This is a genomic window from Streptomyces sp. NPDC001393 (assembly GCF_053597455.1).
This window is the reverse complement of record NZ_JBSFIH010000045.1, coordinates 1-57,671: the sequence shown is the minus strand read 5'-3', so window position 1 is coordinate 57,671 and position 57,671 is coordinate 1. Positions and strand designations below refer to the sequence as shown.

The following is a 57,671-nucleotide window of genomic DNA, read 5'->3' as shown; positions in this document are numbered from 1 at the left end:
TCGCTCACCGGCTCTGCTCCGGAGCGCGGTAGTGGAAGCCCCCCGAGGCGTTGATGTCGCCGCCGGAGACGACGACCATGCTCTCGGTGATGTGGTGCACGCTCGTCCGCGCCCCGGCACCGTCGTCCGCCCCCTTGACCTGGTCAATCAGGTTCTGCAGCTCCTGGACTGCGTCGGGATTCTTCCTCAGGAACACCACCAACTGCATCTCTAGCTCGCTTCGCAGTTGTTGTTCCACCGACCCGCGTTCACCGGCCGCGCTGCCGAGGAGTTGCTGCCGTGCCGAGTCGATCAACTGCAGTTCCTGCTCGGCGCTCTCCTCACCGCCCCGCCGGAAGAGCCGGGCGAGCGCGACCCGTACGGATTCCCACGTGCTCTTGGCCATCTCGGTGACCAGGGCCGCAGCCCCCACACCCGCGACGTCCACGATGCTCACGCATCCCCCCAGGGTCATATCCCCTGCTCGGCGAGGCGCGCAGGGGTCGGCGGCATATTCGACACATCAGGGTGGATGTCTGTTCAGAGGTCGGCAATCGAAAGTATTTGCCACATAGCTGAACGCGTAATTCTCAACTGGTCGGAACTGGTCAGCCCTCGCGAGCGAGATGAGGCGCACGTGAAGCCAGGCGACAAAAACTCCGACAAAACGGTCAGTCGTTGGGCGAGTTGCGAGGTTAATTGGCCAACGGATTGCTTTGGGTGATTGTCCTGAAGTGTGTGCAGCGTGCAGATGCGAGCACTGGGAGTCCGGTAAGCGCATGGTGACGGAGTGTCGTACTGAGCAGTTCTGCCCATCTTTGTGCGGGTCAGATGAGCAGGCCCTTCTCGTTGAGCGTGTTCCCCCAGTCCTGGTGGGCCTTGAGCGCCGATGGTGCAGCTCGGGAGTTCTCCTGCAGGGCCTGATAGAAGCGCTCCCGATCCGTCCGCTTCCACTCCGGCGGCACCTCGAAGTAGGTGAGCGGGCCGTCCAGAGGTGCGTGCAATCCGGCGAGTACGTTGCTGAGTTCGTGAACGGCGGTCTTGAAGTTGTCCGTGGCAGACGCCAAGTCGGGGTCGCGGAAACGCAGCGTTTCGCCCTCCGGGCTATCCAGTGCTTCGTGGATCGCTTCGGTGACGGCCACGGGGATGCGATGGAAGAGGCCGCCGCCTCGAAGATGCTTGATCCAGGGCGCGTCCAGAGGGATCACCTGCAGCAGACGGGCCGCGGTGGTCTGATCGGCAACGGCAATTGACAACGGTCCCGGCGCCCACCAGTGGACGACCAGCCCAGTGCCAGCAGCCGCTGCAACTCGGAAGGCTTCAGCCACGTGGTGTCGTCCCCAGACCGGAGGGGTACGGCCACACCTTCGCGCCCCTTGGAGCCCGTCGCAGGCACCACGAACAGTTTGTTCGTCGAGGTCTGCGGCGGTATGTACAGCACAAGAACTCCGCTGTCCTCCTGGCAGTCAACTCACTCGATGTGGAGGTCGCACACGGAGCCGGTCAGGGCCGGGAACCCGTACGCGAAGAGCCGAAGCGTCAGGTTGTTGGCCTCCGCGGCTGTCAAGCCTGCTGAGCAGCTCAACGCCGTGGCTCGTGGTCCAGGGAGATAGCGAAGGTAGAAGTGCGGGATAGGCCCCCTCCCATCTCACGAAGTCCGCACAGCTCCGCAACACGGTCGGGAGACAGTCCCAGACGGAATGCCACGCGAAGGAGCGAACCCGGCAGGGACTCTCCGGGGGACTGATCCAGAACACGTGGCAAGGGGCGCTTTGCCGTCATCTCCTCCCAATCCACCCTGGCCGTCAACGGCCACCTCCTCGTGGGGGGGAGTCCATCAGCCGTCGTGCAGGCCGCGTTGGTGTCATCGATGCGGAATCACTCGTGCGTGTGAAGGGCGCTGATGTGGTCGAGCCATGGACGCTGCTCACCGTAGCGTCGTGATTGATCTTGGCGGCCGTGTTCGATCTGCTGAGGAGCAGTGGACGTGCATACGAAGGATTGTGGGGCGAGTTCCGTCCTCCGGGTACCGGAAGCACCACAGAGGGATACGTGGTCCGACTCCTGTCGCCTGGAGGATCTGGCGCTCCTGCATCGGGGATTCACCGAGTACGCGCACCAGCTGGACCTAGACGAACGATGGGCCCGGCGCTGGACGACGAGGTGGAAGTTCGGGCAGGACGCCGCCGCCGCGTACTCGGTGCGCGACCTCAACGAGGTCGACGTCTCACGCACCGTGCCGGTGCGTCGGTTCACTTGGCGGACCGACCAGTACCACCGGCCCGGGCTCGAGTACATGGTGTCCACGCGTCGGCATCACGGTTACGAGAGTTTCGAGGAGGAGTGTCTGCTCCTGGTCGCCGACTTCGCGGCCGGGCTGCGTGAGGCGCTTTCGCAGCCGTTCCGGCTGCGCTTCCACGCGGGCGGCAAGCGGGTGGATCACACGCCGGACTACCTGCTGCTGACCGATACCGGTCCATTCGTGATCGATGTGCGGCCGGCCGGTCAGATTCACCCCGAGGACGAGCTGAAGTTCGCCGCGACGTTCGAGGCCGCATTGGCCGCCGGGTGGCGCTACGGCGTGGTGACCGGCTGGCGTCGGCACGTATGGGAAACGGTGGACGCGTTCTCCGCCGAGCGGCGGCCGTTGACCAATGTGCTCGACATGCACGGCCAGCTGCGCGCAGCTGCCTCCCAAGGACCGCTGCCGCTAGGTGACTTGGTCGAGCGGTGCTCCATCCCCGCAGTGGCCCGGGCCCATGCCCTGCACTTGCTGTGGCGTAGAGAGCTGGGTGCGGACCTTTCCGCACCGTACGGGGACGCGAGCCTGATCCGGCTCGCACCCGTAGAGCCTCGCGGGGTGCGGTCGTGAGTACTGAGACGGCATCGACATGGGCGCTGGAGCCTGGCACCGAGCTGATCATCGATGGTGAGGCGTGGCGGGTCGAGACGTGTCTGCCGCATCTGGGTCGCGTGACACTGATCGGGGACGAGGGCGCGCCGTGGAAGGTGCAGCTGAGCGAGCTGATCCACCGCCCCGGTTGCCGGCCGTCCACCCGGACCCGCAAGGATCTCCCGGCCGCCAGCCGGGGCCGCCAGCCGAAGTCGATGGCAGACCTCCTGCCGGTTCAACAAGAGCACGTGTTGCGGCGGTTGGAGCACATCCGGGAGGTCGAGACCGGCTACCGCAGCGGCGATCCGGACGCTGCGCTGCCGCACGAGCCTCTCCCACAGTACGACCCGGCGACCACAACGCTGACGCAGCGCCGAAAGGCAAAGGAGGCCGAGCTGCGCAAGGCGAAGGCCATGGATCCTGCGCTGGCGAAGTCGCTGGCCCTGCACAAGGTGAGCACGCGGACACTGGTGCGCTGGGACACGGCACGGCGCAAGCTCGGGCCGATCGGTCTCTCGGACGACCGGTGGCTGCGGGAGGCGACCGGGCACCGGATCACCCCGGAGGTGCGCGAGGCGCTGTTCGCCGTACGTGATGAGAGCCTGCGGCGGGCGAAGCTGACAGCGCGGGACCGCGAGCGCCTGATCCATCAGTATGTACGGGAGACCTTCGGAGAGAAGACCAACGTCCCCAGCTACGACGTGCTGCGCCGGGTGTGGCGGGACTGGTTCGGCTCCAACGGCGGGCGGCAGCGCTACGCACGCTCGGCGGCCATGGCGCAGAAGTACGCGACGGGCCGACACGTGGTGGTGCACCGGCCCGGGCAGGTGGTGGCCCTGGACACCACCGTGCTGCCGGTCAAGGTCCTGGAAGACGTGTTCGGCGATCCCGTCTCCGTGCATCTCACGCTGGCACTCGACGTGTACACGCATTCGATCGTGGCGTTCCGGCTCAGCCTGGTCTCCGATTCCTCGATCGACGTGGCGATGGTGCTGCGGGACATGACGATGCCGCTCCCCATGCGCCCGGACTGGGGTGAGGACATGCAGTGGGCCTATCCCGGCATTCCGGGCACGGTGGTGGCCGACTTCGCCGGGTACGAGGTGGCCGGGCTGCCGTTCTTCGCCCCGGAGACCGTCACCACCGACCACGGCTCCGTCTACCGCAACCACCACCTGGTCGAGGTCCAGCGGGTCCTTGGCGCGAACATCAAACCGAGCCGGGTGCTACGCCCCACCGACAAGAAGGCCGTGGAGCGCGCCTTCGGCGCCATCCGATCCCTGCTGTTCGCTCCCCTGCTCGGCTACCAGGGCGTGGACACCGCCGACCGCGGCGTCGACCCGGAGGCCGACGCCTGCCTGACCGTGGCGGAGATGGAGCACCTCATCGCCACCTGGATCGTGCGGATCTGGCAGAACCGTCGCTTCGACTCCTACGCACCGAGCTGGGACCCGGGCGGCGACCACAGTCCCAACAGCCTGTTCGCTGCCTCTATGACGCAAGGCGGCTTCGCCTTGCGGATCCCCTCGCCCGAGCTGTACTACCAGCTCCTTCCCAGCCACCGGGTCATGGTCCACGGCAAGCGCGGCGTGAAGATCAAGAACCTGTGGTACGACGGCGAGGCCCTGGACCCGTACCGCGGGGAGCTCTCCCGGCGCGGCGGCAAAGACAAGAACCGCTACGTCATCCGCCGGGACCCGCGCGATCCGTGCTTCGTATTCTTCCAGGACCCCCGCACGCACGACTGGCACACCCTGCGCTGGGTGGGCCTGCCCGAGGAAGGGCAGTTCCCCGCTTTCAGCGACGCCCGCGTCCGCGAGGCCATGCGCGAACTGCGCAAGCGCGGGCTGGCGCCGAAGTCGGACAAGGAACTCCTGCCGGTCCTCCTCGAAGTGATCGGCGGGAAGATCCCCGTCGAGCAGTGGCCGACGCAACTGACGAAGAAGCAGCGCACCGAGCACGCCCGCGAAGTGACTCAGGCCGCGGCCGCCGCGGCCGACCGCCCCGCCGACGCCACCGCGGCACAGTCGACGCCCGCCGCCGTGCCCGCGGCGCGCACCGGCTCGGACGACGGCAAGGTCGTCCCGCTGCGCTGGCGCGAACGCGCCGAGCAGGGACATGACGCGGTCACCAACGAACGACGACGCCGCCGTGAAGCCGCCGTCCCCGAACGCCCAACCCCGCCACCACAGGATCTGTCCGAGCGGCTGCGCGCCACCAGCCTGCTGGCCCTGCCCGACGACGACTTCGACGACGACACAGACGAGCCCCGTGCGGCGGCAGCAGCCGCTGCCGAGGAAGAGGTCAGCCCGTGAATCCCCCGTACAACGGTCCGTCATTCCTCCCCGGCCCGCCGATCGACCGCACCACCTGGGAGGGCTGGCGGCGCTGGTGCGCGACCCGCAGGGCGTTCATCCCCGCGCCCGTGCTGACGGCCGCAGAGTTCGCCCTCAAGTCGTCGCGCCAGCAACGCGTTTACAACCTGCACCGGCTCGCCACACACAGCAGTCTGCCCATCGACGTGACTCCGATGAGCGAGCGCGTCGCCCACGCTGTTCTGGCCCGCGTCGAGGACGGCGCGTTCAGCCACAAGGCCTGCACGCGCGGCGGCATCATGGTCAACGGCGACGGCGCCCAGGGCAAGACCGAGACCGTGTGCGAGGCCCTGGCCGTCTTCGAAGAGACGTGGATGGCCCTGAACAACTACATGAACCCGGATGCCATGCCCGGCACCCGCGACCTGGTCGCCCCCGTCGCCTACGTACGCTGCCCGGTCAAGGCCACACCCATCTCTACCTGCCAGCGCATCCTCGACTTCTACGGCGAGGACTACAAGGGCATGCGCCTGGAGGACCTGGTCCGCACCGTCAAGACCGCCATCGTCGAGCACGCCACCAGGGCACTCGTCATCGACGACATCACCCGCCTCAAACTCCACCGGGAAGCCGACCAGGACGTCCTCGACCTGATCCGCGAAATGATGAGCATGCCCGTCACGCTCATTCTCGTCGGCGTCGGCATTCCCGCCTCCGGCCTGCTGCGCGAGGGCCGTCGCGACCCCAAGACCATGGAATGGATCTACCAGCCGATCAAGGACCGCGGCCGCAGCCCGAACGATCACGCCGCCAGCCAGCATGAGCGACGCTTCCAGATCGTCGACCTCGACCCGTTCCGCTATACCGCCGGACCCGAGATGGCCGCCTGGATGGATCACCTGGCCCGCTTGGAAGGGCACTTGCGGCTGCTGAACGACACCAAGGGAATGCTGACCGGAAACGACATGCCCGAGTACCTGTTCAACCGCACCGGTGGCGTGGTCGGCGTACTGGAGAAGCTCATCCAGCACGGCTGCCGACGGGCCATCGAGGACAAGAGCGAGCGGCTGACGAAAGAGCTGTTCAACCAGTTCACCGTCACCCCCGGCGACATGCCCGACCTGGACGCGGAGTCCGGCGAGCAGCCCAAGATCCCGCCGCACAAGCCAACCCCAGGGAAGAAGAAGCCGAAGGGCCGCAACACCGTCTTCGACGATGACGGCCCCGCCGCGGCCGGCGAGACCGGTTGACGGAGGTGACACCCCGGCCGCTGACCCGCAGCCTCGCGCCCCTACCCGAGGAGCCGCTCCCCGGCTACCTCCTCCACCTCGCCTACCGCCTGAACCGCTCACCAGGCGGGATCTCGGAACCGTGCGGGATCAACAGCGGTGGACAGCAGCGCATCCCGGCTGTCACCGTGCACCGCGCCGCCAGCACGGCGCCTGCCCGGATCACCTGCACCGCCGGACCGATCACCCGCCGCCGGAGAACCTCGTATTCGGTACTGTCCCAACGACTGGAGTGCTATACGGACTTGATGGCACGAGCCCATGATGAGGGCCGGGATGCCGATATTCCCGTCACGTGTGAAACTCGTGTCGGGCCATGCATCACGCACCGGTTGGCCGCGGCTCGATGACCGTCCGCCCGCTTGCCCGCGCCCTCAGTCCGCTCCCCGAGGAATCACTGCCCGGCCTGCTCCTGCGGCTGGCCTACCGCATGGAGCGCTCTCCCGCCCGGGCTGCACGCCTGTGCGGACTGATCCATCCTCAAAATCGGCTCCCAGGCGAGTACCTGATCTCCCTGCCCGCCGATCGGATCGGGCCATTCGCCGCGGCCGCCCGCTTGAACGTGGAAGAGGCCAACGCACTGACGCTGTCGTCCTTTGCTGCCGTCTACCCGCCCCTGGCGTCCGTTCGGATCGACGGCAGCCGCAACACCGCGGCCGCGCGGAAGTCGTGGGCTGCCAGCATTTCCAGCCGATACTGCGCCGCCTGTCTTTCAGGGAACGGAAGTCCGGTCCAGACTCTCTATGGCGGTCCCTGGAAACTGCGCTGGCATCTTCCCATCTCATACGCCTGCGTCACGCACCGCACCTTGCTCTCCCATACGTGCCCGCGCTGTGGGGGTACGCCGAATCGGCCGACGAATACAGAGCGCCAAGGGCTGATCACGTACCGCACCACGAGCGGGCTGCACCCGGCCCAATGCCGGCGTCTTGTGCCTGATGTGAACGGCACTCCGGCTGCTCCCTGCGCTGCCCGCCTGGACCACGACCGCCAGGCCGCGCGCGTGCCTGAAGCCGATCTGTCCATTCTTCTTGCCCTGCAGCACCGCATTGATCAGCGTCTGACGTGTGGTCAATCCACGGCCGATGCGGGTCAGTCGGCCTCGGATCGCTACTTCTTTCCCGATCTCATCGTCGCTGTACATCTGATCCGGCTCAGCTGGCCAGACGCTGCGCGATACGCTTCCTCGACGTCGCTGGCTGACCTGATCGACCGCCACGTTTCCTCCGCTGCCGCTCGCCGCCACACCCCTGGGCCCGACGGACGCATGCCCATCGCCTGGCATGCCCCCGAGGACCCAGCCGAGTGCGCGGCGGTGCTCGTTGCCGCCGACAGCCTCCTCGGTCACGAGGAACGCGAAGACGCCGGGATGACCGATCGCATCCGGCCGCTCGCTGCGTCCGCGTTCAGCCGTAATCCGGCCACCATCGGCGCCTCTTTGCGACGCATGGACGTCTCCCCTGCGATGGCACGTGCCCTGCTATGCCATACCCAGGGGTTCTACCGTGCCGGTGGCCACCGGCACGCGCGGCAGAGCCTTCCCTCACGCCAGAGCCGCTTCCGAATCGAGCATGTGCCTGCTCTCCTGCCGCAGGAGTGGCTCTCCGCCCACTTCGACGACCTGTTGTCCCACTGGGCGCACCACACCGACTGGAAGGTGCGGCACCTGCGGCGCGTTTCAGCGCTCAAGCTCGCAGAGATGAGTGGCGGTGGCACCTGGCCCGATTGCGCGAAGACTCTCCGCATCCCGTGGAACACGGCGCAGCAGTCCCTCAAAGTCATCCGGCAGGAGTTGAATTCACGGGATCTGTGGTCGGACTTTGAGCGGTCCGTCGAAAGTGTGGCCAGCCAATTGGACTGGGACACGGATCGTGTTCACTACGGGCGACGCCGACAGCTTCTTTCGTCCTGGCAGGTTCCGGCCGGTGACTGGGCCGAACTGTGCCGCGATCTCGAGTTCGGCCAGGGTGTCACCTCCCCCACCCGTGACACCGCGACCGTGCTGATCTGGACTCATGTCAGCCAGGGCGACCACCTCCACAGCCCCGTGCTCGGCGCCCTGAGGGAATCGGGCTGCAGCACCCAGCGCCTGGTCGCGTCGATCAACCAGCTCCGCACCCCAGCAGCCCGCAAGGGCGGCAAACGCGAGCTCCTGCGCCGTCTCGAAACGTACTCCGACCTCCTCGCCACCGCCTGCGACCGACAGGTTGCCTCGCTACAGACTGGCATCCTCGAATTCGAGGTAACTGCTGCACAGCTGCGCGAGGTCAAGTCCCGGTAGGAACGGGGCACGTACGCCGGGGTTCGGTGGCAGGTCATCCGTCGACACGACGGGACGAACGGCGATCACGTCCTCGCCCGGTCTCGTGTCCCGCTTGTCGCGTCCGGTGCCGGCGGAGCGCTGGAGTAGATCAGGTCTCCGAGTTCGTCTGGGCTGCAGCGGCTCGATCAAGCGATCGGGGCTGACGCCGAGCCCCTCGGCCAGTGCCGGAATCGTGACCGTGGCGCTGCAGGCAACGCTCTGCTCTGGTCTGCGCCAGGCAGAGCGGCTCACCGCTCAGTACGGTGCGGACCTCGGCACGGTGCTGACGCGGGCCGAAGCCACCCAGGCCGATCACCTCCTGTGCCCGCGTCTGGCCACCTGGCGCGGCGCGGTCAAGCAGCCAAGGACGCCCAGGACACTGACAGAAGGGCTCTCCCCGTTCTTCACTCCCGGCAACCAGCGGGGAGGCCGCCACGTACTCCGCACCGGATCGCACGCTACGCCGTACGACTCGGTGCCGCGTGCGACTCTGCCGGCCTCTCCTTCCCGTGGAGCTCGGGCATCGTCAACAAGAGATGGCAAGATGTCGGGGTCTGGACATGCATCCGCCGCTCTGCACCCCACCTGACCGGACCCGCAACCTCCGCCCTCTGTTGACGCGCCGGCGGTCAGCCAACGACGCCGCCCCGGCCAGCGCCCACTCCCGAAGCCCAGTAGATCTCATCGGTTGCCGTGTCGAGCCCCCAGTGGCCGAGCGCTCCCGCCATGGCGAGCCGGTCGAGCAGCGTGGCCACGGCCACGGAGGAGAGACCTGCCGTCCGGGTCAAGTGAACGGCTTCGATGCTGCCCTTGCCCTGATCGTCGGTATGCGCGGCAACCTGCAGTGCCACCAGGCGAGCGACGGCTCGCTGCCGCCGGACCGTCGGACGACAGATCTGGCGCAGAGCCCAGTCGGCCGCCTGGGCACGAGCCTGACGGCCGGGAACCTGTGTGAGCACGGTGGGGTCGAGAAGGTCGAGACGGCGGGCACCCTGCGCCGAGGACGCGGGGCGCAGCCAGGCTGCCTGTTCCAACTCGTCCCAGATGACGGGAAGATGCCCCAGCCGCATGCTTCTCGCGATGCCGCCCGAGAGCAGAACGCGCCCGCCGGAGTCGGCGCGGAGAGCGCATTGCACCGCAACCAAGCGGGCTGCGGCGCTCGTGCACGCCGGAAGGGCAGCGGCCAGGTACGCGAGCATCTCCCGCACCCGAATGGCCGACGACGGTCCGGGGTGCGGCGCGGCTCCTTGCGCTCCGCCGTGGCCAGCGCCTTCCCCGGGTGCGGCCACCACTGTGACGGCGTCGGGCACCACGGCCGCGCGAGGCGTCGCGTGCGCGCAGGCGGTGCAGACGTCAGCCAGCCGCCAGTTGCGCCCCGCCCTGTCGCGAGACAGCACCAGCCTGATGGGGCCGGCGCAGCCGCGGTGCCGGGGATGCCAGCGGCACTCCCGCTGTCGGCACTGACAGGTGCGCAGGTGCCCGGCGAGTTCATCGCCGCGCGCATGGGCAGCGAGATGCCGCAGGGCAGCGGACTGAGCAGCGGCCGCCTGCGGCGGGGCGCTCCGGGGCCCACAGCGCGGGCACATGAGCTGCGGACCACCCACACTCGACCGCAACTCCACGGTCCACACCCGAGGGACCACAGCGTGCAGGGAGACCCTCATCGCTCCCGCTTTCCTCCTGTCCAGGGCTCGGCTTTGCAAGGCAGGGGAAACTGGGGCGCACCACGACATCAACTCGGCGCCCCGGCGAACATCACCCCTTCCCTAGCAAATAGTGCAGAACTCTGCACTGACGGGGCATGGGTCTGCACCATCGGATGGTGGGGTGACGATCTTCCCTCCCGACCCCAACCTCGACGCCTTGCGCATCCAGCTCGTGCGGATGAGGAGCGAGCGCGGGTGGACCTTCGACGAGCTGGCTGATCGCAGCGGCCTCGCACGGCGCACCCTCATCGACCTCGAGCACGGCCGCACCACAGGAAAGATCACCACGTGGCACGCCCTTGCTCACGCCTTCGGCCTCCCCATCGACCAGCTGCTGGAGCCACTCTGCGACGGGCACGAACCACCTGACGCCGCCGAGTCCTGACTGGCTTCCTCGCGCGAGGAAGCCCACCCCAAACCCATCCCGCGATTCACCCGAACGGCAATCCATCCTCGAACATCCGCACCTCGCTTCGTACACCTGTCGCGGCAGGTGGGGCCATTCGCATGACTTACGGCGGCCTCTACGCTGGATCGCAGCGCGCCACCTGGCACGTTGCTCGCCATGCAACCGCACCACTTCGCCCGCCGCTGGGACGGCAGCCCCGTCACCATGCCCCCTCGCCGCCGCCTGCGCGTCGATGCCTCCAGCCCCAGCCGCCTCCTGCGCCGGGGACAGAGCAGTAGGTGCCGGGAGTGCGGCAACCTCGTCGACTGGCATCCGCGGGCCGATCACCGGCCGATCGGCCTGCATCCCCACGAGCTGCCTACCTGCCCCGTCCCCACCGCCTGCCGCTGGCATCTGAGCTGCGGCGTCGCCTACCGCGGCGCCGACTCCACGTGGTGCCGCGTCCCGCACGCCGCCGTCTGCCCGGGGCGCACTCCGGATACCGACCTCGCCCCCGCTCTTACGGAATTTCGTCGCCGCCTGGCCGTGCTCACCCGGCGACGGATCGACGCGGGGCTCTTCACCCCGCCGCCCCCGGTCGCAGGCCTGACCACGGTGCAGCCGGACAAGCGCCCGGTGCTGCCGATCGTGGAAATCCTCCACATCCGCTATCTCGCTGAGCGGCCCCTCGATGCGCTGCGGTGCGTGTCCCAGACCCGCCGGGGTCACCGCTGCCCCCACCCGGTCCTGGACCCGGCTGCCCCGAGCGGCGTCTGGACCTTGACCACCGTCTTGTCGACCATCGGTCAACTCGTTGTGCCTGCAGAGCACTTGGTCCTGTACAGCCTGAGCCGTGCACCGTACGCGGAGCAGCTGCGGTGGCGAGCGCAGCGATGCCCCGCCCATATGGTCGCGAGCACCGCCCCCGACCTCACGCTGGCCGGATGGCAGGTCTTCGACCCGCTCCTCCACCATGCCCACATCCACACCCACCTGCCGGATACGGCACCCGCCTCACCGGAAACCTGAAGCCGCATCAACCAATCCGCCCCTTCGCGCGACCGCCGACTGCGCCCTCCCTCCTGCTGTCCCCCGGCCGACATGCGATGCCCCACTCAGTACGAGGACACCCTTCTTGAACCCCACTGACGAGCAAGCCGCTGCCGCCGACGCCTTCCATGCCGGCAACCACCTGGCGCTGCAGGCCGGCGCGGGCACCGGCAAGACCACCACACTCGCGCTGCTCGCGCGCTCCACCCAGCGTCGCGGCCGCTACCTCGCCTACAACCGCGCCATCGCCGACGACGCCCGCACCCGCTTCCCCGCGACCGTCACCTGCAAAACCGCCCACGCTCTCGCCTACGCCGCCGTTGGCCACCGCTATACGCGCCGCCTGAACTCCCCACGCCGCCCCGCCTGGCGAACCGGGTGCGACCTCGGCCTGACCGACTCCCTCCGCATCGGCGATCGCGACATCTCCCAACGCACCCTCTCCAACGCTGCCCTGCGCACCGTCACTCGCTTCTGCCACACCGCCGAGCGCACCATCGGTCACCACCATGTGCCCCGGCTCCGCGGCCTGGACGACCCCGACCACCATGCCGAACTCTCCGAGTTCCTCGTCCCGTTCGCCCGCAAGGCGTGGCGGGATCTTCAGTACATCGACGAAGGCGTCGTCCGCTTCGACCATGACCACTACCTCAAGATCTGGGCCCTCACCCAGCCACGAATCGAAGCCGATTTCCTCCTCCTCGACGAGGCCCAGGACACGAACCCCGTCGTCGAGCAGGTATTCCTGGCACAACGCGACCACGCTCAGCTGGTCATGGTCGGCGACTCCGCCCAGGCCATCTACCACTGGCGCGGCGCCAGGGACATCATGACCGGCTTCGACGGCGCCCGCCTCACCCTCACCAAGTCCTTCCGCTTCGGCCCCCGCCTGGCCACCGAAGCCAACCGGTGGCTCGCGCTCGCCGACGCTCCCCTGCGCCTGACCGGCACCGACACCATCGCCACCGAGCTCGGCCCCGTCATCCGCCCGGACGCGGTGCTGTGCCGCACGAATGTCGGCGCCATGGCCCAGGTAATGCAGCTGATGTCAGCCGGTCTTCGAGTGGCCCTCGCGGGAGGCGGCCAGGGGCTTCAGGCCCTGGCCTTGGCCGCGCGCGACCTCAAACAGGGCCGCCGAGCCCACCACCCCGAACTCCTGCTCTTCAGCACCTGGCACGACCTGCAGGACTACGCCGCGTACGACCCCAACGGCCGGGACCTGCAGCCCTTCGTCGACCTCGTGGACACCCACGGCCCCGAGGCCATCCTGTCGGCCGTCGCCCGCCTCGTGCCCGAGAGCACCGCGCAGGTGACGGTGTCGACCGCGCACAAAGCCAAAGGGAGGGAATGGGCCTCGGTCAGGATCGCCGGCGACTTCGAACCCACAGCTCCCGACGATCCCGGCGACGAGCAGTCGGACACACGCCAGATCGACGAGAGCGAGGCACGCCTGGCCTATGTCGCCGTGACCCGCACACGCCAACGCCTCGAACTCGGAGGGCTGTCGTGGATCAACCAGACAAATCCAACCGCTCCACGTGAAGACTGACATCCGCCGTCGATGCCTGCCCGATCGTCGGACGCTCTGGTGCTCTGAGTTCCTCCGAAGCGAGTGAATTCAGAGCGCGGAGATCCCGCTCCCGCCGCCTATCGCTTACGCTCCGCTTGGGCCTGCACCAACTGCTACTGCACTCGCGACCACCGTTCTCCACTCCCGGTACCAACGAGGCCACCCGGACGCTCACTCCGGTCGGCCGAGCAACCACCGGAGCATCTCTATGGGTTTCCGCCCCTTGGCACGGAGCCTGGCCCCGTTGCCGGAAGAATCTCTGCCTGGCTTCCTGCTACGGCTCTCCAGCCGACTCGAGATGCCGCCCAGTTGGCTCGCGGTCCGATGCGGCCTCACTGAGCACTCGGTGCACAACGCCCGCATTCCAACCCTGCTTCTGCAGGAGCTCCCAGGCACCGTGGCCGAGAACTTCGCCCTGGCCACGGGGCTCGACCTCGCCGAAGTCAAAGCGCTGACATTGAGACGGTTCGAGTTTCACTATTCGCCTCTGCGAACCGCGTACCGTACCCCGCACCGTACGACCACCATGCTCAGCACCCGCTGGGCCATGGAGTTCTCACCGCGCTACTGCCCCCCATGTCTACGCGGCAACGGTAGCGCGATCCAACAGGCATGGGGCGGCCCGTGGAAACTCCAGTGGCATCTGCCCGTAGCCTTCGTCTGCCCCCAGCACCACCGTCTGCTGGAATCGGTCTGTCCTGGCTGCCGACGGCAGCTCAACACCTCCAGCTCGGGACGCTTCAACCTGATCACCAGCCCCGGCACGCGTCTGCACGCATTGCAATGCCGTAATCGCATCGAGGACGCGGCATCCAGGGCCTGCGGAAATCTCCGCTGCGGTACTCGCCTCGACTATGCCTCAGACCCGCCGCCTGGCCTGACCGCTTCCGATCTCGACCGGCTGCTCGCCCTCCAGCAACGCATCGACCGACGTCTCTTCGGAGACCAACAAGAACCGGACGGCACCTCGTACTTCGAGGACCTGATCCTGGCCGCACACCTGATCACTCTCAGCTGGCCGACCGCTGCAGACCTCATCCCCTCTCCCTACCTGCAGACACGCCTCGACGAGCACGCCGCACCGATCGCTGAACTGATCCAGGCTGGCCAAGCCATGGGGATACCCTCCCGCCGCACCGGTGCCCGTGCAGCCCCTGCGGACACCTCGCAACGAGCAGCACTGCTGCTGGCGGCCGACACTTTGCTCGGCGAGCGGGACCAGACATCCCTCCGCGAACAGATCCGGCCGTTGGTCCAAACCGTCCGGTCCCGTGCCCCGATGTACTACGGCCAGATCGCCCGGTCACTCAATATCTCCCCTCGCTTCGCCCAAGCCCTGGCGACGAAGAGCTATGGCACCCACGGGCACCGCAGTCTGCGGACACCGCCCCGGAAGCACCGGTACTCGGTTGAGGAGGTCCCGGCCTACCTGCCGAAGGTCTGGTTCGACACATACTTCGACGGCTTCCTCGACCACATGCCAGAAGATCAACGCCCCAGGATGCGCGCGCTACGCCGAGCCGCCTCTCTCCAGCTGGTGAAACTCGCCACCGGACTCTCTTGGCATCGATGCGCCGAGCCTCTCGGCCTCACTCCGAAGATGGCTGCCAAGCTCCTGGCCAACCTCGCCAAGCGCTTCGAACCTGTAAAGCTATGGCCTGAGTTCGACCGCCGAGTCGACCAGATCGCAGATCACCTCGATGTCAGCGACGAACGGATCAACTATGCGAACCGCCGTCAGGGCCTGGCCGAGTGGCGCATGCCGAGTGAAGAGTGGCACCTCCTGACCGGCGGGATACCGCGCCTTCGAAGGCTTTCACGGGTTGCGTCCATGGAAATGGTGTACGGGTTCGACCTGATCCGGGGGTTTGCTCCGGCGTTGGGCTGATGCCCGCATAGATGAACGGCCACCGGCTGATCTTCGAGGTGTCGAAGCCCGAAGGAGATCAGCACGATGACCGCACCCGACAGTCTGCCCCTGCATGCACTCGCCGAGGACAACCTCGCCGCGGCGAGTCCCGATCTGCTGCGCGCGATGGTCAAGACGTTCGCCGACGCGCTCATGTCCGCCGAAGCCGACGCCCTCTGCAATGCCGAATACGGGCAGGTCAGCGACGAGAGAGTCAATCATCGCAACGGATATCGCCCGCGTGAGTGGGACACCCGCGCCGGCACCGTCGAGCTGGCCATCCCCAAGCTCCGCAGCGGGAGTTACTTCCCGCACTGGCTCCTGGAACGCCGTCGCCGGGCCGAGCAGGCCCTCATCTCGGTGGTCGCCACTGCCTACCTGCTCGGTGTCAGCACTCGGCGGGTCGAGAAGCTCGCCGAGTCCCTGGGCGTCACCCAGCTGTCGAAGTCCCAGGTCAGCGCTATGGCCAAACACCTGGACGAGCAGGTCGCCGCCTTCCGCAACCGGCCACTGGAGGCCGGACCCTACGCATTCGTCTGGGTCGACGCGCTGACCCAGAAGGTCCGCGAGGGCGGCCGCATCATCAACGTCCACGCCCTGATCGCGGTCGGCGTCAACGCCGACGGCCACCGCGAGATCCTCGGCCTGGACGTCGCCACCGCCGAGGACGGCGCCGGCTGGCTGGCGTTCCTGCGCTCGCTGATCGCCCGCGGACTGTCCGGCGTCCAGCTCGTCATCTCCGACGCCCACGCCGGCCTGGTCGACGCCATCGGCGCGGTCCTGCCCGGCGCGAGCTGGCAGAGGTGCCGCACGCATTACGCCCGCAACCTGCTCAGCCAGGTCCCGAAATCGGCCCAGCCCTGGGTGGCCACGCTGCTGCGGACCGTCTTCGAACAACCCGACACCGACGCCGTCCAGGCCCAGATGCAGCACGTTCTGGACGCGCTGGAGGCCAAGTTCCCCAAGGCCGCAACCCACTTGGACACCGCCCAGCACGACCTGCTGGCCTTCACCGCCTTCCCGCGCGAGATCTGGCGGCAGATCTGGTCGAACAACCCGCAGGAACGGCTCAACAAGGAGATCCGCCGCCGCACCGACGTGGTCGGCATCTTCCCCGACCGCACGGCCGTCATCCGCCTGGTCGGCGCCGTGCTGGCCGAACAGAACGACGAGTGGACCGAGGCCCGCCGCTACATGGGACTCGACTTGCTCGCCAAGGCCCGCCTCCACCCGATCGAGTCAGAAACCGACGAGACCGACCTGCCCACCGAACTCACGGCATAGCCTCAAATCGAGATCACCGAGTGGCCGTCGATACACCACTCCAGCGGACGTGACCGCTTCACGAGCAGGTCGGCCCTGACGTCGGAACCGCCCTCGCATGGGGCGAAGCCACTCAGGGCGAACCCTCCTACAGCCCCATCGTCCGTGAATCCGAGCGCAAAGACAGGGACGTCACCTCTCTCACCAAGGAAATCTTCCTTCTTCAAAGAGACGACATGGGCGGCGCCCGACTCCATCTCCGTAGGCGACTCGACGCCTACGCGGCACAGCTGGCGAGCGCCTGCGACCGTGAGACCGACCGCCAGGTCAGTATCGACGACATCCTCTCCGAGGCAGACCTCGATGCGAAGACCGGCAGGCCGCACACTGAACGACGACGCAGCGGTAATTCAGACTGAAACTGTCGATCATCGTCCGCCGCGAGAACACACGTCCCGAGCCCTCGCGGTGCCCCCTGTCCACGAATCCGGTGTCAACTGCAGCACATGATTTCGCCGATGCCTGAACCTCTGCGCGACTCAACTCGGGACTTCCTGCGACCAGAACCTGGCCCTCCACGTCTCCGTGCGCACGATCAAACGAGCAGAAATCGCGTAAGGAAAGTACTCCCAAACCTCTGCAACTCAGAGAAAGTAGCAGGTCAGCTACCTGACACAGTCGGCGCGCCAGACCCGCTACCCACTGGCCCGCGACTTCAGACCGGTGCCAACTATCCCGCTTTTGTGCCAACTAAAAAGCCTCGTCACAAGCAGGCTAGCGCCGCACCCTCGGCATCCCCAGGCCGATCCAGGAGATGATCTCGCGCTGGATCTCGTTGTTGCCGCCGCCGAAGGTGAAGATGACCGCGGAGCGGTAGCCGCGCTCCAGTTCGCCGTGCAGGACGGCGCCCGCCGAGCCCTCCTTCAGCGGTCCCGCGGCCGCGACGATCTCCATCAGCCAGGCGTAGGCGTCCCGGCGGGCCTCGGAGCCGTAGACCTTGACGGCGGACGCGTCCTGCGGGGTGAGCGTGCCGTCCTCGACGGCGCCGACCATCTGCCAGTTGAGCAGCTTCAGCGCGTCGAGCCGGGTGTGGGTGCGGGCGAGCAGCCGGCGCACCCAGGGCAGGTCGGCGACCCGGCGGCCGTCGGCGAGCTTGGTTTCCATGGCCCAGCGCTGCACGTCGTGCAGGGCGCGGATGGCCATGGTGCCGTGGGCGGCGAGGGTGACGCGTTCGTGGTTGAGCTGGTTGGTGATCAGCCGCCACCCCTGGTTCTCCTCGCCGACGCGGCGGGAGAGGGGGACGCGGACGTTCTCGTAGTAGCTCGCGGTGGTGTCGTGCGAGGCGAGCGTGTTGATGACGGTGCAGGAGTAGCCGGGGTCGGAGGTCGGCACCAGCAGCATGGTGATGCCCTTGTGCGGCGGGGCAGCCGGGTCGGTGCGCACGGCCAGCCACACCCAGTCCGCGGTGTCGCCGTTGGTCGTCCAGATCTTCTGTCCGTCGACGACGTACTCGTCCCCGTCCCGCACCCCCCGGGTCTTCAGGGAGGCGAGGTCGGTGCCGGCATCGGGCTCGCTGTAGCCGATCGCGAAGTCGATCTCGCCGGACAGGATGCGCGGCAGGAAGTACGCCTTCTGCTCCTCGGTGCCGTACCGCATGAGCGTCGGGCCGACCGTGTTCAGCGCCATCAGCGGCAGCGGTACCCCGGCCTGCGCGGCCTCGTCGAAGAAGATGAACTGCTCCATCGCCGTCATGCCGCGCCCGCCGTACTCCTCGGGCCAGCCGACGCCGAGCCAGCCGTCGGTGCCGAGCCGGCGGATGGTGTCGCGGTAGAACCGCTTCTGCGCGACCGGGTCGGCATACCGGGCGTAGGCGTTGTCCGGAACCAACTCGGCGAAGTAGGCGCGCAGTTCGGCGCGCAGTCGCTGCTGCTCGGGCGTGTGGTCGAGGTGCACGGCGCCTCCAGGCTCCCCACGGGCGGTCCTGACGGCGCACACCGTAGAACGTGTTTCAGAAATAGGGAATGACGCGCCCTGGGGGAATTCCGCTGAAGGTCCCGCGAGGCTCCGCAGGAACGCCGGGGGCCGGGGGTCAGGCGAGGCTCCGCAGGAATTCGGAGCAGGCGTCGGCGCAGGCGCGGCAGCCGGCCGCCGCCGACTCGGCACCGGGCTGCTCGTCGAAGGCGCGGGCGCACTCCAGGCAGACCGAGCGGCACCACTCCAGGCGGACCCGGATCTCACCCTCGTCCTGCCGGCCCTCCTCGCCGAGCACGTGGCACGTGGCGTCACACACTTCGGCGCACATGATGCCCAGCCTGCGGACGCGCTCATGGCGGTCACTGCCGTCCGGGTCGACCAGGCTCGCGCTCACCGCACAGGCCCGGGCGCACTCGGTGCACGCCTGGGCACAGGCAAAGCGGTCCTCCAGGAACCGGTAGAGCTGCTGCGCAGTCGGCGATGTCACACCGTGCGGGTAGCCCGGGGCACAGAGCCACAAACCACTGCACGGGAACGGAGGGCGCCCCGGACGCGCCCGGACGGGTTGTCGACAGGAGCCGGGTCGCCGTCCGTCCGCCACCGGTCACGCATAGTGTCCGGTTCGTCCGGTTCTGTGTGGGGTATTCCTGTCCTATGAACACTGCATCGATGCAGCTGGCCGCGACGAGCGGCCTGATAGTCCTCGTGCTGTTCGTCGTGATCGGCCTCGGCGTGGTGGTGATGCTCGCCGGCGGCTACTGGATGACCTCACGCGTCAGGTACCGCGAGTCGCCTCGGCCGCGGCCCGAGGAACAGCCCACGCTGCCGCCCGAGGGTCCGGTGCGCGAGGTGCGCGAGAACAGGGATTACGAAGAGGTCCCCCAGACCCCCGAGGGGGGCCGCCCCCTCACCCCGTACGAGCTGCGCAACCAGGACTCCCGGCCGAGCCCCTCGAAGGAACGTCCGCGCTGGAGCCGGGGTTCCAGCGGCTCGTTCGGCGGCGGCGGACTCGGCGCCCACTGACCGTCTACCGGGCGGCGTCCAGGCGGCCGACGCGGGCCACGTTCTGCCGGTCCTCGGGGTCCTGGCTGGGCTCGCCGGCGAACCAGGCGTCGAGGATCTCCTTCAGCAGGGGTTCGGAGGTCAGGCGGAGGCTCAGCGCGAGGACGTTGGCGTCGTTCCAGCGGCGCGCGCCGTCCGCCGTGACGGCGTCCGTGCACAGCGCCGCGCGCACGCCGGGCACCTTGTTGGCCGCGATGGACGCGCCCGTGCCGGTCCAGCAACACACCACCGCCTGATCGGCGCCCCCCTCGGCCACGTCCCGGGCGGCCGCCTCCGAGCAGGCCGCCCACTGGGGATCCGCGCCGGGGCGCAGGGCACCATGCGGGTACACGTCGTGGCCGCGCCGCCGCAAGTCCTCGACGAGTGCGCGGGCGACGGGTTCGTCCATGTCGGAGGCGACTGAGATGCGCATGGGGAGAGCGTAGCCGGGCTGCGGTCAGGGACCCCTTGTCGGATGTTGCCGGATGCTATCGGATACCGAGTGCGGACCGGCTGTGGCTGGGCGCGCCCGCACGGCGGCAGCCAAGAATCAGACACCGCCACGCATCGGACACCGCCCCGCGCCCCCGCGGGACGGGTCCTTACGGCTGATCCGAGCGCTGTGCCGGAGGCACGCCTCCGCCCTCCCCGCCGCCCTTGTCGCCCTTGTCCGAGCCGTGCGGGCGGGCGCCCGCATCGCGGCCGGCTGCCTGCCGGGCCTTCAGCTCGCCGCTGGACTGCGGGGTGGCGCCCCCCTTGTCACCGCGGCGCCGTTCGGGCTGCTGCGGATGGGCCATGCGCCGGACTCCCTCCAGGTGGTGCGTGGTGTGGACGAGGTCCGGGTTCCCGGGACGGTCCGGGTTGCCGGGACGGCCAGGGTCACCCTCACCCTCCTCGGCGGGCGCGGCGGAACCGGTCACCGTCCGGTGGAGGTGTTCGAGGGCGTCGAGGAGCACCGAGCGGTGGTACCAGCTCAGCCAGACGGCCGTGTCGGAGGCCAGCAGACCGAGGGCCTCGGCCTGGGCGGCGGTCGGCCGGTGCCCGGCGTCGGGCCAGTGCAGGGTGATCACGCCGGTGCAGGAGTCGGCCGAGGACAGCACCGGGATGCTCTGCAGGGCTCCGGTGCCCGTGCTCAGCAGGACGCGCCGGGCCTCCTCGGAGAGCAGCGCGTCGGCGGCCACGTCCGGCACGCTCACCCGGCGTCCGCGCAACCGGGCGAGCGCGTCCGGCGTGCCCTCGTCGCGGCCGCGCACCAGATGGTCGAGAAACGGTTCCGCGCAGCCGTGGTGGGTCTCCAGCATCAGCGCGTTGACGGCCGGGTCCGCGAACCGGACGTAACCGGCCGGCGCCCGCCCGACGGCCAGCGCCTCGTGCAGCACGGCGTCGATCATCTGCCGCCGGTAGCGGGGGTCGCGGCCGTCGCGGGCCAGGATCCGCAGCTGCGGCACGGGCAGGGAGCGGCGGCCCGGGAACCACACCTCGCCGTCCGGGGGCCGGGCCGCGACCACGGCGGAGACGAGGACGCGCAACGGCACGTTGAACCGCTGCGAGGCCTCGCGCAACGCGCGGAAGGCGGTGCCGGAGTCCGGCAGTCCGTAGCGGACCATGAGCACGCCCTGCGCCATGCCGATGACCGGGGCGGTGCGCACCCGGGCGCGCAGCGCACGGACCTCCTTGCGCAGGTCCTCGTAGCTCGGCCGCAGCGGATCCGCCATCTGCGACCGCCAGGCGGGCAGCTCCTCCACCCGGGAGGCGGCCCTGGCCAGCTCCCGCAGTGCCTCGTCGAGGGTCGCGTAAAGGCGGACCCCGTCCAGGCGGGCGAGGTGCACCGCCTCGCGCACCCCGGGCCGGGCGCGCACGATGACCAGGTCCGGGCGTCCGGTGCGCGCCCGGGTGGCCTCGCTGAGCGTGTGCAGCACGGCGGCGCCGCCGAGTTGCACATGGGCCATGTCCAGGACGGGCCGCAGCCCCGCGCGGTCCGCCTTTTCGAGGTGGCCCCGCAGCTCGACCGACCAGGCCTGGGCGCCCGCGGCGTCGAGGCTGCCGGACATGCGCAGCAACAGCGCCGCCTCGGCGGGCAGTCCGTCGACGACGGACGACTCGATGACGAGCGGTGCCGGGGCGGCGGACGGGTCGGAAGAGGGATTCATGGCATCACCCGGACATGACGGTGCGACGAACTCGGGCGGCCTCTTCCTGACCACTGCGCACGGTGCGGGTCCGGCCGCGGTCCGCCATGCCCGCCGCGCCCGCCACGCCGGACGGGGCGGGCCGGTGTGCTCACCAAGCGGTGCCGCCGGGCCGCGGGTCGGCGCGTCTGGGGGCCTCCAGGGTGCTCAGGGCGGACGCCATGGTGGCGTGCACCCGGACGCCCGGCAGCGCCGCGGCGCGCAGCGCCTCCCGCACGTGCGGCCGGGGCTGTACGACGGGCAGGGCGCGGCCGGAGAAGGCCAGGACCCCGGTGGCCCGGTCCACGGCCCGCACCGCGGCCGCGCAGGCGAGGTACACCTCGGTCATGTCCAGCACGGCGTGTTCCCCGGCCCGGTCGGCCTGGGCGATGTGCTCGGCGAGCGTCTCGGAGAACTCCGTGGCGTTGGTGGCGTCGACGGTGCCCCGCGCCTTCAGGACGCTGACGGCGCCGGCCTCGGACCGGTGCTCGTGCACGGTCTGCAGGAGCAGCGGGGCCGGGCCACCGGGGCGGCCCCGGGCACGGGACAGCTGACCTTTTTCCATGGACATCGGGCTTCCTGGATGGGGAAGGATCAGCCAGCCGCGTCTTGACCGGGAGGTTCACTGTGCCCCCGCCCCACGCCTGATGCAACGATTCTCCCCGGGCGTGTCGCACCCGGGACGGTTCAGCCGACACACCGCCGGGCGGGTGAGGCCCGGCGGGCCCGCTCCAGCGCCGTCGGCCGGGTGAGGCCTGTCGGGCCCGCTCCCGCGCCGTCGGCCTGCGGCCCAGGTCGGGCGACACCGGGGCGCGCCGGCCCAGTACCCGAGGTCGAGCGGTGGCCCGGCGCCGTCAGCGGCACGTCGCCGTCGCACTCGGGCCGCTCCTCCACGGCGGCCGCGCCGCATGCCAGGTTCGTCAACTATCAACATCAAAGGGGCCTCCCGTCCGCCGACGGACGCCAGTTGCTGCCCAAAGCGACGGCGCCCCGGTCACCAGCGTCACCCGGCACGCCCCCAGCACAACCCAGGCCGGCCCTCCGCCCCTCCCTCTCAGATCCACGGCCGCGCGTTCTCCCCACCTCCGGAGCTGGAGCGGGCGCGTCGGCGGCCCGCTCGGCGCAGGAGGCGGAACGCCTAAAAAAGGGTCAGTGGCCAGAACAGCGCGAAGCACCACAGCAGTGCGGGGTCCGAGGTGCGGACACCCATGACGGCAGCGAACGCCGCGGCGATGCCCAGCAGCAGCACCGCCACCGGCAGCCACACCTCGCGCTGCGTGTCGCCCATACGGCGTGCGAACCTGCGGTCCTGCCTGAGGCGGGCCTCGATCTGCAGCAGCACGACCCGTTCACGCAGCGACAGCCGTACCTCGTCGTGCTTCTCCCATGTCTCCCAGTCGTCCACGGCAACGGCACCTCCTCCGCCGACCGGCGGTTTCCGTCCCCGGACGCCCGAGTTCCCTGTACGGCACGGCCGATGCGGAGCCGCACCGTTCGGAGCCCCACTCGCCCACCTCCCGATCAGCGGCCACTGAGGTTGAACCCGTGGAGGACCGCTGAACCTGCAGAGCAGCGTGACTGTTCAGTATCGGCGCAGCAGCGGCCAGAGCATGGACCATGGCCGGTCCGGCCCCGCGCACAGCACGACGGCCGCGTGCTGCTCCTGGTTCGCGATGCCGTGCCCGTTGTCGACGCGCGCCACCGTGCGGCAGGCGGTGAAGTGCTGCTCCAACTCGGGATAGCCCGCCGGGTGGACGAGGAGCACCGGACCGGTGGCGGTGGCCGGTGGCGGGCCCCAGGCGTGCAGGCCCATGTGGCCGGAGTACGGTGCGGGCAGGCCGAGCGCGGGCCCGTACCGGGCGATGGCCCCGGCCTCGCCGTAGTTCGCGGTCAGCAGCACGGCGGTGGCCCGCTGGTCGGCGGGGATCGTCTCCCAGCCGGTGGCGGTGGCGCGGGTGAGCTGTGGCCAGCCGACCTCCTCGCCGAGGTCGGGGTCGACGGCCATGGGCACGGTCAGTGCCGATGCAGGCAACACCGGCAGGGCGGCCAGGGCGCTGGTGAGCAGGGCCGCGAGCAGTACACCTGCCAGCTTGGCGCGGTGCTCGCGAATCCAGTGGGCATAGGGCTCGCAGCCGGCGGCGGCGATCGCGTACAGCAGCGGAATCGGGTAGTAGCCCTTGCCGCCGCCGGCCAGCACCAGCAGGCACAGCACCACCCAGGCCACCGCGACCGGTCGGGCCCAGCGCAGCTCCGGTCGGCGCACCAGCCGGCTCAGCCCGGTCAGCCACAGGGGTGCCAGCACCGGCGAGAACTGGAGCAGCTGCATCGGCAGGGCCAGCACGCGTCCGCCGATTCCGACATCGGCGCCGATGCCGTGAGCCACCGTCAGCTCGGGCCAACCGCGCACGGCCTGCCACCACAGGGTCGGGATCGCGAAGGGCAGCGCGGCGAGGACGGCGGTCAGCGGGCCCAGCAGCGCGCGTGGACGCGGTACGAGGAAACCGCGCGGTCCTGCCGTCAGCGCTCCCAACGCCAGGGCCGGCAACAGCCCCAGCACCAGCAGCTTGTTCAGCAGCGCGATCCCGACCAACGCTCCCAGTACAGGCCACCAGCGGAATTCACCCGTGCGCGACAGTCGGAGCGTCAGCAGAACGACCGCCAGCCAGACCGTCAGGTCGAAGGTCGCGGTGGAGAGCAGGTGGCCGATGCCGAGCGTATAGCCCGAGCAGGCCGCGGCTGCTGCCGCGAGCACCTGCCCGCCGTGTCCGGCGCCCAGTTCTCGGGCGATCAGCGCGGTGAGCGTGATCGTGACCGCGGTGAGCAGCGCGGGCACGATCCGCACGCCGGTCGGGGTGGAGCCGAAGAGCTCCGCGCCGAGCCTGGCCAGCAGCGGGGTGAGCGGGGGCTGGTCCGGATAGCCCCAGGCCGGGTGCCGGCCGACGAGCAGGAAGTACAGCTCGTCGCGTTGGAAGCCGTAGCGGCCCGACAGTGCGATCAGCAGCGCCGCGGCCGCTGCCGCGATCCCCCCGACCGGCCTGGCTGCGAACCGCTGCAGGCACGGCTGCGCATCCCCCCGAACGTGCATGTCGGCATTCTGTCAGCCCGGACGGGGCCGCAGAAGGCCCCGGAAGGCAATGAGAAAGCGTCCCCGCGCCCTCGACACGAACTGCGGCCGGCCTGCGAGGTCAGCCGACTAGCAGGGTGTCGAGCCAGTCGAAGGTGCGCTGGTGGAACAGGAACATCGCACCCTCGTGGCAGTGCTCGCCCGCGCCTTCGTCCTCACGGAAGGAGATCAGCTCCTTCTGGCATGTCAGCTCGTCGAACAGACGCTGCGGCTGCCCCTTGAAGAACTGGTCGTTCTCGGCTTCGAGGACGAGTGTCGGGCAGGTGATCTGGTCGGCGATACCCGCCATGGTGTACTCCTCGGTTGCCTTGACCAGCTCGTCGATGCCGGAGACGCCGAAGGTCCACCGGCCGTTGCGCACCACCCATCGCACCATGGTGTCCTGCGCCATCAACGCCTCCATACCGCCGGGCAGCGCAGCGGCACGGCCCGCGGTTGCGGCGATGACCGCGTGGAAGTCGTAGACGCCGTCGTACAGCACACACGCGGCGAGGCGGTGCTCGAAGGCCGCCGCCCTCGCGGCGAGGTAGCCGTCAAGACTCATGCCGATCAGCACGAGCCGCTCGCCGTCCACCTCGGGTGCGGTGAGCGCGAAGTCGACGACCGGGGTGACCACGGCCTCCCAGTCCGGCCGGAAGTGCAGGCCCTGCTCGCGGACAGTGCTGCCCTGGCCGGGGCCGTCGAACGCGATGACGTTGTAGCCGCGCCGCAGCGCGCCTGCGGCCAGCGCGAAGTAGTCCTCCTCGAGGGTGGAGTCGTACCCGCCGTGGAAGAGCACGGTCGGGCGCGGGGTGCCGGAATCGTCGGCGAGGAACAGGTAGCCGGGAAGCGTGGTGTCCTCGTAGGGGATGCGCAGGGCGCGGGCCGGGGTGTCGAGCAGGGCGGCCGCGTCGGCGAACGTCTGCTGGGAGGCCTTGGCCAGCCGCGCCGACTCGGCGTCGGCGGCGGGGTTCTCGCGGCGGTAGAAGTCGGCGGTGCGGTAGTAGTTGGACGCGCGCAGCAGCGCCTCCCGGGCGCTGACCCGGTGACCGGCGGCCAGCGCGTCCCGGCCGATGCGCTCGATGCGCGCCGCGGTCGCGGCCCACTGGGCCGACCAGGCCTCCTCGTCTCCCTCCGGGATCTGCCGGCAGGTGACCAGGACCTCGCCGAGGTCGGCGCCGGCATACGCGGCGTAGCCCGCGGCGCGCAGTGCCTCGAAGGAGAAGGACTCGTCGTCGTAGAGGAATTTCATGATCGACTCCCTTGGGGATGGGCCGGCGCTTCCACTTGACATAGACGATCCAGGGCGTGCGAAAGCTCCTGGCGCGCAAGTCCCGGAGCCAGCCAGGTCCTGAGACAACGCGCCCTGGAGCGGGGCTACGAGGCGGTGACCGGGAGAGTCAACAGTGTTCCGAGCCAGGCGCGTCGGAGAGGCACGGCCGCTATTCCAGCCACATCCCGTCGCGCATGATGACTCTCCCGCGTAGTTCTGCCTCGCCGCGCCAAGCGCGCACCGTCCTCGGGACCACGCGTACATACAGGAAGGAACCCTCTTCCACGCGCGGGTCCCAGCCGAACTTGTCGGCGAACGCCTCCGCTGCACCTTCGGGCACCTCCTGGTCCGGGAAGCACTCCGCCTCACCCTGGAGCAGCACCACGTCGAAGGTGTCCGGCAGTGACAGGCGCACGCGCGGCTCTTTGCGGAGGTTCCGCGCGGTCACGGAAGCGGCGCTGGTGCACATCCACACTGCTCGCCCGTCCCACGAGAACCACAGCGGCACCTGGTGCGGCCCGTGCTCAGGGTGAGCCGTCGAGACCCATACGTCCCGCTCGGCAACGAGCCGCTCCAGAACCTCGCGCACACGCTCCGCCGTCTGCCGGCGAACGATTCCTGTGGTCTCCATGAGGACCGACCCTAGCCAGGCAGGCGCGAAGCGCGCCTGAGGCGCAGGACCTACTCCCAGCGACCGATGAACCTCTCAGCTCTTCATCGATGCGATCGGGCGCCCGCAGTTCAGGCAGCGCGCACTGCTCCTTGCCCCGGTTCCGGTTCGGTGACGTCCTTGCGAGTGACGGAGAGGAACACGACGAGCCCGAGGATGACCGCCAGGAACAGGGAGCTGGTGATGACGGTGCCCAGGCCGAGGCCGCCGTCGCCGGTGGGCTGGGAGAGGTAGTCACCGATGGACGCACCTAGGGGACGGGTGAGGATGTAGGCGATCCAGAAGCTCCACACCGCGTCCAGGTCCAGTGAGAAGTGCGCGATGGCCACCGCTGCGATGGCGGCCGCGAACAGGAAGGCGGACAGCCAGTACCCGAGGTCCAACTTCTCGGCGACCAGGTCGCCGGCGGAGGTGACGAGGGCGAAGGTGAACAGGACGGCCGGCCAGTAGAACGCCTCGCGGCGGGTGGTGTCGATGCGGTGGATCGACAGGGTTCGCTCGGTGCGGTACCAGGCGGCGAAGACGATCGTCAGGGTGATCGCGAAGACCGTGGTGGTGGTCTCCGGCGTCACGCCCATGGTGTCGGTGAGGTTGTCGCTGACCAGGGTGCCGACGATGCTGATCAGCGCCACGGCGAGCCAGTACACGCCCGGGCGGTGACCCCTGGACCGGAATTGGACCACCAGGACCATGGCCAGCAGGGCACTCATCAGCACCGACACACCGGTCAGCCCCAGACCGGCCTTCTCGTTGAGCAGGTCGGCGGCGGTCTCGCCGACCGTCGTGCAGAGCACCTTGATGGTCCAGAAGTAGACGGTGACTTCGGGCACCCTGCTCCAGCGCACCCGCTGCCGGGCGGGAGCCGGCCGGCCTTCAAAACCGCCTGGCTCTCGGACGTGTCGTAGGCCATGATGCCCGACCGTGCCACCCGGCACCTGAACACATCCTGACTGCCGCCGTGGACCACCCGCCTCGCGCTGCTCTACCGGTCGGCTCCCTGAATCGGGGCCAGTTGGGGTCACCCCGGTGGGATCGTCAACGCATGCCCTGCCCAACCGGCGGCTCGCCGGCCGGACCGCACCCGCGCGGGCCGCGTTGTCACCAGCCGTGACCGCCACTGTTGTGAAACAAGGCCAGGACGGTGGTGGCCGCGATGAGCGCCTGAGTGAGGCGGAGTTCGCAGAACAGCGCCGTCAGGGCGCAGGCGAGCGCCGCGTACCACGGCATCGACCACGGTGCCGTGAGAATCCAGGCGAAGGCGAGCGCGAACGGAACGGTGACAACGGAAGGGGCCTCCGCAGGGAGGTGTCTGTGCAGCAGCACGGCCAGTCCCAGCATCAGCGCGGGCCAGAGGATACTGACGCTTGTCGCAGCGCCACCAGGACCGACGACAGTGCTGGCGAAGTCGTCGAACACGGCCCACAGCGAAGGCCTGGACACCATGTGCGAGGCCGCGGCAAGCGGATCAAGGGCATGCAGACCGTACATGGCGTACAGGACGGTCAGCGTGAGCACGGCCGCGCCCGCCACGCGGACGGCCCGCTGCCAGGCGCCGCCGCGCAGCAACGGCCACATCAGACCCACGCCGACCAGAGCGGCACTGATCTTGACGGCGCAGACGAGGCCGACCAGTCCGCCGACCGCCAGGTCCGCGTGGCAGCCGCGTGCCTTGCGCGCCAGGTGGACGGCGCTGACGGCCAGGGCCGCCACGAGGGTGTCCAGATGGCCGCCCCCGACCAGTACGCCGATCAGCAGGGGGTTCGCACTCCAAAGGAGCGCCGCCCGGACCGGGTCGTCGGCGGCCCGGATCAACAGGTAGCCGGTGCCGAGGAACGCGGCAGCGTTGGCAAGCATCAGTGCCCATACCGTCAGCCACGGCTGGTCACCGCCGACGAACGCCGCAGCGGCCTGCCACCACGTGGCGACCGGCCCGTACACCGACGGGGTGTTGCGCCACGCATCGCTCACCAGATGGGCGTACAGGCCGCCCAGTTGGGCCGGTGTCGTCACGTACGGATCGCCGCCGAGAGCGGCGATGCGGCCGTAGGCGGCGTAACTGGCGGTGTCGGACGAGCCGATCGGGGTGAGATCCGCGACCAACAGCACGGCGCATGCTCCGGCACGGAACAGAGTGCCGGGGTCGGGCCTCCACCCCTGGGTGTGGGCGTGGAGCAGGAGGAGCGTTCCGACGCAGGACAGCACTATGGCGACTGACGTGGCCGCCTCGGAGACGGCACCGGACATCGACGGCAGGTGGAACCAGGTGATCGGCGTCCTGAGCGTGTTGCGGTTGGGTGCGCTCGCACCGACCAGCCCGAACAGCAGAACGCCTGCCCCGGCCATCGACAGGGCTGTGCGAGGCCGGGGCGGTCCGTCACCGGTCAGAGCCCCGGATGCGGCTGTCCTGCCTCGGTCCGCAGGGCGAAGAACCCATCCGTGGTTGTCAGTCGTCAAGGTCAGCCTCTGGGTCGTACTCGGTCATGGCTCTTCCGCGCACGGACGATCCCTGGAATCGCCTTGCCGGCGCGGCAGTATGCGTCAGGGCGGCCTCGTGGACGGCGCCGCCGGGTCGGCTGCTCCATGGCAGGGCAGCGACCGACCCGCAGGCCGGACTCTTGGCCGTTCCCGCTGACGGGCACAACGGTCGCCGCTGCTACAACGTTGCGACCGGCGACGAGTGAGCCGTTTGATCATGTGTCGGGATGCTCGCCCGTACCCGTCTTCGCATGCCTGCGCCCTGTTCAAAAACTTGGTCATGGCCGCCGGAGAGCTGCGACCATGTGCTGGTGCGGCGCTGCGGTATCACGGCTGGAGGCCTCAGCCCAGCAGCCGGCCGCGTCCACACCGCAGCCGGCATCCTCGGACATGTCGGGGCACGATCACCGATCTGCTTCCTCCGGCCCGGTACTCCGGCGGCTGCGCAGAAACTCCAGGAGAAGCGGGGTCAGTGACACGACGACGATCAGCGCGACCAGCGGGAGCAGGTAGTGGTCGACGTTCGGGATCGATGAACCCAGCGCGTATCCGGCGAGGATGATCCCCACGGACCAGACCAGGCCGCCGGCCACCTGCCACAGGGTGAAGGTCCGCGCCGGAACCTCCAGCGCGCCGGCGATCGGGTTGAGGACTGTACGCACCACCGGGATGAACCGGGCCAGCACGACCGCCTTGGCGTGTCCGTACCGCTGCAGCAGTTCCTCGGCCCTTTTGACTCCCTCGTGCAACCGCGGCGACCGGCTGCGGGAGATCAGCGCCCCGCCCGCCTTGCGACCGATCAGGTACCCGCACTGCGCCCCGGCCAGTGCGCCGACCGCCGCCACGACCAGCAGCGGTGCCAGTGACAGCTTCACCGGCCGGTCCGCTGCTCCCGTGCACAGCAGGCCGGCGGTGAACAACAGGGAATCGCCCGGTAGGAAGAACCCGATCAGCAGCCCCGTCTCGGCGAACAGCACTGCGCCGACGCCCAGCACGCCGAAGGCGGCCAGCAGCGACTGGGCGTCGAGCACGTTCACGGCGAGTTGGGACGCCAGGTGCAGCGTGGGGGTCATAAGGCCCAAGCCCTTCTGTGGGAACGGAGTTACCGCGGTGGCGGAGGGGTGTGCGACTACGACGAAACGGACCGGCCGCGGGAGTGCGGACGATGAGCAGCCGAGGGAGGTTCGTGACGGATCGCCTCCGACAGCGGCCATCCATGGTCACTCAGCCGTCCGACCCCGTAACCCCGCTCCTCGCACGTGTCGAGGATCAGGGGAAGTGCGCCGAGGGCCGAGTGCCAGGCGCCGGGGGCGGAGGTGCAGTCGGAGTCGTGGAGGAGGATCGTGCCGCCGCCGTCCAGGTCGTCGGTGACGGTGCGGTGGACGGAAGCCGGGGTGGCCCGTGCGGTCCAGTCCTCTCCCCAGGCGGTCCACAGGACCGGGGTGAGTCCGAGGCGGCGGGTCGCGAGGTGGGCGGCGGTGGACATGACTCCGTACGGGGGCCGGAAGAGCGTGGGCGGCCGGCCGGTCAGGTCGGCGACGAGGTCGCGGGCCCGATCGAGGTCGTCGTGGGTGGCACGCGGTCCACGCAGGAGCAGGGGGCGGTGCAGCCAGCCGTGGATGCCGATCTCGTGGCCGGCGGCTGCGATCTCCCGGACCAGGGCGGGAGAGCGGCGTGCCTCGCTGCCGAGGAGGAAGAAGGTGGCGTGCACCCCGCGGTCGGAGAGCAGTCGCAGGAAGGACGGGGTGGAGCGGGGGTCGGGTCCGTCGTCGAAGGTGAGGGCGACGTGGTCGGGGCGGCCCCGGCCCGACAGTCGGGGCATCAGGCGGTTGCGGAGCGGCCCGAAGGTGGAGATCACGGGGGCGGCGTGGGCGGCGGCGAGAGCGGGCAGGGCCGCGGCCGCGGCCGAGCGCAGCGTGCGGGGGAGGTTCACGAGTGCTGTTCCCCCTGCCGGTGGGTGTGGTGGCCCGCGAGGCGGTCCACCAGGCCGTTGCCGATGGCGTGCATGAGGCCCGGACCGTCGTACGTCGTCGCCGTCCCCGTGCCGACGGCGCATGCCCACACAGCGGTGGCCATCGCGGCGGTGGCAGCCAGTCGACGCGGCCGCCTCCGCCGCGGCAGCGGGGGCTTTTGATCCCCGTCGCAGAGGCCCGTTCGATGGACGCGTGCGATCTCGGCCGCCGGGCCGCTGTCCGGGGCCTGGGCGAACAAGGCGAGGCCGGTCGCGCGCTGTTGCTCGCCGAGCGGACCGCCGATCAGGTCGCACAGCACCGCTTTGAGGTCGGCCGGGTCACGCACCCATACCGCCGCACCCGCTTCGTCCAGGGCGGCCGCATTGGTCAGCCCATGTCCCGGTATGCAGCGGTAGCTGGCGACGGGCAGACCCGAGGCGAACGCCTCCAGCGACGTGAGCCCGCCGGCGTTCTGGACGAGGACGTCCGCGGCGTGCATCAGGCTGGGCATGTCGTCGACCCAGCCGTAGGCGTGCTCGATGCCGTCCGCGCGCAGTTGCTCGGCCAGGGCCTCGTTCCGGCCGCACACGACGACCGGGACGGCGGCGCCGCAGTCGCGCAGTTCGAGCGCGACCTTGCGGACCGGTCCGACGCCCCATGACCCGGCGACCAGAAGGGCGAGGGGGGCCCGCTGCGGCAGCCCGAACGCCGCGCGCGCCCGGGCCCGCTGCTCTGCGCCGCAGGGGTGGAACCGCGGGTCGGCGACCGGGCCGCACACCCGCACGTCCCGCGCCCCTGCCGTCCGCGCCTGGGCAGCCGGCACGGCGTGGGCGGCCAGGTGGACATCCACGCCGTCCGCCACCCACAGCGGATGCACGGAGAAGTCGGTCAGGTACGTCAGGACGGGAATGTGCAGGCGCTTCTTCAGGCGCAGGTTGCCCAGGACCCGGCTGGCTCCCGGGTAGGTGGAGACCACCGCTCCCGTGCCCTGGGGAAGGGCACGCAGCACCCGGTCCTCGGCCGTGCGGAGCAGTGCACGCGCGATCGGGCCGCCGCCTCCGGCGCGCTCGGTGCTGGAGTAGATCCGCTGATAGGCCCATGGCGCGCGGACGAGCATCCGGTGGTAGCCCTCCTGGACGGCGCGGCCCAGCTGGGCCGGCAGCAGATCCAGCAGGTCGAGCCGGTCGACCGTGAAGCCGTCCGCCGTGAGGCGTCGGGCGAGTTCGGCGGCGGCGCCGTCGTGACCGGCTCCGACGCTCGCGGAGACGACGGCGATCCTGCCTGCGTGACGCGTCGCGGCCCGCTGCTGCGGAATCGCGCCCGCGAGGGCGACTCCAGGCGCCGTACTTCCGGCGTGGGGCATGGGCTTTCCTCCGCAGCGTGAAGGGAGCGAGAGAACTCTACGAGATGTAGTAGTCCGATCTTTGAAGGCGGAGCATACCTCCTACAAGTAGTAGTTGGCTGACGGGTAGCCTGTACGGAAGCGAACGGAGGAAGGCGGACGGTGGAGGACCACAGGCACGGGGGCACCCGAGGGACAGCCGGCAGGCGGGCGCGCGGTGAGCTGGAGAGCGATGTGCTCGCCGCGCTCTGGGCCGCCGACGGGCCGCTGACAGCACGCCAGGTCCGGGAGCAGTTGCCGGGCGACCTGGCCTACACGACGGTGCTGACGATCCTGACCCGGCTTCATGAGAAGGGCATGCTCGTGCGGCACCGTGAGGGTCGCGGATACGCCTACGAGCCCGCCCGCGACGAGGCGTCCCACACCGCCCAGCGCATGCACTCCCTGCTCGAGGGCGGCTCCGACCGCGAGGCCGTGCTGGCCCGGTTCGTGTCGGAACTGTCGGCGCAGGACGAGCACCTGCTGCACCAACTGCTGTCCGGGCACGACGAGACACCCGCCGAGGGTGAGCGCTCCCGCAGGAAGCGGTGAGCCGGATGCTGATCAGCGTCTACATTCCGTTCGTGGTCACGGCCGTGCTCGCCGCACTCGGGCCCCGGCTCGCGCGCCGGCTGCCCCCGCGCCCCGCCGCCTGGGCGCTGGCCTGCGCAGCAGTCGTGACGGCGATCGGCTGGGCAGGGTCACTCGCCCTGCTCGCCTTCACGGGCGTGGCGCAGGTCCCGCAGGTCGCCGCCGAGGGCCGCTGGTCCGTGGCAGCGCTGCGCGCCGAGGACCCGGTGTACCGCATCGTCGCGGCGGCAAGCACCCTGGTGCTGCTGGTCGGCATGGTCTCGCTGGTCGTGGCCGCCGTACGGCAGGTCCGTCACCTCGTGCGGGCGCGGCGGGAATGCGCCCATCTTCCCGGAGACACCCAACTGGCGGTGGTGGACGACGACGTCCCGCTGGCCTTCGCCCTGCCTGGCGCCCCGGGACGGATCGTGGTCTCCCGGGGGATGCTGCGCTGTCTCGGCCACGCCGAGCGCGAGGCTCTGCTCGCACACGAGCGGGCGCATCTGTGTGGTCGGCACCATCTCTTCGAGAGCGTGTGGCGGCTCGCCGCGGCGTTGAACCCGCTGCTGCGGCCGTTGGTCGCCGCCGGTGGTTTCGTACTGGAGCGCTGGGCCGACGAGGAGGCCGCCGAGCGGGTCGGCGACCGCAGGGTCGTCGCCCATGCCGTCGGGCGCGCGGCTCTCGCATCGGCCGGAGTGCCGCGTCCCGCCGCCCTGGCCGTGACAGGCGGGGCGGTGCCGCAGCGGGTGCAGGCCCTGCTGGCCCCGCCTCCGGTACGTCGACGTCTGCCCCTGGTGACGGGGGGCCTGCTGCTGGCGGTCTGCTGTGCCAGCCTGGCCAACGCCGCATCCGACAGCGACCACATGGTGGACAGTGCGCAGTGGGCACAGTGCGTGGTCCAGGCCGGTCCTGCCGGCTCGGCGATGCAGCACCGGCACCCGTCCGGCCCCTGCTGTGGCGGCCATGAGCGGCACAAGCGCAGGGAGCACCGACCGTAACGGTGCGGCCGCCCTCACCCGGTCGCCGAGCGGCACGGCAACGCCGTGGGGCGAGCTCCGCGCGGACACAGAGCAGTTCCCTCAGCGGGCGGCGGCGAACGGCCAGAGCCCGCCCTTGCGGGCGCCGCCGCATCGGCCTGCTTGCGGGCAGTCAGTTACCACAAGGCGCTGTGGACGCCCGGGAGCTGTGAGCGTCCCGCTACGCACGTCGGCCTTGGCCGCCGAAGGTGGGACCGGGCGTGGGCGAGGTGCCCCCCGTGGTGCCGCCGCCGGTCGTGCCACCGCCACCCGTGCCGCCGCCACCGGTGCCGCCGCCCGACGTGCCACCGCCGCTGGTACCGCCGAGCAGCCCACCACCACCCGTACCGCCGGCCGCCCCGCCGGTGCCGCCGGCGCTGGTGCCGGAGGTGTCCGTCGGGCTCGGGCCGGGGCACTGCTTCCTGTGGTGGCGGCACGCTCCGGTGGAGGGGCTCGGCGTGGCCGGTGTGGTCGGGGTGGCCTGCGGCGTGCTCGCGGTGGGGGTGGGGGTGGGCGAGGGGGCGCCGTTCTCGTCGGTGCCCTTGCCCAGTTGCGGCGCGGGCGGGAACTGCTGGACGGGCTGGCCCTGGAGGGCGTCGGTCATGTAGCCGGTCCACACCTCGGTGGGCATGTCGGCGCCGAAGACCTTGGAGAAACCGCCGACGCCCTTCATCGACTGCAGCCCGGAGTTCTTCGGGTCCTCCTTGAACATGCTGACGGACGTCACCAGTTGGGGTGTGTAGCCGATGAACCAGGCGGACTTGTAGTCGTCGGTGGTACCGGTCTTGCCGGCCACCGGGCGGCCCAGGGCCTGGGCGTGGGTGCCCGTGCCGCTCTTGACGACACCCTGCAGGACGTCGGTGACGGTGTCGGCGGTCGAGGCGGGCATGGCCGTGGTGCCCTTGGGCTTGTCGAAGCCGGGCACTTGCTGGCCATCGGCGATGACCTTGGTCACCGAGTACGGCTCGTGCTGCACGCCGCTGTCGTCGAAAGTGGCGTACGCGTCGGCCATACGGATCGCCGAGGGGGTGGAGGTGCCGATGTAGAAGCCGGGGGTGTCGAACTGCAGGCTCTTGCGCAGCAGACCCGCCTTGAGGGCTTCGTTCTCCACGTTGGTGTAGCCGACGTACTCACCGAGCTGGACGTAGGGGGTGTTGACCGACTGCTCCATGGCCTTGCGCAGCGTGATGTAACCCCACTTCGTGGGAACGTCGTTGCGTTGGTGCAGGAGCCCCGTGGGGTCGCCGGAGTCCGGCATTTCCTGGCCCTGCTGGTTCTTGATCGTGATCCCGTCGTCGCCGTTGAACTTGGAGTCCGGGGTGATCGTCGAGGGTGGCTGACCCGGGGAGAGTACGGCGCCGTTGTCGAGGGCCGCGGCCAGGTCGACGGGCTTGAAGGTGGAGCCGACCGGCACACCGGTGGCGTCGGCGTTGTCGGTCCAGTGGCCCTTGTCCCAGCCCGGCCCGCCGTACAGGGCCACGACGGCGCCGCTCGACGGATCGATCGACGCGGCGCCGACCTGGACGTCCTTGTCGGCCGAGCGGTGCGCGGGGTCGAGGTGCTTCTTCTCCATCGCCGCCACGGACGCCGACAGCGCGTTCACCCTCTTCTTGTCGAAGGTGGTGTAGATCTGGTAGCCGCCGCGGCCGAGCTGCTGCTCGGTGATCGACGAGTGGGCCTCGACGTACTTCTTCGCGGTGTCCACCAGATAACCGGTCTGCCCCGACATCCCCGCCGACGGCGTGTACGGCTTGGGCGTGGGGAACCCGGCGGCCAGGTACTGCTGCTCCTGGGCGTCGGTGATCTTGTGGATCTTGGCCATGCGCTGCAGGACGTACGTCCAGCGCGCCGTGGCCTGGGCCTTGGCCTGCGGGTCGGTGTCGGCGTGCATCAGCAGGCTCGGCTCGTTCACCGTGGCGGCGATGAACGCGCCCTGGCTGACGGTCAGTTCGGAGGCGTGCTCGTGGTAGTAGACCCGGGCCGCGGCCTCGATGCCGTAGGCGTCCCGCCCGTAGTAGCAGCTGTTGAGGTACCCCTGCAGGATCTGCTGTTTGGACATCTGGCCGCCGATCTTCAGGGAGATCATGATCTCCCTGAGCTTGCGGGTGACCGACTGGTTCTGGCTGAGGTAGGTGTTCTTCACGAACTGCTGGGTGATGGTGGACCCGGACTGCACCTCACCACCCGTGGCCATGTGGTAGACGGCCCGGAGCATGCCCTGCATGTCGACGCCGGGGTCGGTGTAGAAGGTCGCGTTCTCCGCGGCGAGGAAGTCCCACTGGACCAGCTTCGGAACCTGGGCGAGGTCGACGTTCTGCCGGTTGGTCGACCCCTGGGTGGCCATCACCGAGCCGTCGGACCAGTAGTAGGTGTTGCTCTGCAGCTGCGTGCTGGGATTCGCGCTGGGGATCGTCGTCGTGGCGTAGGCGTAACCGAACAGCCCCAGCAGGCCGCCGAAGAACAGCAGGAAGGTGCCGAACACCTGCTTCCAGGAGGGCAGCCACCGCCGCAGGCCCCGCTTGCCCGCCCGCGGGTAGTCGATGAGGCCGCGCCGGCCGGAACGCCTGGTGTTCGGACGCCGGTTGTCCGCCCTCCGACGTCCCGCTCGTCCGTCATCGGCCTGGGCGGCCCGGACGCCGTACCGCGAGTCGTCAGGGCCGTGCGGCCCCGTCCTGCCGGACGGCCTGCGCCGGTGTCCGCCCATCTTCGCCACTCCTCGACCTGGCTCGAGCCCGCACGTCACCGCGAAGCCGCACCCGCCACACCGATGTGGTCTGCGACGGGTGCCCTGGACCGGCGCGGACTGAAGCTCCAGTTTCCTACAAAATGTAAGACTAACCGGTGCCCGGACCGCGTCGGCAACCGCCTCTGGGCAAAGCCCCACGACGCGTAGGATCGATCGTGGCGCGCGTACGGGAGGCAGGCGCGCGTACGGGCGGCACAGAAGGGGTCGGGCATGGCTCACGACAGCGAGGGCGAGCACGCCGACCGCCGGGCGAGCGGGGCTCTGGAGGCCGAGATCATGGCCGTGCTCTGGGGCTCCGGCAGGCCGATGACCGCCGCCGCCGTGCAGGCCGCCCTCGCACCGGGGCTCGCCTACAAGACCGTGCTGACCGTGTTGGGGCGACTGCACGCCAAAGGGATGCTCGAACGCCAGCGCGCCGGACGGGCCCACGCCTATCTCCCGCGCCGGGAAGCGGCCGAGGCTTCCGCCGAGCAGATGAAGACCGCGCTGGACCGCGGCCACGATCGCACTGCCGTGCTGCAGCGCTTCATCGAGGCCCTCGACCCCGCGGACGAGGCCGCGCTGCGCGCCCTGCTCGGTCCTGGCGACTGACGCAACCCGCGAAGGGACGGTCTGTTCCGGGGCACGGGTGCCCTGCGCGCGGCTCCGCTCGGCGTCAGAACAGATGGAGAACGTGCAGGCAACGGGCGAAGTCCGAGGTGACCTCGGCGAAGGCCACACCGGTCAGGGCGGTGACCGCCACGGCGGGCGAGACCGCGCCCCAGTGACTGGTCGGACGTTCGGCCTGCAGAGCGCCGACGCGCGCCGTGACCTTGTGCCGCAGATAGGCAAGGACGCCTTGCGGCTCCCGCGCTCGGGTGGCATCGGCGATCGCGAGTGCGGCGCGGGCCAGAGAACGGGCGGCTAGCAGACGGCTGCCGGTCGTCCGCGCGGCTTCCTCGTCCGCCCAGCGTTCGATGTGGAAGGCGATGAGGTCGCGCACCGGCCGCAACAGGGGGTTGCAGGCGGCCGCCGTCTCGGCGATCGCCGCGTAGAGGTGGTGTCGGTGGAGCAGATGGGCCCGTTCGTGAGCGAGCAGCACCGCCTGTTCGTCGGCGGGCAGGGCGCGCAGCATGGCGGAGGTCACGACGACTCGCCGTGACCTGCCCGGCAGCGCGTAGGCGTCCGGCCTGTCCGCCTCGATCACCACCAGGTCACCGGCGGCCGGCCGTTTTCTCAGCGGAGCGAGCCCGCGCAGCGCCGACCGTCGGCGCCGTAGCACCGTGAGCGCCCTGAGCAGCGACACCGCAAGCAGTCCGGCCGCCAGCGCGCCCAGGACGTTGGGAACCGGGTCGTCATGCGCGAGGGCGACAGGGCTGCTGTGAGCCTGGTCCTGGAAGGCGTCGGTGCGGCCCAGTCCGCCCACGGTGACGGCGGTCATCCCCCACACCAGGGCGGCCGTCGCGACGAGACTCAGCAGGGTCAGGGCGCGCACCGCGGCAGCGGGGGCCAGCCGGCGTCCCAGCTGCGGACCGAGCAATGCCAGGACGACCGAGGCCAGGAGAAGCAGGTAGACGGTGATGTGCACAGCGGCTCCGGTCGGATTCGGTTCCGGACGCCGCGGGAGGCGCGCAGCGCCGACGCACGCGTGCGGCGCGCAACGCCCATTCCTTACATGTGGCGGCCCAGTAGAGCACGGTTGGTCGCTCGTTCGACGTGCGTCAGGTAAGACTCGAGTGAGTTCTTCAGCCTCGAACACTTGATGCACGGAGCAGTGAGGCGCCGGCCGTCGGCCCTACGCATCCGGTCTCGCTCGGCATCACTCATTGGTCTCACATAGTGTGGGAGTTCATTTGCACGAAGGAGATCAGAGGTGTCCAGCGTGAACGATGGCGTCGTGACGGTGGTGGTCATCACCTACAACGACGCCGAACGAGTCGCAGAGGCGGTCACCTCGGCTCTCGCTCAGGGGGATGCGGTCGGCGAGGTGGTAGTGGTCGACGACGCGTCCACCGACGACACGCCCCACGTGCTGGAACGGCTCGCAGCCGCCGACCCTCGGGTACGTGTCGTACGCCGGGCCGGCAACAGCGGCGGGTGCGGAACCCCACGCAACGACGGTATCGACGCGGCCCGCTTCCCGTGGCTCGTCTTCCTCGACAGCGACGACGTGCTTCCCTCGAAGGCCGTGGACGCGCTGCTCGCCGTCGCACGGCGGCACGACGCCGATGTGGCAGCCGGTCTGTGTGTACGGCGCGAGCTGCCCGGGGGACGTGAGATCCCCTGGCAGCAACAGCTGTTCACCGCGGAGTCGGTGCACGACGGCGTGGCCGGGCGCCCCGAGACGCTGTGGGACACACTGTCGGTGAACAAGATCTACCGCCGGGAGTTCCTGCTGTCCCGGCGGATCCGGTTCCCCGACGGCGCGGCGCACTACGAGGACTTCGTCTTCACCGCGCGTGTCTACGCGGCCCGCCCGCGCCTCGCCGTCACCCCCGAGACCGTCTACGTCTGGCATGTGCGCTACGGCACCGGTCAGGCCTCGATCTCACTGCGCCGGGACCGGATTCAGAACTGGCAGGACCGGGTCGCCGCGCATCAGCAGGTGCTGGAGATCATGCGGGACAGCGGTGAGCGGGATCTGCTGCTCGCGGCGCAGACCAAGTTCCTGGAGTTCGATCTCGCCGTCTACCTGCGTGAGCTGCCCCAGCGTGCGCCGGAGTACCAGGACCTCTGGTGGCGGATCTCCCGCGAGCACGTACGCGCCTTCGAGGAGGAGGCCGTGTCCCGGGCCACACCCGCAGCCCGCTGGCGCACCGCGGTCCTGCTCGGCCGCGAGCGGCAGGCCGCCGGTCTGCGACGGCTGGCCGAGCTGGCGGCCGACCCGCCGCGGCTGTCGCCGCCGTACGCCGGTGACCCGCGGCGACCGCTGTGGGACGAGGTGACCTCCGCCCCCGACGGGGCGGACGAGATCGTGCTCGACGGGCTCGCGGACGCCCCGATCGAGCAGCTCCCGTGGTACGTCGCCGCGGATGTGAGGGCAGGGCGTCGGCTGCTGCTCGAACTACGGCTGCCCGAGCTCTACGGCAGAACCGCGCACGCCGGCCCGCAGAGGGCGATCGTCGCGTTCCGGCACCGGGTGACGGACGCGGCGCACCGGTGCGAGGGGGTGTGGGAGGCGGTGCCCGGCGGCGCGGGCCGGCGTGCCGTCGTCGCCGTCGACGCGGGGGCGCTCTGCGAAGACGGCGCGATCACCACATGGGACGCCTGGGTGACCCTGGCCTTCCGGGACGGCGCGACGGTCACGAGGCCGCTGCGCGCCGGATCAGGGCTCAGGCGACTGGTGCGGCTCGGCCGGCGGGGGCGGGTGCTGCTGATCCAGCCGTATGCCACCCACAGCGGGGCTCTCGCCCTGCGCGTCGCCGATGGCCTCGCCGGAATGCGCACCGTCGTCGCAGGGCGACTCGCCCGCCGCACGCGCCGTTGACCGGCGACGTGTTCAACCCCTGGCCGGGGTGAGGCTGTTGGAGTCGGCCGCCTCCCCCAGGAAGACGCTGCGCACGACCCGCTCGGCCGCGCGTCCGTCGTCATGGGGGCAGAAACGGTCCCGGAACCCGGCGAGCCGCTCCGCCGCCCGCGGCCCCGTGTGCTCGCCGCTCCGGAACACCTCGACGAGTGCTTCCTGCGTGGTGGCGACGGCGCCGGGACCCTCGGCGAGGAGGTCGAGGTAGACCCCGCGTGAGCGCCGGTACTCCTCCCAGTCGGGCGCGTAGATCACGATCGGCCGGTCCAGGACGGCGTAGTCGAACATCACGGAGGAGTAGTCGGTGATCAGGACATCGGAGGCGATGCACAGGTCTTCGATGGACGGGTGGGACGAGACGTCCACGACGCCCCGTGACGAGGAGGTCCCCGGGAGCTCGAAGTAGTGCGAGCGCACCAGCAGGACATGGTCGTCACCGAGTTGGTCGGCGAACTGCCGCACGTCCAGGACGGACGCCGTCTCGTCCTGGTGGTCGCGGTGGGTGGGGGCGTAGAGGACCGCGGTCTGCCCGGGGGCGATGCCGAGTTCGCCCCGTACCCGCTGCACCCGGTCGAGTGAGGCGTTGACCAGCCGGTCGACGCGCGGGTAGCCGGTTTCGAGCACCTCGTAACCACCGGGGTAGACCCGGGTGAACACCTCGGTGGTGTGCGGGTTCGGCGAGACCAGGACGTTCCACCGGCCGCACTGCTCCACCAGCCGGTCGAAGTTCATGCCGCGCGCGGCGGCGGGGTGGTCCCGCAGGTCGGTGCCCATCTTCTTCAGCGGGGTGCCGTGCTGTGTCTGCACCAGCACCGCGCCACGCCGTTTGGGCAGCTCGTACGGGAAGTTGACGTTGTTGACCAGGTACTTGGCCCGTGCCATGGTGCGCAGGCAGCGGGGGGTTCCCTCCACCACGTACTCCACGCCCGGCGGGACGGAAGCCGTCCTGTCCTTGGCGACCACCCACACTCCCCGGATGCCGGGCGCGAGTTCGCGGGCCTTCTCGTAGATGGCCGCGGGATTGCAGGCGTAACCGCGGTTCCAGTAGGCGGCGTAGACGGCCAGGGTGTCGTCGGCGGGAAGCCGCAGGCAGGCGCGGTAGTAGGCCCGCCGCAGCGCCGTCGCCGCGAGCCGGGGTGTCCGGCGGGCCGCACCGCGCGCCCGGCCGAGGGCGGTACGAAGGGCGAGGCGAAGCCGGTTCACCGGCTCCAGCGCCGCGTAGGCGGGATAGGCCCCTCGCTCCACCAGCCGGTACTGCACGCCGCGGAGCCCGGACGGGTAGGTGTAGTCACGCGGCCGGAACCGCCGGAAGTGCTCCGCCGCCCGGAGGAAGAAGTCGCGCCGCAGGTGCTGCGGCACCAGGCCGGGGGTGGCGAGCACGGTCGTCGCATGGCGCACGGTGCGGTCGAAGACCGCCTTGCGGAACGGCTCGGCGGTCGTGGTCGCGTCGTCGATGAAGGCGAAGATCCGCTCGTACTGGCCGAAGAGATCGAAGTGCTTGGGGCTGGAGGTGTTGGTGATCGCGCCCTGACGTCCGCGCCGGTAGTGGTAGCAGACCCGGTCGAGCATGCTGATCCGGCGCGCCGCGAGCAGCGTGGGATAGGTGACGGAGATGTCTTCGTAGTATCCGTGCCCGAAGTCCAGGTCCAGGCCGAGCAGGAAGTCCCGGCGCAGCACTCTGCTCCACGCGGTCATGACGAGGTCCAGGGTGCTGGGCCGCTCCGCGAGCGTGAACGTCTCGGGAGCGTCCCGGAACAGGTGCGCGCGCACGTTCCGCTGCACGCTTCCGTCCGGGTTGACCAGACCATGGTCGACGAGAAGCACGTCGGGACGGGTCCGCCGCAGCCGCTCGGCGACCGCGGACAGCGCCCCGGTGGTCAGCCGGTCGTCGCTGTCGACGAACCAGACGTAGTCACCCTTGGCCCGGTCCAGGCCCTCACCGCGCGCCCGGCCGAGTCCGACGTTCTCCGGCAGGTGCACGACGCGCAGCCGGGAGTCCCTGGCCGCGTACGCGTCGAGCAGGGCACCGCTGCCGTCGGGGGAACAGTCGTCCACGGCCACCACCTCGATGCCCTCGAAGGACTGCGCCGGTCCGAGCAGGGAGTCCAGGCATTCCGGCAGAAATTCCTCCACCTGGTACACCGGCAGGACGACGCTGATGAGCACCTCCCCCTCGGACGGCTGGGTGGCCAGGCTGTCCCTTGTTGCCATGTGTCCTCCAGACGTGTGTCGGTGTCTGCCGTGCGTGACCGGACCTGCGACCGACCAACGCCCGTACGGTTTCCCCCCGCAGGTCCCGCGAAGGTCGCGGGACGCGCGCGCCGGACGGAATGTCGTGCCGTTCGCGCCGACCCGACGCGATCCACCGGCTCGCGTTCGCCGGGCACACCTATGCGCTGGGAAACGCGGCAGTCCCGAGCACAGGGTAGTCCTACGATGTGTAGGACTACCAGTGAAGGCCGGCGACCGGTGGGGATGCCGGCCGACTCAGGGATACCCGGAAACGTGATCAGCGCGTCGGGAACCCGTCCAGGACACCACCCGAATGGATGACCTGTGACGGCCAGGGATGTCGGCTGCCCCGGCGCAGGGGATGTGCCGGGGGCAGCCCGTCGTCCCGGTTGTTCAGCCGAGTGAGGTGAGGAGCGTGTTGAGCGCCTTGACCTCGGTGGCCTTGTCGGGGTTCGGGGCACGCAGCGCCTTCAGGACCTGGTCGATCTCACTGTCGAGGAAGTGCCACGACTGCTCGCTCTTGGGCTCGAGAGTGGGCTGGCCGTCGTCCCAAGCGGTCTCCAGGTCAGTCACTCGGGTAGTCGCGGCCGACTGGTTGCCCGAGTTGAGCTTGGCCAGGGTGTCAGCTGTGATCGTGCGGAACTTCGCGATCTCAGCCGGCGGGAAGGGTGCCGTCGCCTGCTTCGGGGTGAGGTGCGTGGTGACAGGTGCGGGCGGGTCGGACTCGCTGGCCGCGGCCGCGTGCGGCTGGCCGTGTGCCCAGACGAGAAGCGCCGCGGTCGCGACCGCCACGACGGCGTAGTAACCGAGCATGATCCGCTCACGCGCCGGGTTCAGCGCTCGTGGGGCATCGCTGAGGTCCTGGGTTTCGATGACATCGCTCCGGCTGAGCGTGAGGTACACGACCGTGGCGAGGATGGCGACGAGGAAGATCACGCTGGTCACCGCGGTGCCGAGGCCCAGGCCGCCGTCGCCGCTGGACGAGCCGAGCCAGTCGCCGAGGTTGGCGCCGAGCGGGCGGGTGAGGATGTAGGCCAGCCAGAAGGAGAGCACCGCGTTGGCGCCGAGGCGCCAGCCGACGACGATCGCGACGATCAACCCGAGGGGCAGGAGCACGGAGACGCCCGCGGTCCAGCCGGTCAGGTCCAGGGTCCAGTCACCGGTGGCGGTGCCGAGGGCAAACGTGACCAGGACCGCGAGCCAGTAGAAGAGCTCACGGGGACGGGTGGTGATGGTGTGGACCGACAGGGTCCGCTCGCGCGCGTACCAGACGCCGAAGACAACGGCGAGGACGACGGCGAACACACTCGTGCTCAGCGCGAGGGGAACGCCCTGGCTGTCGGTGAGGATGTCGGTGTAGAGAGTGCCGGTCACGCTCACCACCACGACGGTGAGCCAGTACACGAACGGGATGTAGCGCTTGGTGCTGAGCTGCCAGCCCAGGACGCCTGCGAGAACGACGGTGAAGATCAGTGCGGTGTTGATCAGGCCCACACCGAGGTTCATGTTGATCCAGTCGGCGAAGCTCTCGCCGACCGTGGTGCACAGGATCTTGATGATCCAGAACCAGATCGTGACCTCGGGAACCTTGTTCAGCATCTGCCCGGCAGGCGTCCGAAGACGCCCGGCGGAGCGGCGGTGAGAGGCCGCCCCGGCCGGCTGCTGGGCGACTCGCTGGTGGTCTCCTTGCTGGATGCCTGCCGCTGGAACCACAGGACTCTCAGACGTTTCATAGGTCATGCTGCCGGACTGTGCCATCGGGGGACCTGAACGCATCCTGACTGCCGTCGTCACCTGCCCCGATCCCGCGAGCCGGCGCGGTTTCGAGGCACAGGTGCCGCCGCGGACACGTCAGAGGTCGCTCCGCCGTTGACCTGTCGGCTGGGCTGACGCAAGGGGTGAGCCGACCACGGAGGCGGCTCCTGCAGCTCGCGTGCGCATGTGGATCCGGCCTGTGCTCCAGGCGCGGAGCGCGAGCGCCGAGGACGCGGAGATGACGCCGCCCAGGACCAGGGTGGAGCGGGCGCCGAGGGTGTCCGACACCAGGCCGACCAGCGGAGCGCCGACCGGGGTGCCGCCCAGAAGGACCAGGAAGTAGACGGACATGACACGGCCCCGCAGGTGTGGGCCGGCATGAAGCTGGGTCAGCGCGTTGGCGGTGGTCGTCACGATCGCCGCGGCGAAACCGGTGGGGATCAGCAGGGCCAGGAACGTGCCGTAGCCCGGCATCAGGCCCTGCGCGGCTTCCAGCGCCCCGAAGACGATCGTGGTGGAGATCAGACGGCGTGCGGTGGGTGGCTTCCCGGTGCTCGCCCCGTGGAGCGCGCCGGCGAGGCCGCCCAGGGCGTACGCGGCGGAAAGGCAGCCGAAAGCGGCGGCGCCCGTGTGGAAGGCCGTGATGGCCACGAGCGAGATGGTGACCTGGAAGTTGAGGCCGAAGGTGCCGACGAAGGCGACGAGGGTGATCGGCAGGAGGAGTTCCGGGGTGGACGTGATGGCGGGGAAGGCATCGCGCAGCCGGACCCGGCCCCCTGGTCGCGGCCGGCCGTGGTCGGCGAGCTCCTCTGTACGGATGGTGACCAGGCCGTAGAGGACGGCGAGGTACGAGGCCGCGTTCGCGAGGAACACCGGGCCCGTGCCGAAGGCGGCGACGCTCAGGCCGGCGAGGGCGGGGCCGAGGGTGCGGGCCACGTTGAACTGGGCCGAGTTCAGGCTGACCGCGGTGGCCACGCGCTCCCGGCCGACCAGTTCGCAGATGTAGGCGTTGCGGGCGGGGCTGTCCACGGCGGTGGCGGTGCCGAGGGCGAAGGCCAACGAGTAGACGGACACCAGGTTCACCGCGCCGGTGACGGTCAGCAGTCCGAGCAGGAGCGACTGCATTGCCATGGCGGTCTGGGTCAGGAGCAGAAGCCGCCGCTTGGGGAACCGGTCGGCCAGGACGCCTCCGGTCAGGCCGAACAGGGTCTGGGGCAGGAACTGCAGTGCGGTCACGATGCCGACCGCACTGCCGCTGTTGCCGGTGATGTGGAGGACGAGCAGGTCCTGCGCGGCACGCTGCATCCAGGTGCCGACGTTGGAGGCCAGCTGCCCGAGCAGGTAGCGACGGAAGTTCCGGACGGCGAGTGCGGCCGCCACCGGCGTGCGGGAGCCCGCGCTCATGACGGCTGACGGGCGTACGAGTCGCCGGTGCTGGACACGGGGGCGTCGTCGACGTGATGGAAGGTCGGGTGCGGGTGCATGAGGAAGGCGTGGTGGGAGATGTTCCAGGCGTAGGCGCCGGCCATGGCGAAGGCGACCCGGTCACCGGCGCGCAGCCGGCTCACCATGACCCGGCGCGCCAGGACGTCCTTGGGCGTGCACAGCTGTCCGACCAGTGTCACCGGCTCGTCGCGCGCCTCCGGGCGGACCCAGGGCCGCAGCCAGACGTCGTCCGGAATCACCTCGAAGGGCTGGTCGTGCTGTTTCGCGGCCGGGGTGCGCAGATGATGGGTGCCCCCGCGCAGCACGGCGAACGCCTGCCCGCGGCTGACCTTGATGTCCAGGACCTGGGTGACGTACCAGCCGCAGTAGGCGGTGACCGAGCGGCCGGGTTCGATCCGCAGCGTGAGGTGAGGGTGCCGGGACAGGATCCGGCGCAGTCCGGCACCGAAGGCGGGCCAGTCGAACGTCCTGTGCGGTTGCGCGTAGTCGACGCCCATGCCGCCTCCGACGTTGACCTCGGCGAGGTCGACCCGGCGTTCCTGGGCCCACTCCTCGGCCCACATCAACACCTTCTCGACCAGGGCCAGTTGGGCCTCGGCCTGGAGTCCGCTGGCCAGATGCAGATGGAGACCGCGCAGGCGGACCCGTGGGTCGGAGGCGATCAGCTCCAGGCAGTCGTCCAGCTGTGCGGGATCCATTCCGAAGGGGCTGGGCCGGCCGCCCATGGCGAGAGCGACCTGGCCGAGGTCGACGGGCAGGTTGACGCGCAGCAGGACGTCGACCCTCCGATCGCCCAGCACGGTGGTCAGCAGACGCAGTTCGTGTGCGCCCTCCACGTGCAGGCGCTCCACTCCGGCGTCCATCGCACAGGCCAGCTCCGTCTGCATCTTCCCAGGACCTCCGAAGGCGACCGGCGCGCCGGGAGTGAGCCGGCGGACGTGGCTCAGTTCGCCGCCGGAGGCCACCTCGAACCCGCTGACGCATCCGGCCAGAGTCTGCAGGATCGCGGGATCGGAGTTGGCCTTGGCCGCATACAGCAGCTCGACCCGGTCCGGCAGTGCGGCCCGGATCGCCCGAACGTGCTCGCGCAGGCCGGGCAGATCGTAGACATAGGCGGGCAGGTCGTCGTCGGCGAGTCGGCCGACGTGGTCGAGCAGGGCGGCCCTCACCGGATCACCTCGCGGGGGAAGTCCGCGCCGAGTGGGCTGGGCAGGGGGACGTAGCCGGCGTGCCGGTCGGCCTTGCGAGCCCAGCGCAGGAGCAGGTTGGCCTTGGCGGGCAGCGGTACGCCGGACAGCAGCGCGCGCAGGCGTGGCGGTTCGGCGGCGGTGCGGGCGTAGGCGGTGAGGTGGTCACGGACCAGGCCCCAGAGGGCGGGTTCCAGGGTCGGGTCGAGGTCGGCCAGGGCGCCGAGCACTTCGGCGGTGTGGTTGACCAGGAGGCAGTACGCGACCCGGTTCCAGCCGTGTTCGGGATCGTAGGTGAGGGGTCCTCGGACGTCGTCCGGCAGGGCGTCGAGGGTGCGCCGGTGATGCCCGGGCAGGAGCTTGGTCCCCTCCAGGTCGCGGAAGAGCATCTGCGCCGGGGTGCCGTCGGGGTTCACACCGACGACGACGTTCTGCAGGTGGGGTTCCAGGACGACCCCGTGTTCGAAGTAGGCGGCCAGCACCGGTGGCAGCAGCAGTCGCAGGTACGCGTCCCACCAGGCCAGGACGTCCCCGTCGCCGCGGGCGAGGAGGTGGGAGACGTGGGCTGTGCTGGTGGGGTATTCGTCCGCGATCGCCGCGGCGAGCAGCGGTGTCACCCCGGGACGCAGGTGGTGGCGCAGTCCGGAGCGGACGATGACGCCGAGACCCTCCAGGAGGGCGGTGTCGCCGCCGGTGTCGAGCGTGCGGTAGCCGGGCTCGGCCAGGACGGCGCAGCCCGGGAAGCGGCCGGCCAGCCCGGCGAAGAGGGGCTGGAGCAGCCGGTTGAGGGCGACGGCGCCCGACAGCTCGTAACTGGCGTGTCTGCGGACGCAGTTGGTGAGGCGGACGTTCAGACTGAACTTGAGGAAGGTGTCGCTGTCGGGGTGGTACAGCGTGCGCACCGATGCGGTCGGCACCAGCTCCGGTCCGCTCACTCCGGTGTCGACGACATCGCCGGCGGCCACGGCCTCCTGCAGCCGGTGGTGATCCTGGAGCAGCCGGTACTGCCAGGGATGGACCGGCAGTACGGCGAATCCCGCACCGGACGCGGGGTACAGCGCGTCCATCTCCCGCAACTCGCCTTCCTCGCGGACGAGGTGACGGCGCACGGCCAGGTGGCGCAGCCGGAAGCGCGCGCCGGTCTCCGGGCCGTACGTCAGCCAGTCCGCCGGGTCGCCGGTGCGGGCCTTGGGCGTGGGGTGGAAGCGGTGGCCGAACACCAGGGACTGCTCCGATGCCACGTACGGGTCTGCGTGCCGGGTGGCGTCCGCCCGCTCCTCCAGGGTGGTGCGGATCGTCTCCCGGCTGTCGGCGACCTGGCTCAGGAACTCCTCGTTGGCGAACCCCGTGCGCAGCTCCAGTTCGTCCTCGATGTATCCGGCCAGCTCCTGCCAGCCGACTGCCACCCAGGCGTCGTCGTCGAGCCGCTCGATGGGGCCCTGAAAGCGGTGCGCTCCGATCAGCGAGACCCGGCGCAGTGGAGAGCGCAGCAGCACGCCCCGGCGGGGCAGTCGTAGCAGGAGGTGGCCGTCATCGACCGTGACCTGGTGCTCGGGGGCGGACACCTCGCGGATCAGGCAGTTGAGCAGCGTGTGGGCGGTGACGGTGTCGGCGGTGTGTGACGGTTCGGCGGCCGATGCGGTGACGGCTGGGGCGGCGGTCCTGGTGTGGGGTGCAGTGCCGGTGGTCATGCGGTCGCTCCAGTGGGACGGCGGTCGGATGCGGAGTTCATCGGCAGTCGGCCAGGGGGTTGGGAACCGGTGTCCATTGCGCCTTGCCGGGGTTCTGGGCCAGCCGCATGGCGATGGTCGCCTTCAGTGGCATCGTGTCGCCGAAGAACGCCGCCGCGTCCTCCTCGTCCGGCAGGCCGGCGTACACCCGGCGGCCCACCTCGGCCACCGCCCCCCACAGCGCTCGGGGCTCGACCGCCCGCGTCCGCGACAGGACATCGACCAGCTCGCTGAAGACTCCACTGACCAGGGCGCCGAACAGCTTGGTGTGCAGCGCACCCACGTCGTCGCCTGCACGGGTGCCGAGCAGCGGCGGCAGGGTGAAGCCGCACCGGGCCAGGCGGCGTGGGCTGACCCGTACGCCGTCCAGATCCCGGTACAGCACGCGCACCGGCCGCCCGTCGCGGAGCACGACCAGGGTGTTCTGGCCGTGCGCCTCCAGCGCCACCCCCATGGACAGCAGCGTCAGCGCGGGCGGCAGCACGAGCCCGGCGAGGTCCGCGAGCCAGCGCACCGGGTCACCGGAGACCACGGCGGCTCCGGTCGCGTGGACGGCGGTGAGGGGAACGGCGATCTCCCCGGCGTCGACGTAGCACTCGCTCGACTCCCGGATCATCGCCGCGAGGCTCGCCGAGGGCTGTCCGTCCACGCACACCGAGCCGCCGCCCAGCTCCCGCAGGATGCGCAGGCTTGCGCCGTACCCGGCCTTGTCGATGACGGCCGTGACCAGGTCGGACAGCGCAGGCCCGTCGGCGACCTCGGCCGGGGAGATGGTGCGCCGGTAGTTGGTGACCTGCACATCCAGCGCCGTCTTGATGTGGCAGCCCGGCACAGCGGCCAGTGGTGCCAGGGTGCGCAGCGACAGCAGCGGCCGGGCCGGAATGGTCTCCTCCACGACCGCCAGGTCGGGGTGGCGCGCCAGCACATGGTCCCGCTGCCAGGGATGCAGCGGGAGGAGGATGGTGTCGCCGTCACACAGTGGCCGGGGCCAGTCGCCCGCCCCCTGCCAGCGATCGGCCGGGACACGGAGCAGCGCCAGGTGGACGACGGGGTGGTGCTCGGGCGCGTAGGCGAGTACGTCGGCGATCGACATGCCGGTGCGCGTGCGGCAGCAGGGATGCTGCGGGTGGCCGTCGACGACCGCCTGCTCGGCATCCGCGGAGTCGTTCGGGGAGGCCGCCCGGCCTGCGTTCGCGGCCCTGGCCAAGGCCAGGTTGACGACGCTGTTGTCCAGCTCGGCCGCCAGACGCTTCGCGGCGGGGGTACGCAGGCCCAGTTGGGCCAGCAGTTCCGCCGGGCCGCTGACCGGCCCCTCCGGTGTGGACACGGTGAAGTCCTCGGGCACCTCGGCGAACCGCTGCGCACCGGACTCGGCCGCCGAGAGCGAACCGCCCCGCCGCAGCTCGACCACCAGGGCTCCGGACTCCCTGCGGTGCCCGGTCACGCCAGGCAGGGGTTCCCGTGCGAAGGCGCCCCACAGCCGGCCCAGTACGGTGGCGCGTGCTCCCGGCAGCGCGGCGGTGAAGGGCTCCGCCAAGTCCGGGCGCGTGAGGCGTAGTTCATCAAGGGGCATGGGGCATCCAGGTGCTGGTGCGGGTGCTTGGCGCGCGGTGCTCCGGTGGCACCGGCCGTGCAAGCGAAGCTACGGGAAGACGATCAAGCGGACTGCCAGAGCACATACAGCAGGGGGCTCGGATTCCTCCGATGAAGCGTTTTTCCGCCCCCGTCCACAGCCGATTCCGCCCGGAACACTTTCCTTGCACGCGGCCCTGCCCCTGACTCCGTTTTCGGCTGTCACCTGGGGCAATGGGACACCGGCGTGCGCGGCCTTAACTCCCGGCTTACTCCACGCTGGCAATGTGGGCTTCGGCGGTTACTCCGTTCGTGGAAGATCACCGGCTCGGGGGAGCTACCGGCGTTTGCCCCACACCCTTCGGCCGGGGTCTGTGAGCCTTTCGGCATGCGTGTCTTGCTGATCGAGGACGACGACCGGGTGGCCGTACCGCTGATGGAGGGACTGCGCCGCTTCGGATTCACCGTCGAACACGCCGGAACAGGTGCCGAGGGCCTCGCCGCGCCGGAAGCGGCCATGGTGTTGCTGGACCTGGGGCTGCCCGACATGGACGGCATCGACGTCTGCCGCGCGCTCCGGGCCCGCTCGTCCGTGCCGATCATCATGATCACCGCCAGGGACAGCGAGGTGGACCGGGTGCTCGGCCTCGAGCTGGGGGCGGACGACTACGTATCCAAGCCCTTCGGCGTCCGGGAACTGGTCGCCCGGATCCGTGCCGTCACCCGCCGCACCCGCCCCGCAGTGCTGGACACACACCGAGCGGAACCAGGCTCCCCGCATGATCCGGCAGAACCCGGGACGCCCGATGGCCAGCGGATCGGCCCGCTGACCATCGACCGTCGGACGCGCCAGGTCCATCTGCACCGGTCGCCCGTCGCCCTCGCGCCCAAGGAGTTCGATCTGCTCACCTGTCTCGCGGAGGACCCCGGGGCCGTCTGCTCCCGTCGGCAGATTCTCGACACGGTCTGGGAGCCGGACTACTTCGGGCCGACCAAGACCCTGGACGTCCACATCGCCGCGCTGCGCCGCAAGCTCGGGGACTCCTCCTGGATCGAGAACATCCGCGGCATCGGCTTCCGCCTGGTCCCCCCGGCGCCCGTCGACGCCACGTCCGCCGCAGAGCCGACGCGCGGCGGAGGATCCCGGTGACGCGCCGTCTGCTGCTCAGCCATCTGAGCGTCATGCTGTTCGTCCTGCTCGCGCTCGAGGTGCCGTTCGGCATCTTCTACGCCCGCAGCAAGCTGTCCCGCTTCTCCCATGCGGCGCAGCAGCAGGCGATGACGCTCGCCGAGGTCTGCGAGGACAAGATGGAGCACGGGCTGACGGCCGATCTGCCCGAACTCGCCCGAGCCTATGGGCAGCGCACGGGCAGCCACGTGCTCGTGGCCGGCGAGAAGGGCATCGTCCTCACCGACACCGCCGCCCCCGCCCTGGTGGGCAGGGACCTGTCCGCCGAGCCGGACATCTCCACCGCACTGCGCGATGAGCCCGCCGTCGGCACCCGCAGCGACCCGTCCACCGGCGCCGAGGTCCTCGTGGTCACCGTGCCGGGTGGCTCCAACGCCACCGTCGCCTGTGTGGTGCGCACGGTGTATGCGCTGGGCCCGCTCAAGGCCAAGGTCCACGCCACCTGGCTGGCCCTCGCCGCCGTCGGGCTGGGGGTCCTGGCCGCCGTCTCCCTGATCGGCTTCGCTCTCGCCCGCTCGATCACCCGCCCGGTCCAGGCCCTGGAACGCGCCACCGCACAACTCGCCGAAGGCCGGATCACCGATCCCCCTGCCACCGATCACGGGCCGCCGGAACTACGACGCCTCGCCGCGTCGTTCACCAGGACCGCGACCCGGCTCCAGCACCTGCTCCAGGCCCAGCAGGCATTCGCCTCCGAGGCATCGCACCAGCTGAAGACGCCCCTGACCGCACTGCGCCTGCGCCTGGAGAACTTCGAGCCGCACCTCGCCCCCTGCGCCCAGGACAGCCTCGACACGGCGCTCGGGGAGCTGGAGCGGCTCAGTCGTATGGTGCAGGGGCTGCTCGCGCTGGCCCGGTTGGAGAACTCCGCGATCAGGCGGGAGGCGGTCGATCTCGACGCCGTCGTCGCCGATCGCGCGGCCATCTGGACGGCCTTCGCCGACGAACAACAGGTCGACATCACCGTCTCCGGGACCACAGCCGTTCGCGTATGGGCGGTCCCGGGAGCACTGGAGCAGATCATCGACAACCTGCTCTCCAACGCGCTGCGCGTGTCCCCACCGGGAACCTCGATCACCCTGGCCACCGTCGCCCCGAAGCACGGCAGCCACGCCCCGCCCGTGGCCGAGCTGCATGTGATCGACCAGGGGCCCGGCATGTCCGAGGCCGAACGACAGCGGGCCTTCGACCGGTTCTGGCGGACTCCTGATGCCGACCACGACGGCACGGGGCTCGGCCTGCCCATGGTCCGGCAACTCACCCGCGCCGGCGGCGGTGAGGTCACCCTCGAGGCGGCACCCGGCGGTGGGCTCGACGCCGTCGTCCGTCTCCAGCGCGCCGAGAGCCGCACACGCCGCGAACGCCCGGCCCCCGCTGCGGACGCCGACTGCGCAGGACGCCCCCGTCACCACACCACCCACAGCAGCTCTGCTCGCTGACTTCGAGGGGCGGCACCGACCACGACGACCACGACAGCGACGCCCCGCAGGCCGAAAGCTCCAAGATCGACATCAAGACGGCCGACGGCAAGGGCACGACTGCTGCATACCCGGCGGGGACCGCTCCGGCGGACGCCTCGGCCCCGCCCGGTCGCACCCCGCTGTGGGGAGGCCGTACCGCCGGCGCCCGGTTACCCTGCCAGACGGGGGCTGACGTGGATCACGGAGGCGCCATGCCGAAGTCCGAGCTGTCGAGGAACCGCTCGTCCCTGGGGCACAAGGTGCGCTATGCCCTACGGCACCCCGGCCGGATCCCTGCCTATCTGCGCCGCGCCGCACGGGACAGCTGGCTGGGTCTCCGTCATCGCGACCACGTGGCGTACTACCGCGCCGTCATGGCCTCCGACACCACGCGCAGCCCCGGGCGTGCCGTCGGCAGCGGGACGGAGGCACACTGGCTGGCGCTCGGGCAGATGCAGTTCGACTACCTGGTCGAACACGGCCTGAAGCCGCAGGACCGGATGCTGGAGATCGGCTGCGGGAACCTGCGCGCGGGCTGGCGGTTCATCGACCACCTCGCCCCCGGCCACTACTACGGCATCGACATCTCGCCGGACATCATCGTCGAGGCCCAGCGCACCCTCGTACGCCGGGGCCTGCAGGACCGGCTGCCCCACCTGACACTCGTCGAGAACCTGACGCTCGACTTCCTGCCCTCGGGCTGGTTCACCGTGGTGCACGCCCACAGCGTCTTCTCGCACTCGCCGCTGGAGGTGATCGACGAGTGCCTGGCGAACGTCGGGCGGGTGCTGGCCCCGGGCGGCTTCTTCGACTTCACCTTCGACCGGACGGAGGGAACCGAGCACCAGGTGCTCCGCGAGGACTTCTACTACCGCACCGAGACCCTGCTCTCGCTGGCCGAGCGGCACGGCCTGACCGCGCGTTTCATGGACGACTGGGAGCGGCGCCCGCACGGCCAGTCGAAGATCCGGGTCTCGCACGCGGTGGCGGTGTAGCGGCGTGATCCTGCGGCGGTCTCGGTGAAGCTGCTGGTGAGAGGCCAGTAAGAGCAGTGGGCGAAGGCTCCTGGGCCCTGCCGTCGGCGGCGGTCGGCCAGGCACACTGGCGGCGCCGACCGCACCGGAGGAAGCCCCGCCCATGGACAGCACAAGACACCGATTCGCGATTCTGCATCCCCGTCGCAGCCTGGGCACCGTGTTCGCCGTCTCCTTCGCCTGTGTCACCGCCGCCACCACCCTCCTCGGCGGCTTCCTCAGCTACAACGCGGCGGCGCGGATGGTGCGGGTCGACCAGGACGCCGTCTTCCGCGGCGTCGTCAGCGACCTCCACCAGCAGGTCGCCCAGCATCGTCTGTCGCCGTCGGACTACTTCAGCGTGAGCCCCGACCGCGACAGCCCCCGCGACGACCTCTCGCGCCGCATCCGCACCGATGTCCAGGTCCTCGGCAGGGCGGGCCGTATCGAGGAGCACGGCTATCCGGCGCTGCAGGTCCGCGCCCTCGACCGGGCCGCGGCCGCACACGCCAAGGCCGGCCACACCATCTACTACAAGGCCCAGATACAGGGAGAGCGCTATCGGGTCGCCACCGTCGCACTCGGCGGCGGCCGGGGCGCCGTACAGGTGGCCCAGCAGTACAGCGACACCGAGGACCTGCTCAGGGAGCTCAAGACACGCACCGTCGAGCTGAGCGCCATCGTCATCGTGGTGGCCGGCCTGGCGGGCTGGTGGCTGGCGCGCAGGATCGCCGGGCGGCTGGTCCGGCTGACCCGGGTGGCCGAGGACGTGGCCCGCACCGGCCGGCTGGACACCGAGGTCCCCGTGGCCGGGCAGGACGAGGTCGGCAGGCTCGGGCGGGCCTTCGACGGCATGCTGGGGCGGCTCGCCGCGTCCGAGGAGATCCAGCGTCGCCTGATCCAGGACGCCGGGCACGAACTGCGCACCCCGCTGACCTCGTTGCAGGCCAACGCGGCTCTCCTGGACCGGATCGACCGACTGCCGCCGCAGGCCAAGGCGGACCTGATCGCGGACATGAAGAGCGAGACCCGCGAACTGGTCAACCTCGTCAACGAGCTGGTCGAGCTGGCCGCCGGCGACCGGGGAGCCGAGCAGCCCACGGAGGTGGCCCTGCGCGCCATGGCCGAGGATGCGGCCGCCCTCGCCCGGCGCCGCACCGGCCGGGAGATCCTTGTCGACGCCGACGCCACCGTCGTACGGGTCCGGGCGTCCGCGGTGCAGCGGGCGCTGTCGAACCTGCTGGAGAACGCGGCCAAGTTCGACCAGGACGGAACCGAGCCGATCGAGGTCACGATCACGGGCACGCGCGTGGAGGTGTGCGACCGCGGACCGGGCATCGCCGAGGCCGACCTGCCCCGCGTCTTCGACCGTTTCTACCGCGCCGACAGTGCCCGCAGCCTGCCCGGCTCCGGGCTGGGCCTGGCGATCGTGCACGCCGTCGCCGTCACCCACGGCGGCACCGCCTTCGCCCGCAACCGGCCCGGCGGCGGCGCGGTCATCGGCTTCACCCTCGACCCCGCATCCCGCGTCGAACGCCCTCCTACGACGCCGACGGCCGGCTCCGCCACCACGGCTCGGTGACCGGCCGGGCCCGGAGTGTGGGTCGGCAGCCGGACAGCAGGGTTTGTGGGGTCAGGCGGACCGCCGGCGACAACGGCTACGGGGCCCCTTCGGCCCGCTACCAGGAACGCGCCCGCATCCGCAGCGACAACTGGAACGGGCCCTCGCGTCACCTTCGCCAGAACAGGTGGTGCGTCACGCCACTCGGGCTGGGCACGACGTCCAGGTGGAACCGGTCGAGCAGTTCATCGGGGGACTCCCAGAGTCGCAGTCCGGACCCGAGGGTTACCGGCGAGACCGCCACATGCATGGTGTCGACGAGGTCAGCATCAAGGAACTGCCGGATGGTGGAGACCCCGCCGCCGAGCCGGACGTCGTTGCCCTGCGCCGCTTCCCGCGCCCGTTCGAGGACCGTGGCCGGGTCGCCGTCGACGAAGTGGAACGAGGTGTCGGAGAGCGTGAACGGCGGACGCTTGTGGTGCGTCATGACGAACACCGGCGTGCGGAACGGGGGCTCCTCCCCCCACCAGCCGCGCCACTCATGGTCCTGCCATGGCCCGCGTTGGGGCCCGAACTTGTTGCGGCCCATGATCTCTGCACCGATGTTGCGTGCGAAGTCTCGCGTGAAGTAGTCGTCGAGGCCCCGGCTCCCCCCGGAATCCGTGCGCATGGGCCAGCTCGCCGTGGCTCCGGCCCAGGCGAACAGCCTCTCGGGATGGTCGAAACCGAACGGCCGCTCGAGGCTCTGGTGCTCACCGGCACCGATTCCGTCACTCGAGACGTTGAAGTTCATGACTCTCAGCAGTTGATCCATGTGTTCCTCGTCAGGTCCTGTGGCGTCATCGTGCGGCGAGGCGCCGCACATCATGGCGTCGAACGGGACGGGGCCGGATCGACAGCAGCCCGTAACTTTTTCCAAGGCACGTCAGGAAGCCGCCTGCTTGGGGGGTGGCTGTGGCGGACACGGACGGCATCGAGGTGGACGTCACCGCCCGGCGCGGGCGTCCTTCGCCGTCGGCAAGGCCCCGGCGGGCTGGCAAGCCTTCGACGAGGCCCTCTGCACCGCCGGCCCGCTCACCGTCGCCGGCGGCAGCGCCCGCTCCCCCAGGGCACGGTCGCCGCCCCGATGCGTGAACCAGAACGCCAGACGGCCGGTGCGCCCCGGGAGCGGGTTCGCGCCGGCCGTCCTCGTGTCACGGGCGTACGGGGCGTGGTCAGTCCTTACGGCCCTTGAGGCGCCGTACGTCGAAGGACCAGATGCCGCGGCCGTGCGTGGCGGCGTACAGCTTGCCGTCGGGGCCGAGACGCAGCTGCATCACGGCCGTGGTGGGCAGGTCGTGCCCCAGGACCAGCCACTTCGTGGCACCGGCGGGGCGGTAGAAGGTGGCCAGGTCGGTGCCGAGGGCGAGGCCGCCGTTCGGCAGGAGCTTGACCGTGTCGGCGGGCACGTCGGGCAGGTTGGCCGAGATGTCCGTCCAGCTCGCGCCGCCGTCCTTGGACTCGAAGACGTGGCCCACGCCCGCGCCGGGGCCCTCGGTCCACCTGCGGGAGAAGCCGTTGACGGCCACGTAGACGTGCTGGGCGTCGGCCGGGTCGACCTCGAAGCCGGAGATGTAGCGGTTCGGGATGGTGCCGTCGACCGGGGGGCTGAACTGGTGCCATCCGGTGCCGTCGGCGTTGCCGACCGCGATGCCCCGAGTGAAGCCCTGGTTGTTGCAGGGCCCGCACCAGCCGACGTACACCGTGCCGCCCGAGGACGCCACGGCCGTGGCCACGTGGCCCTCACCGAGGTCGTACGCGTTCGTCCACTCCTTGCCGGAGCGGATGGCGAAGCCCTTGGTGTTCACCCACACGTGCCGGCCACCGGCGATCCAGGTGCCCGTGTCCTTGGCGTCGGCGGCGATCGGCGCGATGAAGCGGGCGCCCGCGCCGCCCTGGTCCTTGTCCGGCGGTGCGACCTCGTACTCGGTGGCCTTGGACGGATCCGTCGA

The 57,671-nt window shown here is 70.3% G+C and carries 44 protein-coding genes and 2 pseudogenes (1 of these 46 running past the window's edge); 18 read left to right on the top strand and 28 right to left on the bottom strand.

What is annotated here, in order from left to right; genetic code table 11:
* From ACWC2T_RS34380 to ACWC2T_RS34370, 3 genes are all read right to left on the bottom strand, one after another.
* A protein-coding gene (locus ACWC2T_RS34380) for a hypothetical protein (RefSeq protein WP_450674251.1) crosses the window boundary here: on the bottom strand, window positions 1–8 show its 5' end (the start). The gene continues 505 nt to the left of window position 1, outside the view; the window shows 8 of its 513 coding nt (coding positions 1–8); it begins with the start codon at window positions 6–8; its stop codon lies off the left edge, out of view.
* Window positions 5–436, bottom strand: a complete 432-nt coding sequence (locus tag ACWC2T_RS34375; RefSeq protein WP_450674250.1) for a hypothetical protein — start codon at window positions 434–436, stop codon at window positions 5–7. The genes ACWC2T_RS34380 and ACWC2T_RS34375 overlap by 4 nt, the downstream gene beginning before the upstream one ends.
* A gap of 370 nt (window positions 437–806) precedes the next feature.
* Window positions 807–1,307, bottom strand: a complete 501-nt coding sequence (locus ACWC2T_RS34370) for a hypothetical protein (RefSeq protein WP_450674249.1) — start codon at window positions 1,305–1,307, stop codon at window positions 807–809.
* 872 nt (window positions 1,308–2,179) lie between these two features.
* Here ACWC2T_RS34370 and ACWC2T_RS34365 point away from each other — a divergent pair.
* The 4 genes from ACWC2T_RS34365 to ACWC2T_RS34350 all read left to right on the top strand — a co-directional run bounded on the left by ACWC2T_RS34365 (window position 2,180) and on the right by ACWC2T_RS34350 (window position 8,757).
* Window positions 2,180–2,851: a TnsA-like heteromeric transposase endonuclease subunit gene (locus tag ACWC2T_RS34365; RefSeq protein ID WP_450674248.1), complete on the top strand. Its 672-nt coding sequence runs from the start codon at window positions 2,180–2,182 to the stop codon at window positions 2,849–2,851.
* Window positions 2,848–5,187: a transposase gene (locus ACWC2T_RS34360; RefSeq protein WP_450674247.1), complete on the top strand. Its 2,340-nt coding sequence runs from the start codon at window positions 2,848–2,850 to the stop codon at window positions 5,185–5,187. The genes ACWC2T_RS34365 and ACWC2T_RS34360 overlap by 4 nt, the downstream gene beginning before the upstream one ends.
* Window positions 5,184–6,437 carry an AAA family ATPase gene (locus tag ACWC2T_RS34355; protein WP_450674246.1) on the top strand — a complete coding sequence of 418 codons (1,254 nt, stop codon included), beginning with the start codon at window positions 5,184–5,186 and terminating at the stop codon, window positions 6,435–6,437. The genes ACWC2T_RS34360 and ACWC2T_RS34355 overlap by 4 nt, the downstream gene beginning before the upstream one ends.
* 355 nt (window positions 6,438–6,792) lie before the next feature.
* Window positions 6,793–8,757, top strand: a complete 1,965-nt coding sequence (locus ACWC2T_RS34350; protein WP_450674245.1) for a TniQ family protein — start codon at window positions 6,793–6,795, stop codon at window positions 8,755–8,757.
* A 650-nt stretch (window positions 8,758–9,407) separates the two neighbouring features.
* On the opposite strand, the gene ACWC2T_RS34345 is transcribed toward ACWC2T_RS34350, so the two are convergent.
* Window positions 9,408–9,977, bottom strand: a complete 570-nt coding sequence (locus ACWC2T_RS34345; RefSeq protein WP_450674244.1) for a hypothetical protein — start codon at window positions 9,975–9,977, stop codon at window positions 9,408–9,410.
* Between the two features lie 628 nt (window positions 9,978–10,605).
* Here ACWC2T_RS34345 and ACWC2T_RS34340 point away from each other — a divergent pair.
* The 5 genes from ACWC2T_RS34340 to ACWC2T_RS34320 all read left to right on the top strand — a co-directional run bounded on the left by ACWC2T_RS34340 (window position 10,606) and on the right by ACWC2T_RS34320 (window position 16,685).
* The gene (locus tag ACWC2T_RS34340; protein WP_340629890.1) at window positions 10,606–10,869 is read left to right on the top strand and encodes a helix-turn-helix transcriptional regulator; all 264 of its coding nucleotides are present in this window, start codon (window positions 10,606–10,608) and stop codon (window positions 10,867–10,869) included.
* 180 nt (window positions 10,870–11,049) lie between these two features.
* Window positions 11,050–11,901, top strand: a complete 852-nt coding sequence (locus ACWC2T_RS34335; RefSeq protein ID WP_351251045.1) for a DUF6083 domain-containing protein — start codon at window positions 11,050–11,052, stop codon at window positions 11,899–11,901.
* 106 nt (window positions 11,902–12,007) lie between these two features.
* A complete protein-coding gene (locus ACWC2T_RS34330) occupies window positions 12,008–13,471 on the top strand; it encodes a UvrD-helicase domain-containing protein (protein WP_351251043.1) in 1,464 nt (487 codons plus the stop codon).
* Between the two features lie 229 nt (window positions 13,472–13,700).
* A complete protein-coding gene (locus tag ACWC2T_RS34325; RefSeq protein WP_450674243.1) occupies window positions 13,701–15,380 on the top strand; it encodes a TniQ family protein in 1,680 nt (559 codons plus the stop codon).
* 66 nt (window positions 15,381–15,446) lie between these two features.
* Entirely contained in the window at window positions 15,447–16,685 is a 1,239-nt protein-coding gene (locus ACWC2T_RS34320; RefSeq protein ID WP_450674242.1) for an IS256 family transposase, read from the top strand.
* A 753-nt stretch (window positions 16,686–17,438) separates the two neighbouring features.
* Here the strand turns inward: ACWC2T_RS34320 and ACWC2T_RS34315 are convergent.
* Together ACWC2T_RS34315 and ACWC2T_RS34310 are read right to left on the bottom strand one after the other, a co-directional pair.
* Window positions 17,439–18,617 carry an acyl-CoA dehydrogenase family protein gene (locus ACWC2T_RS34315; RefSeq protein WP_450674241.1) on the bottom strand — a complete coding sequence of 393 codons (1,179 nt, stop codon included), beginning with the start codon at window positions 18,615–18,617 and terminating at the stop codon, window positions 17,439–17,441.
* 136 nt (window positions 18,618–18,753) lie between these two features.
* Window positions 18,754–19,125: a ferredoxin gene (locus ACWC2T_RS34310; RefSeq protein ID WP_450674240.1), complete on the bottom strand. Its 372-nt coding sequence runs from the start codon at window positions 19,123–19,125 to the stop codon at window positions 18,754–18,756.
* A gap of 167 nt (window positions 19,126–19,292) precedes the next feature.
* Here ACWC2T_RS34310 and ACWC2T_RS34305 point away from each other — a divergent pair, with 167 nt between their 5' ends.
* Window positions 19,293–19,661: a DUF6479 family protein gene (locus ACWC2T_RS34305; RefSeq protein ID WP_450674239.1), complete on the top strand. Its 369-nt coding sequence runs from the start codon at window positions 19,293–19,295 to the stop codon at window positions 19,659–19,661.
* Between the two features lie 4 nt (window positions 19,662–19,665).
* Here the strand turns inward: ACWC2T_RS34305 and ACWC2T_RS34300 are convergent, their stop codons facing one another.
* From ACWC2T_RS34300 to ACWC2T_RS34245, 12 genes and pseudogenes are all read right to left on the bottom strand, one after another.
* Entirely contained in the window at window positions 19,666–20,112 is a 447-nt protein-coding gene (locus ACWC2T_RS34300) for an RpiB/LacA/LacB family sugar-phosphate isomerase (protein ID WP_450674238.1), read from the bottom strand.
* A 169-nt stretch (window positions 20,113–20,281) separates the two neighbouring features.
* On the bottom strand, window positions 20,282–21,829 hold the full coding sequence (locus tag ACWC2T_RS34295; RefSeq protein WP_450674237.1) for an ANTAR domain-containing protein: 1,548 nt from the start codon (window positions 21,827–21,829) through the stop codon (window positions 20,282–20,284).
* 130 nt (window positions 21,830–21,959) lie between these two features.
* Window positions 21,960–22,418, bottom strand: a complete 459-nt coding sequence (locus ACWC2T_RS34290; RefSeq protein ID WP_450674236.1) for an STAS domain-containing protein — start codon at window positions 22,416–22,418, stop codon at window positions 21,960–21,962.
* 567 nt (window positions 22,419–22,985) lie between these two features.
* Complete coding sequence (locus ACWC2T_RS34285; RefSeq protein ID WP_450674235.1) at window positions 22,986–23,252, bottom strand: DUF3040 domain-containing protein; 267 nt, start codon at window positions 23,250–23,252, stop codon at window positions 22,986–22,988.
* Between the two features lie 177 nt (window positions 23,253–23,429).
* The gene (locus ACWC2T_RS34280; RefSeq protein ID WP_450674234.1) at window positions 23,430–24,932 is read right to left on the bottom strand and encodes an ArnT family glycosyltransferase; all 1,503 of its coding nucleotides are present in this window, start codon (window positions 24,930–24,932) and stop codon (window positions 23,430–23,432) included.
* A 100-nt stretch (window positions 24,933–25,032) separates the two neighbouring features.
* Complete coding sequence (locus tag ACWC2T_RS34275; protein ID WP_450674233.1) at window positions 25,033–26,202, bottom strand: alpha/beta hydrolase family protein; 1,170 nt, start codon at window positions 26,200–26,202, stop codon at window positions 25,033–25,035.
* Window positions 26,203–26,392: 190 nt separating this feature from the next.
* Complete coding sequence (locus tag ACWC2T_RS34270) at window positions 26,393–26,854, bottom strand: pyridoxamine 5'-phosphate oxidase family protein (protein ID WP_450674232.1); 462 nt, start codon at window positions 26,852–26,854, stop codon at window positions 26,393–26,395.
* A 110-nt stretch (window positions 26,855–26,964) separates the two neighbouring features.
* A pseudogene (locus ACWC2T_RS34265) lies at window positions 26,965–27,803 on the bottom strand (COG4705 family protein).
* 188 nt (window positions 27,804–27,991) lie between these two features.
* The gene (locus ACWC2T_RS34260; RefSeq protein ID WP_450674231.1) at window positions 27,992–29,236 is read right to left on the bottom strand and encodes a hypothetical protein; all 1,245 of its coding nucleotides are present in this window, start codon (window positions 29,234–29,236) and stop codon (window positions 27,992–27,994) included.
* 536 nt (window positions 29,237–29,772) lie between these two features.
* Complete coding sequence (locus tag ACWC2T_RS34255) at window positions 29,773–30,441, bottom strand: DedA family protein (protein WP_450674230.1); 669 nt, start codon at window positions 30,439–30,441, stop codon at window positions 29,773–29,775.
* A gap of 56 nt (window positions 30,442–30,497) precedes the next feature.
* Window positions 30,498–31,301, bottom strand: coding sequence for a polysaccharide deacetylase family protein (locus tag ACWC2T_RS34250; RefSeq protein ID WP_450674229.1), 804 nt, complete (start codon window positions 31,299–31,301; stop codon window positions 30,498–30,500).
* Entirely contained in the window at window positions 31,298–32,683 is a 1,386-nt protein-coding gene (locus tag ACWC2T_RS34245) for a glycosyltransferase (protein ID WP_450674228.1), read from the bottom strand. The genes ACWC2T_RS34250 and ACWC2T_RS34245 overlap by 4 nt, the downstream gene beginning before the upstream one ends.
* A 141-nt stretch (window positions 32,684–32,824) precedes the next feature.
* Here ACWC2T_RS34245 and ACWC2T_RS34240 point away from each other — a divergent pair, with 141 nt between their 5' ends.
* A complete protein-coding gene (locus ACWC2T_RS34240; protein WP_450674227.1) occupies window positions 32,825–33,253 on the top strand; it encodes a BlaI/MecI/CopY family transcriptional regulator in 429 nt (142 codons plus the stop codon).
* Between the two features lie 5 nt (window positions 33,254–33,258).
* Window positions 33,259–34,269 (top strand): M56 family metallopeptidase, encoded by a 1,011-nt coding sequence (locus ACWC2T_RS34235; RefSeq protein ID WP_450674270.1) that lies wholly within the window; start codon window positions 33,259–33,261, stop codon window positions 34,267–34,269.
* A 199-nt stretch (window positions 34,270–34,468) separates the two neighbouring features.
* On the opposite strand, the gene ACWC2T_RS34230 is transcribed toward ACWC2T_RS34235, so the two are convergent.
* Entirely contained in the window at window positions 34,469–36,991 is a 2,523-nt protein-coding gene (locus tag ACWC2T_RS34230) for a transglycosylase domain-containing protein (RefSeq protein WP_450674226.1), read from the bottom strand.
* A gap of 252 nt (window positions 36,992–37,243) precedes the next feature.
* Between ACWC2T_RS34230 and ACWC2T_RS34225 the strand changes: the two genes are divergently transcribed.
* The gene (locus tag ACWC2T_RS34225; RefSeq protein ID WP_450674225.1) at window positions 37,244–37,624 is read left to right on the top strand and encodes a BlaI/MecI/CopY family transcriptional regulator; all 381 of its coding nucleotides are present in this window, start codon (window positions 37,244–37,246) and stop codon (window positions 37,622–37,624) included.
* 64 nt (window positions 37,625–37,688) lie between these two features.
* Here ACWC2T_RS34225 and ACWC2T_RS34220 read toward each other — a convergent pair whose 3' ends face one another.
* Window positions 37,689–38,600 carry a M56 family metallopeptidase gene (locus ACWC2T_RS34220; protein ID WP_450674224.1) on the bottom strand — a complete coding sequence of 304 codons (912 nt, stop codon included), beginning with the start codon at window positions 38,598–38,600 and terminating at the stop codon, window positions 37,689–37,691.
* A 285-nt stretch (window positions 38,601–38,885) separates the two neighbouring features.
* Here ACWC2T_RS34220 and ACWC2T_RS34215 point away from each other — a divergent pair, with 285 nt between their 5' ends.
* Window positions 38,886–40,499 carry a glycosyltransferase gene (locus ACWC2T_RS34215; protein ID WP_450674223.1) on the top strand — a complete coding sequence of 538 codons (1,614 nt, stop codon included), beginning with the start codon at window positions 38,886–38,888 and terminating at the stop codon, window positions 40,497–40,499.
* Window positions 40,500–40,511: 12 nt separating this feature from the next.
* On the opposite strand, the gene ACWC2T_RS34210 is transcribed toward ACWC2T_RS34215, so the two are convergent.
* The 6 genes from ACWC2T_RS34210 to ACWC2T_RS34185 form a co-directional block, all read right to left on the bottom strand.
* Window positions 40,512–42,746, bottom strand: a complete 2,235-nt coding sequence (locus ACWC2T_RS34210) for a bifunctional glycosyltransferase/CDP-glycerol:glycerophosphate glycerophosphotransferase (RefSeq protein WP_450674222.1) — start codon at window positions 42,744–42,746, stop codon at window positions 40,512–40,514.
* Between the two features lie 414 nt (window positions 42,747–43,160).
* Window positions 43,161–44,366 carry a COG4705 family protein gene (locus ACWC2T_RS34205; protein WP_450674221.1) on the bottom strand — a complete coding sequence of 402 codons (1,206 nt, stop codon included), beginning with the start codon at window positions 44,364–44,366 and terminating at the stop codon, window positions 43,161–43,163.
* Window positions 44,367–44,618: 252 nt separating this feature from the next.
* On the bottom strand, window positions 44,619–45,926 hold the full coding sequence (locus tag ACWC2T_RS34200; protein WP_450674220.1) for an MFS transporter: 1,308 nt from the start codon (window positions 45,924–45,926) through the stop codon (window positions 44,619–44,621).
* Window positions 45,923–47,137, bottom strand: a complete 1,215-nt coding sequence (locus ACWC2T_RS34195) for a type III PLP-dependent enzyme (RefSeq protein ID WP_450674219.1) — start codon at window positions 47,135–47,137, stop codon at window positions 45,923–45,925. Before ACWC2T_RS34195 ends, ACWC2T_RS34200 begins: the two co-directional genes overlap by 4 nt.
* Window positions 47,134–48,846: an IucA/IucC family protein gene (locus tag ACWC2T_RS34190; protein ID WP_450674218.1), complete on the bottom strand. Its 1,713-nt coding sequence runs from the start codon at window positions 48,844–48,846 to the stop codon at window positions 47,134–47,136. Before ACWC2T_RS34190 ends, ACWC2T_RS34195 begins: the two co-directional genes overlap by 4 nt.
* A gap of 37 nt (window positions 48,847–48,883) precedes the next feature.
* Window positions 48,884–50,458: an IucA/IucC family protein gene (locus ACWC2T_RS34185; RefSeq protein ID WP_450674217.1), complete on the bottom strand. Its 1,575-nt coding sequence runs from the start codon at window positions 50,456–50,458 to the stop codon at window positions 48,884–48,886.
* Between the two features lie 387 nt (window positions 50,459–50,845).
* Here ACWC2T_RS34185 and ACWC2T_RS34180 point away from each other — a divergent pair, with 387 nt between their 5' ends.
* From ACWC2T_RS34180 to ACWC2T_RS34165, 4 genes are all read left to right on the top strand, one after another.
* The gene (locus tag ACWC2T_RS34180) at window positions 50,846–51,607 is read left to right on the top strand and encodes a response regulator transcription factor (protein ID WP_450674216.1); all 762 of its coding nucleotides are present in this window, start codon (window positions 50,846–50,848) and stop codon (window positions 51,605–51,607) included.
* The gene (locus ACWC2T_RS34175; protein ID WP_450674215.1) at window positions 51,604–53,085 is read left to right on the top strand and encodes a sensor histidine kinase; all 1,482 of its coding nucleotides are present in this window, start codon (window positions 51,604–51,606) and stop codon (window positions 53,083–53,085) included. Before ACWC2T_RS34180 ends, ACWC2T_RS34175 begins: the two co-directional genes overlap by 4 nt.
* Before the next feature lie 233 nt (window positions 53,086–53,318).
* Window positions 53,319–54,101, top strand: a complete 783-nt coding sequence (locus ACWC2T_RS34170; protein WP_450674214.1) for a class I SAM-dependent methyltransferase — start codon at window positions 53,319–53,321, stop codon at window positions 54,099–54,101.
* A 142-nt stretch (window positions 54,102–54,243) separates the two neighbouring features.
* Window positions 54,244–55,701 carry a HAMP domain-containing sensor histidine kinase gene (locus tag ACWC2T_RS34165; protein ID WP_450674213.1) on the top strand — a complete coding sequence of 486 codons (1,458 nt, stop codon included), beginning with the start codon at window positions 54,244–54,246 and terminating at the stop codon, window positions 55,699–55,701.
* Window positions 55,702–55,849: 148 nt separating this feature from the next.
* On the opposite strand, the gene ACWC2T_RS34160 is transcribed toward ACWC2T_RS34165, so the two are convergent.
* Window positions 55,850–56,494, bottom strand: a complete 645-nt coding sequence (locus tag ACWC2T_RS34160) for a dihydrofolate reductase family protein (RefSeq protein ID WP_450674212.1) — start codon at window positions 56,492–56,494, stop codon at window positions 55,850–55,852.
* A 400-nt stretch (window positions 56,495–56,894) separates the two neighbouring features.
* Window positions 56,895–57,671, bottom strand: a pseudogene (locus ACWC2T_RS34155) (glycosyl hydrolase); the annotation flags it as partial.

Excerpts from the sequence above, each read along its gene's own strand:
- ACWC2T_RS34320 (WP_450674242.1), top strand. The coding sequence starts at position 15,447 with ATGACCGCACCCGACAGTCTGCCCCTGCATGCACTCGCCGAGGACAAC.
- ACWC2T_RS34225 (WP_450674225.1), top strand. The coding sequence starts at position 37,244 with ATGGCTCACGACAGCGAGGGCGAGCACGCCGACCGCCGGGCGAGCGGG.
- ACWC2T_RS34255 (WP_450674230.1), bottom strand. The coding sequence starts at position 30,441 with ATGACCCCCACGCTGCACCTGGCGTCCCAACTCGCCGTGAACGTGCTC.
- ACWC2T_RS34270 (WP_450674232.1), bottom strand. The coding sequence starts at position 26,854 with ATGGAGACCACAGGAATCGTTCGCCGGCAGACGGCGGAGCGTGTGCGC.
- ACWC2T_RS34280 (WP_450674234.1), bottom strand. The coding sequence starts at position 24,932 with ATGCACGTTCGGGGGGATGCGCAGCCGTGCCTGCAGCGGTTCGCAGCC.
- ACWC2T_RS34260 (WP_450674231.1), bottom strand. The coding sequence starts at position 29,236 with ATGGCCGGGGCAGGCGTTCTGCTGTTCGGGCTGGTCGGTGCGAGCGCA.
- ACWC2T_RS34275 (WP_450674233.1), bottom strand. The coding sequence starts at position 26,202 with ATGAAATTCCTCTACGACGACGAGTCCTTCTCCTTCGAGGCACTGCGC.
- ACWC2T_RS34325 (WP_450674243.1), top strand. The coding sequence starts at position 13,701 with ATGGGTTTCCGCCCCTTGGCACGGAGCCTGGCCCCGTTGCCGGAAGAA.
- ACWC2T_RS34210 (WP_450674222.1), bottom strand. The coding sequence starts at position 42,746 with ATGGCAACAAGGGACAGCCTGGCCACCCAGCCGTCCGAGGGGGAGGTG.
- ACWC2T_RS34205 (WP_450674221.1), bottom strand. The coding sequence starts at position 44,366 with ATGCTGAACAAGGTTCCCGAGGTCACGATCTGGTTCTGGATCATCAAG.
- ACWC2T_RS34290 (WP_450674236.1), bottom strand. The coding sequence starts at position 22,418 with ATGTCCATGGAAAAAGGTCAGCTGTCCCGTGCCCGGGGCCGCCCCGGT.
- ACWC2T_RS34335 (WP_351251045.1), top strand. The coding sequence starts at position 11,050 with ATGCAACCGCACCACTTCGCCCGCCGCTGGGACGGCAGCCCCGTCACC.
- ACWC2T_RS34235 (WP_450674270.1), top strand. The coding sequence starts at position 33,259 with ATGCTGATCAGCGTCTACATTCCGTTCGTGGTCACGGCCGTGCTCGCC.
- ACWC2T_RS34180 (WP_450674216.1), top strand. The coding sequence starts at position 50,846 with ATGCGTGTCTTGCTGATCGAGGACGACGACCGGGTGGCCGTACCGCTG.
- ACWC2T_RS34185 (WP_450674217.1), bottom strand. The coding sequence starts at position 50,458 with ATGCCCCTTGATGAACTACGCCTCACGCGCCCGGACTTGGCGGAGCCC.
- ACWC2T_RS34245 (WP_450674228.1), bottom strand. The coding sequence starts at position 32,683 with ATGCCCCACGCCGGAAGTACGGCGCCTGGAGTCGCCCTCGCGGGCGCG.
- ACWC2T_RS34350 (WP_450674245.1), top strand. The coding sequence starts at position 6,793 with ATGCATCACGCACCGGTTGGCCGCGGCTCGATGACCGTCCGCCCGCTT.
- ACWC2T_RS34200 (WP_450674220.1), bottom strand. The coding sequence starts at position 45,926 with ATGAGCGCGGGCTCCCGCACGCCGGTGGCGGCCGCACTCGCCGTCCGG.
- ACWC2T_RS34160 (WP_450674212.1), bottom strand. The coding sequence starts at position 56,494 with ATGGATCAACTGCTGAGAGTCATGAACTTCAACGTCTCGAGTGACGGA.
- ACWC2T_RS34345 (WP_450674244.1), bottom strand. The coding sequence starts at position 9,977 with ATGCTCGCGTACCTGGCCGCTGCCCTTCCGGCGTGCACGAGCGCCGCA.
- ACWC2T_RS34165 (WP_450674213.1), top strand. The coding sequence starts at position 54,244 with ATGGACAGCACAAGACACCGATTCGCGATTCTGCATCCCCGTCGCAGC.
- ACWC2T_RS34190 (WP_450674218.1), bottom strand. The coding sequence starts at position 48,846 with ATGACCACCGGCACTGCACCCCACACCAGGACCGCCGCCCCAGCCGTC.
- ACWC2T_RS34305 (WP_450674239.1), top strand. The coding sequence starts at position 19,293 with ATGAACACTGCATCGATGCAGCTGGCCGCGACGAGCGGCCTGATAGTC.
- ACWC2T_RS34170 (WP_450674214.1), top strand. The coding sequence starts at position 53,319 with ATGCCGAAGTCCGAGCTGTCGAGGAACCGCTCGTCCCTGGGGCACAAG.
- ACWC2T_RS34230 (WP_450674226.1), bottom strand. The coding sequence starts at position 36,991 with ATGGGCGGACACCGGCGCAGGCCGTCCGGCAGGACGGGGCCGCACGGC.
- ACWC2T_RS34300 (WP_450674238.1), bottom strand. The coding sequence starts at position 20,112 with ATGCGCATCTCAGTCGCCTCCGACATGGACGAACCCGTCGCCCGCGCA.
- ACWC2T_RS34295 (WP_450674237.1), bottom strand. The coding sequence starts at position 21,829 with ATGAATCCCTCTTCCGACCCGTCCGCCGCCCCGGCACCGCTCGTCATC.